Raw genomic sequence first — 55,759 nt, forward strand, 5'->3', positions numbered from 1 at the left:
CGCCGCGACGCCCAGACGGTGGCCGCGCTGCGCGCCCAGGTCAAGACGACCCAGGAAACGCTCGACCTGTCGACCGCCAGCTACAAGGACGGCGCCTCCTCGCTGCTCGACGTTCTCGACGCCCAGCGTCAGGTATCGCTGGCCCAGGCAAGCCTGGCCAACGCCGTCCAGACGATGGCCATCGACTACGTCTCGCTCAACGTCGCCATCGGCGGCGGCTACAACCCCGGCGGAGCAACGGCCCCCAAGCCGGTCGCCGCCAAGGCAAGCCCCGCGAAGGCGGGCTGAGACCACCGCGATCACACAAAGCCCCGGTTCGCCGGGGCCGATACGCCGCGAGGCCGGTGCATCGGTTATGATGCGCCGGCCTTTCTCCTTCTGGCCCCGCCGCCAACGATCACATGCTGGCCTGCACGCTGTGCAAGCCGGCATAGATGCCGTCGCGCGCCATCAGATCCTCGTGCCTGCCCTGCTCGACGATGCCGTCGGCGGAAAGAACGAGGATGCGGTCGGCATGGCGAACCGTCGACAGCCGGTGCGCGATGACGATGGTGGTGCGCCCCTTGGCGAGCCCGAGCAGCGCCTGCTGCACCGCCCGCTCGCTCTCGTTGTCGAGCGCGCTGGTGGCCTCGTCGAAGATCAGGATCGCCGGGTTCTTCAAGAACGCCCGCGCGATCGTCAGCCGCTGCCGCTGGCCGCCCGACAGCCGCACGCCACGCTGGCCGATTTCGGTGTCGTATCCGCCGGGGAGCGCCATGATGAAGTCGTGCGCGTTCGCCGCCCGCGCCGCCGCCTCCACTTCGGTGTCGGTGGCGTCCCACCGGCCGTAGCGGAGATTGTCCGCGACCGAGCCCGCGAAGAGATAGACGTCCTGCTGCACCACGCCGACATGTTGGCGCAGCGACGACAGCGTGACATCCCTGATATCGGCGCCGTCGATGAGGATCGACCCGGCCTGCACGTCGTAGAAGCGGGGGATGAGCGAGCACAAGGTGCTCTTGCCCACGCCCGACGGCCCGACCAGCGCCACGAACTCGCCAGGCGCGATGGCGAAGGAGAGATTCTCGAAGACATCGGACGAATCCGCCTCGTAGCCGAAGCTGACATCCTCGAACCGGATCTCTCCCTTCGGCACCGGCAGCGTACGGGCATCGGGCCGGTCGACGATGTCGGGCTCGATATCGAGGATTTCCATCGCCCTGACGAAGCCCGTATAGCCCTCCTGCCAGAGCCGCACGAAATTGGCCAGCCGCTTCACGGGATCGACGAGCACCGCCACGCAGAGCAGGAACGTCAGCAGATCGGCCACCGTCATCGCCGACGATACGATCCTGATGCCGCCGATGACGATGACCAGGATCGTGATGAACTGCGCGAAGCTCTCCGTCCCCACGGAAAACCAGGCCTCGCTGCGATAACCGTCGGCGCGGCTCGCGAGAAAGCGCTCGTTCTCCAAGGCGAAGCGGTCACGCTCCAGCTTCTCGTTGGCGAAGGACTGCACGACGCGGATGCCCGCGAGGCTGTCTTCCAGCCGCTCGTTGACGCCGGCGATCTGCTGCTTGCTGCGTTCGAGCGCGTGGTTCATGCGGCGGTTGAAATGCAGCGCGTAGGCGACGGCCGCCGGTGTCAGCAACAGGATCAGCCCCGCCAGCACCGGATCGATATAGACAAGCACCAGCATGGCGCCGCCATATTTGAGGATGGCGATCGAGACGTCCTCGGGGCCGTGGTGGAACAGTTCGCCAAGCCAGAGGGAATCGCCGGTGATGCGGCTCATCAATTGCCCGGTGCGCTGTCGGTCATAGAAGCTGAAGGACAGTTTCTGGCAATGATCGAAGAGTTCCTGCCGGACGGCGGCCTCGATGCGCGCGCCCATCACATGACCGCGATAGTCGACGAAGAAGACGGCGACCATCTGAACCGCCAGAAGCCCCAGCATGACCGCGCCGACCGTCAGGATCAGCGCATTCGCCTCCCCCGCATCCGAGATGGTCAAAAGACGCTTGGTGACGAGATTGGCGCAAACAGGCAACGCCACCGCGGTCGCCGCGACGAGGATGGCGCAGGCGATATCGGCTGAGAGCAAGGGCAGATGCGGGCGATAGTAGCCAAGAAACCTGGCTATACGGGACCGGCGCCGCGCAACGTGAGCGACGGCGGGATAAGGCCCAGAGCTGACAGGGAGTGGTTTACGACGCGGCGCGTCTTTGCGCGCGCGGACGAATGGAATAGACATGAAGCGGAGTGTCCTTGTGAGTGATCGTTCCTTTCGTGTTGGACAGGATCGCTTTCATGACAGTCTCCTTCGAACGAGTTCGCGTTCAGCGTCGCGCCATCCTTAACAGATCGACCAACGGGCCGCAAACGCGCTTGGCGTAAAAATTCAGGAAAACACGCCTAACGTGCGTTAACGCCGCGATCGCGGCACGGGCCGACCATGCGGCCGCTGTCCGGAACTTCGATCCGGATCGGGACATTCCGGCCTCCGCCGCCGGCCGTTCGCGGCCCGTCGTTTCGTTTCACGACAGCGGCTTTGTCGCAGCCTGAAACACCCGCAAGCCTTAACCTTACTGGCTAACCAATCCATTAGCATCCTGTTGAAAACCAAGCCGGTTATGGCAATCTTCAGTCATGACAAACATCCGCTCTCCAAGATTCAACGCCGAAGATATCGGACGGTCGCGGGAATGCGAAAGCGTCTGCAAAGGGGCGATAACCGAAGTTGTCCGTCGCGCGATCGCGGCGGGATGGCGTGAAGCGGAAATCGCGCTTCACCTGGCAGATGCAGCAGAAGATTACGTCATCTACCTGGCGACAAAGCCGGACCGCCGCCTGAGGGCGGCAAACAACAACTAGTTGCGAATGGGGGCGGCCACGGTCGCCGGAACAAGGCCTGCTTACGAGGGGAAGCGACCTGCCTGCTCCGAAACATGCGCATCGAGACTGCCTGCGGCGCGACCGCCGCACGATGATTTGAGAGCGGCGTCCCACCCGCCGAACAACAGCATGGCCTCTGAAACGAGACCATGCTGTTTTATCTTTCCGGACCCGGTCCTCCCGGCTCAACCTTGAGGCCGGTTTCTGAAGGCTTCGGCTTCGGCGTAGAACTTCTTTTCCCACTCCTTGTGGTTATCCAGCCCTTCGCGGATGAATGGCGTGAACACGGCAAGGTTCATCAGCGCCCAGTTGACGAACCGGGCGGGAAACTTCAGCGGCTTGTCGAAATCCACGAACAGCACCACCCGGGTCTTGTCCGTGTGGTTCCAGGCCTCGTGCTCGTAGGCATCGTCGAAGATCAGCGCCTTGCCTTCCTGCCAGTGGCAGATCTGGTCCTTGACGCGGATGGCGAGCTTGTCGGCCGGCTCCGGCACGATCATGCCGACATGCAGGCGCAGCACGCCGTTATAGGGGCCGCGATGCGCCGGCAGGTGCTTGCCGGGCTCGAAGATCGAAAACATCGCTGTCTTCAGGCCGGGGATCTTCTGCACGGCGCGCCACGTCTCCGGGCACTGCGCGATGTTCTGCTCCGATTTCACGCCGAAACCGAGGAGGAAGAAGGTCTTCCAGCCGGAATCGGTCGAGATCGTCTTCACGTCGGTCGAGATATCCTGGAACGTCGGCAATTCGCTCTGGCGCACCAGCACGCGCTCCAGCTCGGCGCGGATCTGCGGGTAAGCGGCCTCGACCTCTTTCGCCCAGGGGAAGGTGGCGTTGTCGTAGACCGGCGGATTGCCGAGCTTGGCATATCTGAAGTTCAGCTTTTCCGCCCAGGCGACGATGCCCATGAAGAACCGCGTAACGGCGCTCGGCCGGCCCATCGGGACAATGCCCGAGGTGCCGAACGTCTGGCCTTCGGGCTTGGAATTTGCTGATTTTGGGGAGGAAAGGTCGGCGGTGCTGTCAGTCATGGATGTTCCAATGCGCGATGCGTAAACTGTCACTCGGCATATGGACATCGCATCCGTTTTGCGCAAGTCGGGCTTCTGTTCGGCGAGGTCGGAATGCCGCGACCCCGCGGAGCCGTCTCCCCGCGTGCCATCGCCCCGTGTCACTGGAGGCCGCTCGGCTTACGACCCGCCGCCATGAAAATCAATGGAAGACGAAAATCAATGGGAGACGGACTTGGAGAACAGGTTGACGACGAGCACGCCCGTTATGATCAGCCCCAGGCCGATGATGGCGGGCATATCCAGCCGCTGCTTGAAATAGACGAGACCGACGATGGAGATCAGGACGATGCCGAGCGCGCTCCAGATCGCATAGGCGATCCCGACAGGGATCACCTTCAGCGTCAGCGACAGGCAGTAGAAGGCAGCGGCATAGCACGCGATCATCAGCATGGTCGGCCAAAACCGGCTGAACTGCTGCGAAAGCTGCAACGCCGTCGTGCCGATGACTTCGAGCACGATCGCCGTGAACAGCAACGCGTAGACGGCAATCGGTGCCATGATGGTGGATCCTTATCGCGGGGAGATCAGCGCGCCGTCAGCTCGACGAGGCGCGAAAGCAGGGCCTGGCGCTGCGCGTCGTCGGACGCGCCGCCGATCATGTCGGCAAGCCACAGGCCATCGGCCGCGAAGCGCACGATCTGCGCATCGACCGACGAATCCGTTCCGACATATTCTTCCGCCCGCCCCTCGACCCACTCCGCCCAACGCTGTCTGAGCCGCGGCTCGGCGAGAAGCGCGATCGTCACCTGCGCCCAATGGCCGGCATCGTCGGGGCTGTCGCGCAGACCGGCGACGGCATTGAGATAGGCGCGCGTGAACCGGCCATGCGGCATGGGGTCCTCGCGCATCCGCTCATCGAGGTCGGCATCGAAGCGCGCGAGAAGATCCTCGAACAGGGCGTCGAGCAGCGCGTTCTTGGTCGGGAAATGGTGAAGCAGACCGCCCTTGCTGACCCCGGAGGCCCCGGACACGGCATCGAGCGTCACCGCGCCCATCCCCTGCTCGTTCGTCAGGCGCGCGGCGACATCCAGCAGCTGCTGGCGAACGATGGCGGGTTGCTTGCGGCGGTGATGAGCGTCTGACATCACGCATAAAGATACCGTCCGGACGGTTTTGTCAAGATGTCATTCAGTTTTGGCGGCGGGCCTGGCGCGAAATGTCGCGCTCGCCGGCGCGGGTTCCGGTTGCGATCGACGCTCCGGCGGTGCATGAAGGAAAAGCTTTTGAGGAACCGCGCCGTGAGCGAGAATAGCATCACCCTTTACGAGGCCGTCGGCGGCGATGCGACGATCCGGGCCTTGTCGCATCGCTTCTACGAACTGATGGACACGCTGCCGGAAGCGAGCCACGTTCGCGCCGTCCACCCGCCGACGCTCGAGTGCAGCGAGGCGAAGTTCTACGAGTATCTCACCGGCTATCTCGGCGGGCCGCCTGTCTACGTCGAGAAATACGGCCACCCGCGCCTGCGGAGCCGCCATTTCGTCGCCGAGATCGGCCCGGTGGAGCGCGACGAGTGGCTGCTGTGCTTCCGCCGCGCGCTGGAGGAAACCGTCGCGAACCCGAAGCTGCGCGACATCATCCTGCCGCCGATCGAACGGCTGGCCGACCACATGCAGAACAAGCAATAGGGTTTACACGATGACGCTCAACCAGCGCTTCTCGCCGCTCTTCCTGGTGTTGTCAGGGCTCTTTGGCTTTGCCGGCGTGGCGCTGGCGGCGGCATCCGCCCATCTCGACGGCGACGGGCGCTTTCTCGCCTCCGCCTCCGCCATGCTCATCGCCCACGCCCCTGCCCTCCTGGCACTGGCGCTGGCGGGCGAAAGGCTGAGGACCGCGTGGCTTGCCGGCCTGCTGATGGGCGTCGGCACGCTGCTCTTTGCAGGTGATCTGGTGGCGCTCCGGTTCGCCGGCGCGGGGCTGTTTCCGATGGCCGCGCCGACGGGCGGCTTCGCCATGATGTTCGGCTGGCTGGCGATTGCAGCCGGCGCCTTCCTCCGCAACCGGGCCCGATAAGCCTGGCCGGGAACAACCGGCTTAGGACGAATTGTTTTGCTGCTATATCTCGCCGAAACAATGCGGGCCTAAATGACGACGTGAAAAAGCCCGGGGGCCACCCACTTCGGTCGTGCCGTATTCCATTGCCGAAGAACCTTTGCTCCCAGCGAAGTAATGCAAACCATCGAAAGTGTCACTCGTTTGAAACACTTTATTGGTGTAGATTGCGCGCAGGATTTGGGGAAATCTATCGGAGGGGATCATGGATGTACTCGGCGTCGAGCGAAATTATTCGAGCCTGTCCGTAAAGGACCTGCTGGAGGCCCGGGATCTCTACCACTATCACTTGATTCACAAAGCCAATGTTGTCGGCACGGCGATCGGACTTTATCTCATCCGGAACTCCGATCCGTGGCCGTCAAAGTCAAAGCCTGATGCGGATAGCAAGAAGCAGTCAGGAGGGTCTAGAGGCGAACGGACACTCGATAACTCTGGCGTGCGGGACTATTCTTGGCCCTGCATCATCGTCTTCGTGGACGTTTGGGTCGACGAAGCTGGCTTCGGATCGGGTCGCGGTGATCTGCATCCTGAAAATCTCGTCCCCAAGACGCTTTATATGCCCGATGGCCGAATGGTGCCCGTGTGCGTCGTCAAGGCAACGCCGGCCGAGGCTACGCCTGCTCCCCTTCCGCCGGGGCACTGGCCGGAAACCCTTATAGGTGGGGGCTTCCCGTTGATCACTGCGGCGCAAGGGACTAAACGTATTGCAAGTATAGGATGCTTGGTTAGTGACGGCCATACCGTCTATGCCCTGACCAACCGCCATGTTTCGGGTCCAGAAGGTCACCCGATCAGCGCCATCCTGCGTGGAGGTGAAGTGGAGGTCGGACGGTCCAGCGCCAAGCAGCTTACTCGCCTCCTATTTACTGACGTCTATGCGGACTTCCCCGGCCGCCGAACCTGGCTGACGCTCGATATCGGACTGGTCGAAATTTCCGATCTGAATGACTGGACGTCACAGGTCTATGGTCTCGGGGCGATCGGCCCCATGGCGGACCTAAGCGAGCGCAATATCAGCCTGCGCTTGATTGAAGCGGAGACGGTGGCGTACGGAGCAGTGTCAGGGCGTCTGCAGGGGCGGATCAAAGCGCTATTCTATCGCCATCGCTCGATGGGAGGGTACGACGATGTCGCCGATTTCCTGATCGCTCCGGATCCCGACTATCCTGGCCAGACGCAGCCAGGCGATTCCGGCACGGTGTGGCACCTTCAAATGACCGACTCCGAAGCGCCGGTAAGACCACTGGCCATCGAATGGGGGGGGCAGACGTTCTTGTCGGGCAGGCGTGAGGTCGGCTTTAACTTCACTCTGGCGACCAGTTTGAGCAACGTATGCAAGCTCTTGGATGTCGAGCTCGTTCGCGACCACAATACCGGGGTAAAGCCCTACTGGGGCAAAACCGGGCATTACAGTATCGGCGCGTTTGCTTGCGACGCTATTCAGTCGAAAAAGCTCGAGAGCCTGATGCAGGCCAACCGTGATCGAGTCGCTTTTGAGCTGTCCGGCCTGGATCCGGACGCCATTGAAAAAGCAATAAGCGACGCAAAAACCAACGGCGGGTTTGTACCGCTCGCGGACGTTCCAGATGTCGTCTGGAAGCAGACGGCGAGCATCATCAGAGGCGGGCGCAAAGGCGGCATCAACCCCGAAAATCCCACGCACTACGCCGATATCGATCAACCTCGTCCAGGCGACGGTCTCACGCTGCGAGACATTTGCTCTGCTGATCCAAGCAAAGTCACGGTGTCTGACTGGCAGACCTATTACGACGCTCTTGGCCATAATCGCCCAAGCGAACGGGGCCTGCTACCGTTCCGGGTCTGGCAGTTCTACGACACGATGGTCGAGGCTGTCAAAAACAACGACATGACAGGCTTCGTCTGCGCAGCTGGAATCGTGGCTCACTATGTCGGAGATGCCTGCCAGACCCTGCATGGCTCATACCTCAACAACGGTTATCCGGATGGGCGTGGTGCCGGCGTCCATTCCGCCTATGAAAACGCCATGATCGATAACGAGTCCGTGACATTATTCGATCTCATCGGCAAAGACTTAAAAAAGAGCAGGGGAAAGGCGGATCTCCTGCCGGATGGGCAGGCCGTCGCGGTCTCTATTTTCCAGTTGATGGACCGCACGACCAGGGCACTGCCACCGGTGGACATCGTCGACGCCTATATCGCCGCAGGCGGCGGAAAATCACGACGCGTCACCAGCCAATTGTGGAAGCAGTTTGGCCCAGAGACCGCAGCGGTCATGGCAGATGGCGCGAGGATCCTCGCTCTCCTCTGGGATAGTGCCTGGGCCTCCGGTGACGGTGACCGCCTGAAGAGCAAGGATCTGGTTGCCGTGGACAGGGCGGACCTGAAGCAGCTCTACGAGAAGAACGATTTCGTGCCGTCTCTCGTTCTCGACGATATTGGAGCCGTCCTCAAATAAACGTGTCAGTTCTTCCCGAAGCTGGTGCTCGAATTGCAAGGCCTGAACATCGCGCAAGCGATTGGCGAATCCCCGGTTTCGCAATCGTCTTGCAGAGCCCAAGCTTGTCAGCGACGCGAGAACCGGCGGGCCGCACTGTCTCCTGGGGATCGACCCGTAGAATGGTCCGTGCTCAGTTGAACCTTGCCAAAATCAAATTATCTTTGCCGCCGCCGCGAACAAAATCCCTTTCACGTTAGGGGCTTTACTATAATTTTGTTCAGAACCGGAGGTTAATTAGACCGGCCGCGGAATACGCCCGAAGCGCAGCAGATTGCCGGCCGGATCGTGGATATAGAACTCTTCCATGTTCCACGGCCGCACCATCATGTCGCTGAGCGTCTCGACGCCCCGCGCCTTGTATTCGGCGTGCAGCCCGGCAATGCCGCCGCCGCGCAGATAAACGGATGTCCGCTCGCACAGCGATCTATCGTCCGTCAGCCAGAAATGCAGTTCCATCTCGTCGCGGCGCAGGATCAAATAGTCCTTGTCCTGATAGACGATCATCTCGAAGCCGAGCCGGCCGCGATAAAAGGAAAGTGTCTCGCCTATATCGAGCGATGGCAGAACCGGCAGAACCTCGATGCGATCTGGATTGTCAGCCACCATCCGTCAGATTCCGTCCACGACCTGGAAGCCCTCGAACACCGGCGGCCCCTTGTACATCGTCTTGCGGTCGCCGGCATTGCGATGGGCGGCGCGGAACTGCTCGGACTTGGTCCAGCCGAGGACATCCTCCTCGCTGCGCCAGATCGTGTGCGAGGAAAACAACGTATAGCCCTCCTCCGCATTCTCCCGGCCGCGCAGCAGCCGGAATTCGACGAAGCCGGGCACCTCCGAAAGGCTGGAATCGCGGTTGCGCCAGACGCTTTCAAACTCCGCTTCCGACCCGATCGTCACCTTGAAGCGGTTCATCGCGATAAACATGGGAACACTCACGCCTTGCGTTTCCTTTCGGCCTCGGGAAATTCGAACGCTATCACATTCCGGCCGTCGAGGGCATCGCGGCCGAGGGGCTTGGCCGCCACCACGCCAGGCTTGCGCGCCTCCCAGATCGGAAACGGCTCGATATTGGGATAGCGCTCGCGTCTCTCCTCGCGCTCCATCAACAGCTCCAAAAGCTCGGGCACCATGCCGCCGCCATCGTGCGCGGCCAGCTTGTGCAGACCGATCAGCGTATACCCTTGCGGGCCTCTGTCGGTCATCGGTTGGCGTCGCGTTCGTTCATCGTCGTCAGCGCCCGCTCGAGGCTCGACTTGCTGCCGTTGCGAAGCGGAATGAAGGTCTTGCCGAACTTCTTGCAGCCGGTCTTCACCCGCAGGCAGGCATCATGACTGATACAGTCGATCGGGCAGAAGACGCAGTCGACGGAGGGGAGCACGGTGTCGATGCGCGACACGGCCTCGCGCAGCCCGCCATCGTGATGGATCAGCTCGGCGCCGAAATTGCTGGCGATCTGGCGCAGATGCGCCACTTGGCAGTCGCGTCCGCCGACGTAAAGAAAGCTGCGCCCATCGAGTTTGGAACGTCCGGAGGTCTCCTGAACCGCTTGCGTACCCGCACTCACGCGGATGTCCCGGTTAGAACCCTTCTTCGCCTTACGCGCCATTGACCACCCGTTCCTTCATTGATCGGCACACGATCGCTGCGTGTGTGGGTGGACCTTAGTAAACTTGATTTTTATAGTAAAGTATAAAGTTGATTATTTTGATCATATTTTATCACTGGCCCGTTATCATCGGGCCGCCGCCTCGTCAGCGACCCGTCGTGACCTGCACTTCCTGGGTGAAGGTCCAGACCGGCTTGCCCCATTCCGACGGCAGCGGTGGGAACGGCGCGGCGCGGCGCACGCCGTCGACGACGGCGGCGTCGAGTTCGGGAATGCCCGAGCTGCGCGCCACCGACAGGCTGCTCAGGCCGCCCGAGCCATTGATGCTCAACCGGATGCGGACGCTGAGCGCGGCGCTCATGCGCCTGTATTCGGAGGGCACGCGCACGGACCGCCGGATTTTCGACTGCACCTTGCCGGGATAGTTGGCGACGGCGGCGCTGCCGGAGCCGCCACGATTTCCGGCGCTGCGCGAATCCTGATCGGAGGCCTGCTCGACGCCATCCGACGCGCCGCGCCGGCTATCCTGCTTGTTCTCGCCTTCGGAGCCGGCACGGGTGACGACCTTCTTGGGCGGCTGCTTCTTTTCCACCGGCTTCGGCTTTTCGACGGGCTTTTGCGCAAGCGGCTTCGAATCGGGCGTCGGCACGGTTTCCGGCACGGGTGGAATTTCCGCCGTTTCGGTCGGCTGAACCGGCGCCACGGCCTCGGGGGTCGCGGGCGGCGTCTCGGTCATCTCGGGCTGAACCTGCGTCGGCACCTCGGTCGCCATTGGCTGGACCACGGAGGTCTCGGCCGGCGTCTGCGATGTCAGCACTTCCGGCTCGACCGCCGTCATGTTTTCGGGGGAGACGCGCGTCACCTCCTGCGTCGGCGCGACGGGCTGCGGATCGACCGGTTGTGGATCGACCGGCGGCGTTTCGGGCTGAACCTCGGTCGGCTGCTGGGCGACCTCGGGCTGCACCTCTTCCGCCACGACCTCTTCCGGCTGCGGCTCGGATTTCTCATCGCCCGACGATGCCTGATCGAGATCGGAATCGCCGAGCATGATCACGCTCACCGTTTCACCGGCCTCTTCCTCCGGCTGCTGCGGGGCGACGACGACGCCGACGATCAGGGCGATCGCCAGCGCGCCGTGAAAAATGAAGGAACCGATGCAGGCGACCGTCACGCCGAGTTTGCCGCGATGCGGCCGGCTGGCCGGCTGCTCGACGCTCGCATCCATCGGCGGCGCCGCGGCGTGACCGTTGCTGGCGCTGCGCGGGTCCTGCGGGAAGGAGGTAATCTGCGCCTGGCGCGTATAATGGAGAACAGCCTCGGTGGCAGGCTGGCGCGCCACGTTGCGAAGGTCCGACAACTCGTGGCCGGGATGCATGCCCGGATTGTTGTCGTTCACACCGCCATCGGCGACCGCCTCGTCGAAGAGAACATGTCTCGCCTTTGATCTCGCTGAAACCACCATTTTGGATGCCTTGTCCCGCTGCAACGGACGCGGCCGGGGCTACCCCGGCCGTCACTCAACTCAACCTTCGAAAGGAATGGAAACCTGGGAGCGTGTCACCAGCCCCTTCATGCACGCGCCCTTTTCGAGGCCGTCGCACACCGGCGTGTCGTTGATCAGCACCCGCGTCACCGCCTCGCATTTGACGTTCGGCATGTCGAACTGCCGCACCCGCTTCTTGCCCTGCGGCAGATTGCGGAAATCGAGAACGGTGATCTTGTCGACGGCGTTCTTGTCGTTGAAGAAGGCGAGCTCGAACGAAACCTTGGCGATGTCCTCGGGCAAGGTGTTAAGCGCCACGAAGGTCATCATGCAGCCCTTTTGCGATGGCGCGAGCCCGTTGAGCTCCACGTCGAGCGCCGCCTTCGGCGCGGCGGTCGTGGTGGCGGGCTCCTGCGCATAGGCCTGCATCGCGCCCGTAAGCACCAGGGAACCGGCCGCCAAAAGCGTTGCAAATCGTCTGACCGGCCTCGTGACCATCATCGCGTCTCTCCAATGAAATTCCAAAACTTGACTTACAAAGTCCGCTATTGCGTCTTTAAAAAATGATGACTATGAGAGTCAAGATAATTGTAGGTCGCAGGGGCTTTTTTGGCCCACCCAGATAAGCAAAAAAGCCAACGAAATGATGGTCGAGAAGCCGGACACACTGAAGCAAACGCTATTGGCGCGCGATGCCGTGGCCGACGTCCGCGTCCTGGAGAGCAGCGAGATTTTTCGCGGCGCCAACGAGATCGTCATCCGCCACGACGGCGCTCTGTACCGCATGAAGATCACCCGCCAGGGCAAGCTAATTCTGAATAAGTAGGGGTAGACAAAATGACCGAGAACACCATGCCTTCGCCGGCCGACATCCGCGCCTTCCGCGCCGAGAACCCGAAGATGCGCGAGCGCGACATCGCCGCCCAGCTCAAGGTTTCCGAGGCAGCCCTCGTCGCGGCCGAAGTCGGCATTTCCGCCACCCGCATCGACGCCAGCGCCCTGAAGCTTCTGGAGCGCGTCGCCGAACTCGGCGAAGTCATGGCGCTCTCGCGCAACGAAAGCGCCGTTCACGAGAAGATCGGCGTCTACGAGAACATCAAGACCGGCGGCCAGGGCGCCATCGTGCTCGGCGAGAACATCGACCTGCGCATCTTCCCGAGCCGCTGGGCTCACGCCTTCGCGGTCACCAAGAAGGACGGCGATCAGGAGCGCCTGAGCCTCCAGTATTTCGACAAGGCCGGCACCGCCGTGCACAAGGTTCACCTGCGCCCGGCCTCCAACGTCGAGGCCTATCACGCCATCGTCGCCGACCTGAGGATCGAGGACCAGTCGCAGGACTTCGTCGCCGACGACAGCAAGGCCGCCGCCGACGAGAGCGGCGACGTCACCAAGGACGAGCTGCGCGACCACTGGAGCAAGATGACCGACACGCACGAGTTCTTCGGGATGCTGCGCAAGCTGAAGATCGGCCGCCAGGCCGCCGTGCGCACCGTCGGCGACGACTACGCCTGGAAGCTCGACAACACGGCGGCCATCGAGATGATGCACGCCTCCGTCAAGTCCGGCCTTCCCATCATGTGCTTCGTCGGCAATGACGGCATCGTCCAGATCCACTCCGGCCCGATCTTCAACGTCCAGCCGATGGGTCCGTGGATCAACATCCTCGACGAGACCTTCCACATGCACCTGCGTCAGGATCACATCGCCGAGATCTGGGCCGTGCGCAAACCGACCAAGGATGGTCACGTCACCTCCGTCGAGGTTTACGGCGCCCAGGGCGAAATGATCATCCAGTTCTTCAGCAAGCGCAAGGAAGGGTCCGAGGAGCGCGCCGAATGGCGCGACATCGTCGAAAGCCTGCCCAGGGCGACGAGCGTTGCGGCGTAGGCTCAAGGAGATGATGATGTCGAACCACGATCGTCGGCCATCGAAGGCGACATCCATGCTGCGGGGCTTGTTTGCCCTGCCGCTGGCCGCCTCGCTGCTTGCCTTCTCGCCCGCCGCCTACGCCCAGGAAAAGCTCGACAGCACCCGTCTGATCTCGATCGGCGGCGACATCACCGAGATCATCTACGCGCTCGGCGAAGAGAAGCGCCTGATCGCCCGCGACACGACGAGCCTGTTTCCCGACCAGGCCCTGAAGCTGCCGGATGTCGGCTACATGCGCGCGCTGTCTCCCGAAGGCATCCTCGCCATGAACCCGACGGCGATCGTCGCCGTCGAGGGCTCCGGCCCGCCGGAGGCGCTGACGGTACTGCGCAGCGCCAGCGTGCCCTTCGAGACGGTCCCGAACGCCTACACGCGCGACGGCATCCTCGCCAAGATCGACAAGGTCGGCGCGCTGCTTGGCGTCGAGCCAAAGGCGGCCGAGCTGCGCCAGAAGGTCGCCACCGATCTCGACGCCGCTATGACCAGCGCCGCCAAGCGCCCCGAAGGCGAACGCAAGCGTGTTCTCTTCATCCTCAGCATGCAGGGCGGCAAGATCATGGCCTCGGGCACGGGCACGGCGGCCGATGGCATCATCAAGCTGGTCGGCTCGATCAACGCGGTCGGCACCTTCCCGGGCTACAAGCCGCTGACGGATGAAGCGATCATCGAAGCCAAGCCCGACGTCATCCTGATGATGAACCGCGGCGACGGCGCGGGCACCAAGAACGAGGACCTGATGAAGCAGCCGGCGCTCGCTCTCACCCCCGCCGTGCAGAACAAGGCGATCATCCGCATGGACGGGCTCTACCTGCTCGGCTTCGGGCCACGCACAGCCGGCGCGGTTCGCGAACTCACCCAGGCGATCTACGGGGGCTGACCTTGGCGGTACTGAACGACATGGACGAACGTCGCATCGTGTTTTCGGCCGCGGGGATGCGTGAGCGTCACCGGGCCGGCGATCGCTCGCTGATGGCACTGGCGGTCATCGCGCTGCTGGTGATCGGCTCCGTCCTGTCGTTGCTGTTCTCCGTCACGACGGGTGCCTCCGATGCATCCTTCCTCGACGTGATCGCCAATGCCGCCGGATCGGATGACGCGCTGAGCATGCGCGACCGCATCATCATCTTCGACATCCGCATGCCCCGCGCCATACTCGGCTTCCTCGTCGGCGGCTCGCTGGCGGTATCGGGCGCCGTCATGCAGGGCCTGTTTCGCAACCCGCTGGCTGATCCCGGCCTCGTCGGCGTCTCCTCCGGCGCCGGCCTCGGCGCTGTCGTCATGATCGTGCTCGGCGGCGGCTTTGTCGCGCCGCTCTACGTCCTGCTCGGCATCTACGCGCTTCCATTCGCAGCCTTCGCCGGCGGCCTCGCCACGACGCTGCTTCTCTACCGGATCGCCACCAGCAACGGCCAGACGTCGGTCGCGACCATGCTGCTCGCCGGTATCGCGCTCGGCTCGCTCGCCGGCGCCATGACCGGCCTGCTGGTCTACATGGCCAACGACCAGCAGCTGCGCGACCTTACCTTCTGGAGCATGGGCTCGCTCGCCGGCTCGACATGGACCAAGATCACCGCCGCCGGCCCGATCATCCTCCTGTCCTTCATCGTCGTCCCCTTCCTTGCCAAGGGTCTGAACGCCATCACGCTTGGCGAAGCCGCCGCCTTCCACATGGGCGTTCCCGTCCAGCGGCTGAAGAACATCGCCATCGTCACGGTCGCGGCAGCCACCGGCGCATCGGTCGCCGTCAGCGGCGGCATCGGCTTTGTCGGCATCGTGGTGCCGCATGTGCTCAGAATGGCGATCGGCCCCGATCATCGCTATCTCCTGCCGGCCTCGGCCCTGCTCGGTGGTTCGCTGCTGATCTTCGCCGACGTTATCGCCCGCACCATCGTCGCGCCCGCCGAACTGCCGATCGGCATCATCACCGCGGCCGTCGGCGGCCCGTTCTTTCTCTGGATCCTGCTGCGCCAGCGGTCCCGCCTCGCCCTTTGAGTGATTGTCATGATCGAAGTCTCCGGCGTCTCCGTCCGCCTGTCGGGCAAAACCATCGTCGAAGACGTCGGCTTCACCGCCGCCTCGGGCAAGCTGACGGCGATCGCCGGGCCGAACGGCTCCGGCAAGACGACGACGATGAAGGCCGTATCGGGCGAACTGCCCTATAACGGCTCGATCCGCATCAACGGCGAGGACGTGCGCGGGCTTCAGCCATACCAGCTGGCCGCCCTGCGCGGCGTGCTGCCCCAGGCGAGCAACATCTCCTTCCCCTTCACCGTCCGCGAAATCGTCCGCATGGGCCTGACCTCGGGGCTCAACCGACACCCCGAACGCGCCGAGCAGACGGCGACCAAGGCGCTGTCTTCGGTCGATCTCGACGGCTACGAGGGCCGCTTCTATCAGCATCTCTCCGGCGGCGAGCAGCAGCGCGTGCAGCTTGCCCGTGTCCTTTGCCAGATTTCCGAACCCGTCGTCGACGGCAAGCCGCGCTGGCTGCTCCTCGACGAGCCGGTCTCCAGCCTCGACATCAGCCACCAGCTGACGATCATGCGGCTTGCCCGCGCCTTCTGCGACGCCGGTGGCGGCGTCATCGCCGTGATGCACGACCTCAACCTGACGGCGCTGTTCGCCGACCAGATCATTCTGATGCAAGAGGGTGGCCTCGCGGCTCGCGGTACCGTGCACGAGGTGCTGACCGACGAGACCATGCGCTCGGTCTTCGGCTGCCCGCTGCGTATCAACAAGGTGCCCGATGACGGCACCCCTTTCGTGCTCGCCCACAGCGCCGTCGGCGGCTGAGCCGGCGCGGAACCTTTTGCCCATAGCCGGCGTTAAGCCATTGATTTGGGTCATTGCCGGGCATCTGTGTTCATGCAAGCTTGCGTTCTGATCCTGTGTTTAACCAGGCGGTGCGAAACCGCGCCGTAACAATGGAGAAAACCAGTGGCATCTTTCCTTCAGTCCGGCCGTCAGCGTCGCAACGGCAGCGCCGCGCTTCACAACATCGAGGCGACGATCGAGGATCAGATCGCGTCGCTGCAGGATGAAATCGCCGCGCTGACAAAGATGGTCGGCAAGAGCTCGCGCAAGCAGAGCGAAAAACTCAGCGCCCAGGCAGCATCCGGCTACGAAGATCTCGTTGCCCGCAGCGAGGACTTGCTGCGCGACCTGCAGGATGGTTATCTGCGCGGCGCGTCCGAAGTGCGCGACACCGTTCGCAGGCACCCGGTCGCCACCATCGGCGCTGCTGCCGCGTTCGGACTGGTCGTTGCCCTCCTGGCACGACGCTAAGGAGGCTAGATGCTATTCCCGATCCTCAGCCTCCTGGTAGGCACGAGTGTTCAACGCACCGTTGCGCGCACCAAGCGCAACGGCATTTTCATTGCCATCGCAGCGATTTTCGTGCTGACCGCCTATGCGCTTGCGGTGACCGCCGGTGCGATATGGCTCGCCGGCATCTACGGCGCCGTTGGAGCAGCGCTGTTCCTCGCGGCCTGCGCCCTGCTGATCGCGATCATCGTGCTGATTGTCATGATGGTGATGAACGCGCAGGAGGCCCGGCGCGCCCGGGAACGCAAGCAGGCGTTGGAGAGCGCCGCCGCCGCGAGCCTTGGGCTTATCCGTTCGCAGCCGCTTCTGACCGCCGGCGTCATCGCCGCCATGGTCGCCGCCAATCTGTTCACGTCGAAGGGTCGCGACTGAATGCCCGGTTTTTTTTCATATCACCACGCACGAAAAAACCGGCGTCCATCACGGGCCGCCGGTTTTTTCCTGGGCGCTGAACGCTTTCGTCAGAAGGCGAAAGCCTTGGAGGTCAGCGGCGACGAGGTCGCATCCGGTCCGAAATCGGCTTCACCGGTGATCTGCAGCATTTCCTGCAGCCGCTGGCGGGCGCGATTGACGCGGCTCTTGATCGTTCCGACCGCGCATCCGCAGATTTCGGCGGCTTCCTCGTAGGAGAAGCCGGAGGCGCCGACCAGGATGATCGCTTCGCGCTGGTCGCTCGGCAGTTGCTCGAGCGCCTTCTTGAAGTCCTGAAGATCGAGCGCGCCATATTGCGACGGATGCGTCGCCATGGATTCGGTAAAGAGCCCATCGCTGTCCTGGATCTCGCGGCCCGCCTTGCGCATCTGGCTGTAGAGCTCGTTGCGCAGGATGGTGAAGAGCCAGGCCTTCATGTTGGTGCCCATCTCGAAGTGGTCCTGCTTGGCCCACGCCTTCATGATGGTGTCCTGCACGAGGTCGTCGGCGCGGTCATGACGGCCGATCAGCGAAATGGCGAATGCGCGCAGGCTCGGGAGAGCCGAAAGAAGCTCGCGTTTGAAGCTTGGTTGCTGCTTGTCCATCGATTGACCTTCACTTCGCTGCTTTGGCCGAGGCAAGTTCGGCCTGGTCGAGCTTTTCGAGGAGATCGAGGAACCGATCGGGGATCGCCTCCTCCTGGACAGCCGCGTAAAGCGATCTCAGCTTGACCCCGATCTGGCTGTTGGGGTCCATGATATCGCTTGCACGCAACTCAGCACGTTGCCCGTCTATCTGTTCGTTCTTCCGGCTTGTCATTAACTCTTCACTTCTCGTCCGTTGTCTGTAAGCCTCGCCTGCCGCTGCGGGAAAACCTTCATTCCGGTCCCCCGCCGCCATGGTCGAATTCTCGCCAGACAACCTTCTCGGAATGCATGTAGTGTCGCAGGTCGGTTTACGATGAGCCCCTTGTCGTGGGCAGTAGAATGCGCGGCGGTAAAAAAAGTTCCTGATGTTCTGGAACTTTTTTCAGGTAGTGTGCGTTCTCGATGCACTGGAGCTGTTTTTCGGCCCTGCTTATGGGAGCTTTCTATGACACTTTCTACTCGAATTGCGCCGCACCTTCCTTATCTGCGCCGCTATTCACGGGCGTTGACCGGCACACAGACATCAGGCGACGCATATGTCGCAGCAGTGCTTGAGGCAATCATTGCCGACATATCCATTTTCCCCGATACATCGAACGATCGCGTCGCACTCTACAAACTGTTTACGGCGCTGTTTGGTTCCTCGACGGTTCAGATTCCCGAGCCCTCCTCCCCTTATGCCTGGGAGCAGCGCGCCACCATCAACCTCGGCAAGGTTTCGCCGCGCGCCCGCCAGGCATTCATCCTGGCCTCGGTCGAGAACTTCCGCGTCGGCGAGATCGCCGAAATCCTCGACAGCGAGGAAAGCGAAGTGGCCAACCTGCTCGACAGCGCATCGCGCGAGATTTCCCGCCAGGTCGCGACCGATATCATGATCATCGAGGACGAACCGCTGATCGCCATGGATATCGAGCAGATGGTCGAAAGCCTCGGCCACCGCGTCACCGGCATCGCCCGCACCCACACGGAAGCCGTGGCGCTCTACAACAAGACCAAGCCGAGCATGGTTCTCGCCGACATCCAGCTTGCCGACGGCAGCTCGGGTATCGACGCGGTCAACGACATCCTGAAGACCTCGAGCGTGCCGGTGATCTTCATCACCGCTTTCCCCGAGCGACTTCTCACCGGCGAGCGTCCCGAACCGACCTTCCTCGTCACCAAGCCATTCAACCCTGACATGGTCAAAGCTCTGATCAGCCAGGCGCTATTCTTCAATGAAAGCACGAAGGCAGCCGCCTGACGCTATATTTCAGCAATTGCGGAACAATGCGAAATGGGGAGCGTTCCAGTCCAACTGAGGCGCTCCCCGGATATTAAGATTTTATCTAGCGCTTGCCCCTAAAAAGAAGCGGTAGGCGGGCTTTCGGGTCTGCTGACGGCATAAACGGATTGAAGGAAAGGCGGCTGGGTGAAGAGGACTGGACCATTGGCCGGCACGCCCTTCGCATTGGAAGGCAAAGAGCTGTTGATGGAGCGGGCGCTCGCCAGCGCGGGCATCGCCGTTGTCTATCAGGATCCCGACCTCGGCATCGCCTATGCCGAGAACCTTCCCGCGCATCTCGAACATGCCGTTCTGCCCGGCGGCAGCGATGCCGACATGTTCGGCGAGGTGCATGGCCGCAATCTCGAAACGTTGAAACGCAAGGTGCTGGAAAGCGGAACGCCGGCGAGCACCGAAGCCGACATCGCCATCGACGGCGAAATGCGCACCTACGAAATCAAGGTACAGCGAGTCACGCTCGGCCATGAGATCGGACTGCTGTCTGTTATCACCGAGATCACCGAGACCAGACACCGCGAGAAGGTGCTGAAATCGCTTCTGCGCGAACTCTCGCACCGTTCGAAGAACCTGCTCGCGATCATCCAGGGCATCGCCACGCAGACCGCCCGCAACACACTGTCTCTCGACAGCTTCCTCGTGAAGTTCCGCGGGCGTCTTCAGTCGCTGTCGAACTCCCAGGATCTCATCACCGACAGTAGCTGGCGCGGGGCCTTCCTGTTCGAACTCACCCGCAAGCAGTTCGCCCCCTATTGGCCCGAGAGCGCCGGCCCCCTGCCCGTCACCGGGCTCAATGTTCACCTGACCCCCAACGCCGCGGTTCATGTCGGCCTTGCGCTGCACGAACTGATCGTCAATTCCGCGACCTTCGGCGCCATTGCCGGCGGTGCGCCTGCGATCGCGATCGACTGTCAGGAAACCATGCACGGCGACCGCAAGGCGATCAGCTTCAGTTGGACGGAAACGCTGCCCAATTCCGACGAAGTCCACGAGTTCAGCGAGAATACCTTCGGCCGCATCGTGCTCGAGCGCGTCGTGCCCTCCTCGGTCAACGGCAAGGCGGATCTGCGTCTGACGCCCGGCCGCATCGAGTATCATCTGTTGATCCCCGATACCGAATTCGAGATCCTCAAGCGCGCGCCGCAGCAGGTCGGCGGCGTCTGACCGTCAGCACCTGACTTTTCCATCCATGTCCGTCGAAAACAGCGCATAAGAAAACAGCCAGTGCGAGGGCGGCGCACCGGCTGTTTTCACTCACCGGGAGGGGACCGTGAGTGTGATCCGAAGGTGGTTTGGGGGCGCGCATTTTTGGGTCGATGCGATCACCATTCGGATATCGCCATAACGGGCTATGCGAGCAATGGTTCCCCCTCTTCACGAAAAATCTCTGATTTTTTCAATTATTCTTCCGCTGTGAAGATCGGCGCGGCCGCGAGCGCCCATCGAGCAACTTAACAGCAATAAACTCAAAATCAAAAAACTGTTCAAAAACAGAAAGATAAACCGAGCCTGAAGGCTGCTCTATGCTAAAATTTTACCGTTTGATAAATTTTTTATCCTGAGTTACGCTTCCGTCCACTGGCCGTTTACCTATAATGAGGGAACTTCAATGGAACGTCTGGACACTGGGATTCATGCTGGCCGGCTTTCGCCCGCCGAGTATGACAAGAATTTCTCCGATCTTCACCCCCGCCTCGACAAGCATGAGGCACTGGTCGCCTCCGACCGCTGTTATTTCTGTTATGACGCGCCCTGTATGACGGCCTGTCCCACCGCCATCGATATCCCGCTCTTCATCCGGCAGATATCGACTGGCAATCCGCTGGGCTCCGCCAAGACCATCTTCGACCAGAACATCCTGGGCGGCATGTGCGCCCGCGTCTGTCCCACCGAAGAGCTCTGCGAGCAGGCCTGTGTGCGCAACACGGCCGAGGAGCGCCCCGTCGAGATCGGCCGCCTGCAGCGCTACGCCACCGATGCGGCCATGCAGGCTGGCAAGCAGTATTACACCCGCGCCGCCTCGACAGGAAAGACGGTCGCCGTCGTCGGCGCCGGCCCGGCCGGGCTCGCCGCCGCGCACCGTCTCGCCGTCAACGGCCATGAGATCGTGATCTATGACGCCAAGCCGAAATCCGGCGGCCTCAACGAGTACGGCATCGCCACCTACAAGTCCGTCGACGGCTTCGCGCAGAAGGAAGTCGACTACGTGCTCTCGATCGGCGGCATCGAGATCAGGCACGGGCAATTGCTCGGCCGCGACCTGCAACTCGCCGACCTGCAGTCCCAGTATGACGCGGTCTTTCTCGGCATCGGCCTCTCGGGCGTCAACGCGCTCCGCGTCGAGGGAGAAAACCTCGCGGGCGTCGATGACGCGGTCGACTTCATCGCCGCGCTGCGCCAGACCGACAACAAGGCCGATATCGCCATCGGCCGCCGCGTCATCGTGCTCGGCGGCGGCATGACCGCCATCGACGCGGCCGTGCAGGCCAAGCTTTTGGGCGCCGAGGAAGTCACCATCTGCTACCGCCGCGGCAAGGAGCACATGAACGCCTCGGAGTTCGAGCAGGATCTGGCGACCTCCAGGGGCGTCATCATCCGCCACTGGCTGGCACCGAAGGCGATCCTCGCGCAGGACGGCAAGGTCGCGGCCCTCGAGGTCGAATACACCACGCTGTCGGAAGGACGCCTGGCGACCACCGGCGAGACCGGCGTCATTGCCGCCGACCAGATCTTCAAGGCGATCGGCCAGACCCTCGTCTCGTCGAGCCTCGGAAGCCTGCGTCTGGAATCCGGCCGCATCGTCGTCGATGAGGAAGGCCGCACCTCGCTTGATGGCGTCTGGGCCGGCGGCGACTGCGTCTTCGGGGGCAACGACCTCACCGTCTCGGCCGTCGCCAATGGCCGCGACGCCGCCGAATCCATTCACCGCATGCTGGCCGCCGGCACGCAGCCGGCCGTTGCCGTCGCCTGAAGGGGAGAGTGAACCATGGCTGATCTCCGCAACAATTTCGTCGGCATCAAATCGCCGAACCCCTTCTGGCTCGCCTCGGCGCCGCCGACGGACAAGGCCTACAACGTCGAGCGCGCCTTCAAGGCGGGCTGGGGCGGCGTGGTCTGGAAGACGCTGGGCGAGGAAGGCCCGCCCGTCGTCAACGTCAACGGCCCGCGCTACGGCGCGATCTGGGGCGCCGACCGCCGCCTGCTCGGCCTCAACAACATCGAGCTCATCACCGACCGCGACCTCTACACCAACCTGCGCGAAATGAAGCAGGTGAAGATGAACTGGCCGGACCGGGCGCTGATCGCCTCGATCATGGTCCCCTGCGAGGAAGAGAGCTGGAAGGCGATCCTGCCGCTGGTGGAAGAGACCGGCGCCGACGGCATCGAGCTCAATTTCGGCTGTCCGCACGGCATGTCCGAGCGCGGCATGGGTGCCGCCGTCGGCCAGGTGCCTGAGTATATCGAGATGGTGGTGCGCTGGTGCAAGCAGTACACCCGCATGCCGGTCATCACCAAGCTGACGCCCAACATCACCGACATCAGGAAGCCTGCCCGCGCGGCCAAAGCCGGCGGCACCGACGCCGTGTCGCTGATCAACACGATCAACTCGATCACCTCGGTCAATCTCGACACCTTCTCGCCGGAACCCTCGATCGACGGACGTGGCAGCCATGGCGGCTATTGCGGCCCGGCGGTCAAGCCGATCGCGCTCAACATGGTGGCCGAGATCGCTCGCGATCCACAAACCCAGGGCCTGCCGATCTCAGGCATCGGTGGCGTCACCACCTGGCGTGACGCGGCCGAGTTCCTGGCGCTCGGCGCCGGCAACGTGCAGGTCTGCACGGCGGCGATGACCTACGGCTTCAAGATCGTCCAGGAGATGATCTCGGGTCTCTCCGACTGGATGGACGCCAAGGGCCACCGCAACCTCGACGACATTACCGGCCGCGCCGTGCCCAATGTCTCCGACTGGCAGTACCTGAACCTCAACTACATCGCCAAGGCCAAGATCGACCAGGACGCCTGCATCAAGTGCGGCCGCTGCCACATCGCCTGCGAGGACACCTCGCATCAGGCGATCACGCAGTTCGTCAACGGCGTCAGGCACTTCGAGGTGATGGAAGACGAATGCGTCGGCTGCAACCTCTGCGTCAACGTCTGTCCCGTCGAAAACTGCATCACCATGGAGCAGCTACCCGCTGGCAGCCTCGACGAACGCACCGGCAAGACCGTCGACCCCAACTACGCCAACTGGACGACGCACCCGAACAACCCGATGGCCCGGCAGGCCGCGGAGTAAGCAAGTCCAGTTGTCAGAATACAAAGCCGCAAACTGTAAAGCGACACTTTACAGTTTGCGGCTTTGTGATTATATATCTTCATGAGGATACGGAATATTCCCCACAAAGGCCTTCGACGGTTCGTCGTCGATGACGACACGTCCGGTCTCCAGCCGGCTGTCGTGGGCAAACTGCGCCGCATGGTTTCCTATCTGCAGGATATGCAGACGGAAGACGAACTAAGGGTCGTTCCAAGCTGGAAAGCGCACCAACTTACAGGCGACCGGAAAGGCACTTGGAGCCTTTTCGTCACCAAGAACTGGCGGCTTACATTTCGTATCGACAACGCGGAGATCGAGATTATCGATCTGAACTACGAAGACTATCACTAGGAATAAACCCATGACGGACGCACTTGGTATTCGCGTAAAGAGCCCCGCACACCCCGGCGACTTTCTGAAGCACGAGGTCCTGGAGGAGCTTGCGCTTTCGGTAACCGATGCCGCGCGCGTCCTCGGCGTGACCCGCCCCGCCCTTTCGGCGCTGCTCAACGAGCGCGCATCGCTCTCGCCGGAAATGGCGCTGCGGTTCGAGAAGGCGTTCGGGCTTTCCATGGATACGCTGATGCGCATGCAAAACAGCTTCGACATCGCCCAAGCCCGCAAGCGTGAGAACGACATCAACGTTGCGCCCTATCGCTCCGGCTCGCATCCGTAGTTCCACGTTCCGATATGGCTGTGTCGCGCACACCACCGGCATGCGCCAAACGGGGAGATTGAGTTTTGCGTCGCGGCGCGCATAGTCATCGCAGGCTGGAGAGGTGGCCCGCATGACCCGTCATATCGTTGCCATCGGCCCGCTGCCGCCTCCGCTGCACGGCCTTTCCATCGCGACGGCGGCCATGGTGGAGCTGCTATCGGAAGACCACACCGTCGTCACCAGCAACCTCTCGCCACCGGCAGGGGGTTCCCGTCTCTGGCGGCATCCTGCAAAGGCGGCGAAAGTCGTCGCCGCGCTCGCCAGCCTCGCACGCGAGCGCGGACATCCCGACAAGGCCTGCTACCTTGCCTGCGACGGCGGTCTCGGGCAACTCTACACGCTGCTGCTCCTGGCCGTCGCCCGGCTCTTCGCCTACCCGACCTACCTGCACCACCACAGCTTTCGCTATATCGACCGGCCGAGCTTGACCATGCGCGCCATCCTGGCGCTCGCCGCTCCCGACCTCACCCATGTCTTTCTCTGCGGCATGATGCGCGACCGCTTCATCGACACCTATGACAGACGCCTGCACGCCGCCATCGTCTCAAATGCCGCCTTCGTACATCCGCAGAACGATGGCGCGGCGATCCCGGCCCGTCCGCTGACGATCGGCATGCTCAGCAACCTCAGCCGCGCCAAGGGGCTCGGGACGTTTCTCGATCTGCTGCGCCACGCGATCCTGCAGGGCTTGCCGATCCGCGCCGTGCTTGCCGGCCCGGTGACAGATAACGACGACCGCGCCATGATCGATACGGCGCTCAATGAATTCGCTGGCTCGCTCGATTATCGCGGCCGCGTGCTTGGTGACGACAAGGCGAAGTTCTACCGCGATATCGACGTCTTCGTCTTTCCGACGACCTACGTCAACGAGGCCCAGCCGATCGTCGTCTTCGAAGCCAAGGCGGCGGGAAGCGCCGTCATCGCCTATGATCGCGGCTGCATCCACAACCAGCTCGATGAGACCGACCTCCTCGTCCCCGCCCATGGCGCGTTCACGGAGATCGCCATCGCCTGGCTGTCGGAAATCCCCTCGGACGACAGGCGAGACCAGCGAAGACGCGAGGCAAGGCAGATCCACGAGATCAGGCAGAAAACCGCGCGCAAACAGGCGAAGTCCTTGATGCAGTGAAATTTCCTGCCTCGCCCGCTGGAAATCCGGATGGCTTGACGCATATTTTCAATCCTGCTCATTAGAGATCTGTCTCGCGTCCCGAACCGAAAACTGGAAATCCCACAGCATGCCCCCTTGCAGCGCGCTTCGCGCCCACACCAGCCATTGCCACGCAGCGGCAGACGTTTTTCCAGTTCGCCCGATGGCAGACGCTGCCCCGCATGATCGGGAGCATGGTCCGTCGTGAACGAGAATTCGAGCGAGAATTTCGGCAAGGTCGACCTCACCAATTGCGACCGCGAACCTATCCACCGCCTGGGCGCCATCCAGCCTTTCGGCTTCCTGCTTGTCGTCTCCTCGGATTGGATGGTGGCGCGCGTTTCCGCCAACCTCGAGCAGTTCGTCGGCATCTCCTGCGATGAGATCATCGGCCAGCCTGTCTCGCGCGTCATCAGCGGCAAGACCATGCACACGCTGCGCAACCGGCTGAGCATCATGCGCGGCCCGGATGTCGTGGAACGCCTCTTCGGCATCGAGCTTTCCGAAGGCGGCCCGCTCTTCGATATCGCCATCCACATGAGCGACGATCAGGTCGTGATCGAGGCCGAGCCCTCGCAGGAGGGCGCGCAGGGCGGTTCGCCGGTGTCGATCCGCAGCATGATGGGCCGTCTCGACCAGGCCGAAACGCTGGAAGCCTTCTTCCGCGAAGGCGCCCGCCAGGCCCGCGCGCTGACCGGCTTCGATCGCGTCATGGTCTATCGCTTCGACGAAAGCGGCGCCGGCGAAGTGGTGGCGGAAGCCGCCCGTGCCGGCATCGGCTCCTTCCTCGGCCTGCATTACCCGGCCTCCGACATTCCCGTGCAGGCGCGCGCGCTCTACACCCGCAATCTCTTCCGCATCATCGCCGACATCGACGCCGTCAACGTGCCTCTGGTGCCGGAGATTGATGCCCATGGACGCTCGCTCGATCTCTCCATGTCGATCCTGCGCTCGGTCTCGCCCATCCACATCGAGTACCTGAAAAACATGGGCGTCGGCGCCTCGCTGTCGATCTCGATCGTCGTCGACGGCAAGCTCTGGGGCCTGTTTGCCTGCCATCACTATTCCGCCCGCCTGCCCTCCTTCGAGCGGCGCACGACATCGGAGCTGTTCGGCCAGATGTTCGCCTCAAGATTGGAGAGCCGCGAGCGGCGGCTTGCGCTCGAGTTCGAAACCAAGGCTCGCCAGATCGCCGACCGGCTGCTGACCTCGGTGGCCGACAATGCCAGCCTGCTCGACGACCCCTCCTGGCTGATCGACGCGCTGGCCGACGCGATCCCAGCCGATGGCATCGGCGTCTGGATCAACGGCCGCTCGGCGCTGAACGGCATCACCCCGTCGCAGGCCGAATTCGGCGAGCTTATCCGCGTCCTCAACCGCAACTCGGCCGGCCGCGTGTTTTCTACCGACAGCATCGCAGAGACTTGGCCGGGGACGATGTCCGGCGACATCGTGGCCGGGCTGATCGCCATTCCGATCTCGCGCTCGCCGCGGGATTACGTGGTCCTGTTCCGCCAGGAGATCGTGCGCTCCGTGCGCTGGGCGGGCGATCCGCACAAGCCCGTGGAATACGGCCCGAACGGCCCGCGCCTGACACCGCGCAAGAGCTTCGAGACCTGGTCCGAGCTGGTGCGCCAGCACTCGCAGCCCTTCTCCGCCGCCGAACGCCGCGTCGCCGAAACCATTCGCGTCACGCTGATCGAGGTCGTGCTGCGGCTGACCGACGAGGCCAACGCCGTGCGCCAGCAGGCCAACGAGCGGCAGGAACTGTTGATCGCCGAACTGAACCATCGTGTGCGCAACATATTGAGCCTCATCAGCGGCCTGATCCGCCAGTCGCGCGGCACGACCGACAGCACCGACGAGTTCATCGGCCATCTCGAAGGCCGCGTGCAGGCGCTGTCGCGCGCGCACGACCAGATCACCCGCGACCACTGGGCGCCGGCACCGCTGCGCGCGCTGCTGCAGGCCGAAGCCGCCGCCTATCTCGGACCGAATGCCGCGCGCATCATCATGAACGGGCCGGAAGTGCTGCTGGCACCGCAGGCCTTTTCCATCTCCGCCCTGGTGTTCCACGAACTGGTGACCAACAGCGCCAAATACGGCAGCCTCTGCGACAGCGGCACCGTCGGGGTCGATTGGCACAAGGACGACGCCGGCAATCTCGTCATCCATTGGCGCGAAAGCGACGGCCCGCCCGTCAGGCAGCCGACCCGCCAGGGCTTCGGCACGACGATCATCCGCCGCTCGATCCCTTATGAACTCGGTGGCAAGGCCGATGTACGCTATGAGCCTGAAGGCCTCGAGGCGCATTTCCTGATCCCCGAGAAGTTCGTGACCTTCGCCGACGGCGCGGTGTCGCTGCTGCCGGAACAATCGTTGCAGTCGGCCAAGGCTATTCTGGAGACGATCAAGGAGCGGCCGTTGGATGGGTTCGACATCCTGCTCGTCGAGGACAATCTCATCATCGCCATGGATGGCGAGGACATCTTCCTGCAGCTCGGCGCCCACAGCGTGGCGCTTGCGCCGAATGTCTCGAACGCCCTGGCCGTCATTGACAGCCGCAAATTCGACCTCGCCGTCCTGGACGTCCACCTCGGCGAGGAAACGAGCCTTGCCGTGGCCGAGAGACTGGCCGCCAAGGGTGTGCCGCTGATCCTGGCGACGGGCTACGGCGAAGGTGTGTCGCAGGCCTATGGCGCTCTCGGCGCCAATCTGCTGCAGAAGCCCTACACGATCGAAAGCGTCGCCAGCGCGCTGTCGCGCATCACGCTGATCGCAAAGTCATGACACGGGCTGTTTCGCCCGCACGCTGAGACCATCGACGAAGAGTTGTTCGAGAAACCGCGCCGCGTCCTCGAACCGCCCCTCGCCGGAGTGTCCCTGCCCGAGCACGGCGCGCACCTGCACGTCGAAATCGGCGTAATGCTGCGTCGTCGACCAGATCGAGAAGATCAGGTGGTAGGGATCGCACTTGACGATCTTGCCGGCCTTGGCCCAGGCGCGGATGACACGGGCCTTTTCGTCGACCAGTTCCTTCAACGGCCCTTTCAATTCGTCCTCGATATGTGGCGCGCCCTGCAGCACCTCATTGGCGAACAGGCGGCTTTCGCGGGGAAAATCCCGCGCCATCTCCAGCTTGCGGCGGATATAGCCGCGAATCTCGCTCTCGGGATTCCCCTCCGCGTTGAAGGCGCGCAACGGCTCGAGCCAGGTGAACAGGACGCGGTCGATCAGCGCCCGGTGCATCGCTTCCTTGGTGCGGAAATAATAGAGCAGATTGGGCTTCGACATGCCCGCCACCTCGGCGATCTGGTCGATCGTCGAGCCACGGAAACCGCTGACCGAAAACACATCGAGCGCCGCTTCCAGGATCTGTTCCTCTTTCTCTTCCTGGATGCGGGTGCGCCGCTGTGTCCTCGCAGCTCTCGGTATCGCCATGTCGTTATTTTTTCTCGTTCAAATTCAACTATTTCAGTCAAGTTTAACCGGCTGCGATCCGCTGCCGAAAAACCGGGCATCTGCCCTGAATTTTGTCGGTAATTTTCCTGATTTTCGCCTTGAGCCCGACGCCGGAAGTTGTAATGTTTACCAGTCGGTCAAATTATCCGTCAGAAGCAAATCAAAGGCAACTGACGATTTTCAGACGCTAATAAAACAACAACGGCGCTGAAACTGACCACGGGAACAAACGGACATGCTGAATAGCATGCGCCGCATAATAACTGGTGAGGAATACGGATATGGTGGCAGCACCAGGCGAGAACATGCGCGTCAACGGGGACCGGCTCTGGGACAGTCTCATGGACATGGCGAAGATCGGCCCGGGGATTGCGGGCGGCAACAACCGCCAGACGCTGACCGACGCCGACGCCGAGGGCCGCAGCCTCTTCAAGACATGGTGCGACGCCGCTGGCATGACCATGGGCGTCGACAGGATGGGCACGATGTTCGCGACCCGCCCCGGCACCGATCCCGACGCGCTCCCTGTCTATGTCGGCTCGCATCTGGATACACAGCCGACCGGCGGCAAGTATGACGGCGTGCTCGGCGTTCTGGCCGCGCTCGAGGTCGTGCGCACGATGAACGACATGGGCATCAAGACGAAGCACCCCATCGTCGTCACCAACTGGGCGAACGAGGAAGGCGCCCGTTTCGCCCCCGCCATGCTCGCTTCCGGCGTCTTCGCCGGTGTCCACGACATCGACTACGCCTATTCCCGCAAGGACCCCGAGGGCAAGACCTATGGTGACGAGCTGAAGCGCATCGGCTGGCTCGGCGAGGAAGAGGTCGGCGCTCGAAAGATGCACGCCTATTTCGAATACCACATCGAACAGGGTCCGATCCTCGAGGCCGAAAACAAGCAGATCGGCGTCGTCACCCACTGCCAGGGCCTATGGTGGCTGGAATTCACGCTGACCGGCCGCGAAGCCCACACCGGCTCCACGCCGATGAACCTGCGCGTCAATGCAGGCCTTGCCATGTCGCGCATCATGGAAATGGTGCAGGGCGTGGCGATGGGCGAACAGCCGGGCGCCGTCGGCGGCGTCGGCCAGGTCTTCTTCTCGCCGAACTCCCGCAACGTGCTTCCCGGCAAGGTCGTCTTCACCGTCGACATCCGCACCCCCGACCAGGCCAAGCTCGACCGCATGCGCGCCAAGATCGAGGCCGAGGCCGCCAGGATATGCGAGGCACTTGGCGTCGGCTGCTCGGTCGAGGCCGTCGGCCATTTCGACCCAGTCACGTTCGATCCCAAGCTGGTGGACGCCGTCCGCAACGCTGCTGACCGTCTCGGCTACAGCCACATGAACATCATCTCCGGCGCCGGCCACGACGCCTGCTGGGCCGCCAAGGTGGCGCCCTCAACCATGGTCATGTGCCCCTGCGTCGGCGGCCTCAGCCACAACGAGGCCGAGGAGATCTCCAAGGAATGGGCCTCAGCCGGCGCGGACGTTCTGTTCCACGCGGTGGTGGAGACGGCGGAGATTGTCGGATGACCATGCAGCCGCTATATTTGATACCGGCTGAACTCGCGGAGACCATTGCATGTCTTCCTCTACAGAAAACCTCGTCCTTGAACATCTGCGCGCGATCCGCGCCACGCAGGATCGTCACTCGGACGACCTCATCGAGATCAAGGAGCGGCTTGGCTTTCTTGAGCAGCAATATGCGAGCATCTCACGGCGCGTCGATCGCATCGATGAACGCCTTGAGCGCGTCGAGCGCCGGCTCGACCTCGTCGAGACCTGACAGCAAGCAGCACCCGGTACGTCAATCCTATCCATCTCCCCGGTCGAACCTGATCAACAAGCTGGCGGATGAGGGGGCTCCGGGCGCGACGAAAATTATCCGACCGGATATCCGCAAACACCGCCCGGCCAAAACGACACAAGCGCGGCAGCTTCGCCAAAATGAAACCGAGGAGGAGTACCACCTCTGGAGCGACCTACGCGCCCGCCGGCTGAATGGCTACAAGTTCGCAAGGCAAGTTCCGCTCGGCCCGTTTATCGTCGATTTCCTCTGCCGCGAAGCCCGGCTGGTCGTTGAAATCGATGGCTTCCAGCATGCCGAAAGCGCTGCCGATCAAAGCCGAACCGTGTGGCTCAATAACAATGGCTACTCCGTCCTGCGCTTCTGGAATCACGAAATCTCGCGCGAAAGACGCTCGGTTCTCGAAACCATCCTGGCCGCGTTGCAGGGCCGGATTGAATTCAACGCCGAACAACCGAGCTTTTATTCGCCTGCTGAAAAACGATAAAACAGGGAACCCGACCAATGAGCACAGTCATCAAGAACGGCACCATCGTCACCGCCGACCTGACCTACAAGGCGGACGTGAAGGTCGATGGCGGCAGGATCGTCGAGATCGGGCCCAACCTCTCTGGAGCCGAAACGCTTGACGCCACCGGCTGTTACATCATGCCCGGCGGCATTGATCCGCACACCCATCTCGAAATGCCATTCATGGGCACCTATTCCTCCGACGATTTCGACAGCGGCACGCGCGCGGCCCTTGCCGGCGGCACCACGATGGTGGTCGACTTCGCCCTTCCCGCCCCCGGCCAGTCGCTGCTCGAAGCGCTCACCATGTGGGACAACAAGTCCACCCGCGCCAATTGCGACTATTCCTTCCACATGGCGATCACCTGGTGGAGCGAGCAGGTCTTCAACGAGATGAAGACGATCGTGGAGGACAAGGGCATCAACACCTTCAAGCACTTCATGGCCTACAAGGGCTCGCTGATGGTGAACGACGACGAGATGTTCGCCTCCTTCCAGCGCTGCGCCGAGCTTGGCGCGCTGCCGCTGGTCCACGCCGAAAACGGCGACGTCGTCGCCTCGATGTCGGCGAAGCTGCTCGCCGAAGGCAATAACGGCCCCGAGGCCCACGCCTATTCCCGCCCGGCCGAAGTCGAGGGCGAGGCCACCAACCGCGCCATCATGATCGCCGATATGGCCGGCTGCCCCGTCTATATCGTCCACACCTCCTGCGAACAGGCGCATGAAGCCATCCGCCGCGCCCGCCAGAAGGGCATCCGCGCCTATGGCGAGCCGCTGATCCAGCACCTGACGCTCGACGAGACCGAATATTTCGACAAGGACTGGGACCACGCCGCCCGCCGCGTCATGTCGCCCCCCTTCCGCAACAAGCAGCACCAGGACAGTCTCTGGGCCGGCCTCGCCTCCGGCTCGCTGCAGGTCGTCGCCACCGACCACTGCGCTTTCACCACCGACCAGAAGCGCTACGGCGTCGGTGATTTCACCAAGATCCCGAATGGCACCGGCGGCTTGCAGGACCGCATGCCGATGCTGTGGACCTACGGCGTCAACACCGGCCGCCTGACGATGAACGAATTCGTCGCCGTGACCTCCACCAACATCGCCAAGATCCTCAACATCTACCCCCGCAAGGGCGCCATCCTCGTCGGCGCCGATGCCGACCTCGTGGTCTGGGACCCGAAGCGCTCCAAGACGATTTCTGCCAAGACCCAGCAATCCGCGATCGATTACAACGTCTTCGAGGGCAAGCAGGTTACCGGCCTGCCGCGCTACACGCTGAGCCGCGGCGTTGTCGTCGTCGAGGAAGAGACGATGAAGACCCGCGAGGGGCACGGCGAGTTCGTCAAGCGCGAACCGGTCACCGCCGTCTCGAGGGCGCTCTCGACTTGGAAGGAAATCACCGCGCCGCGCAAGGTCGAACGATCAGGCATTCCGGCGAGTGGGGTTTGATCGGCTGACATGACGGGCGCTGGGCTCAACATCAAGACCCCTCCCCAACCCCTCCCCACAAGGGGGAGGGGCTATGCCGCACCGTATCGACCGCTGTCGACGCGAGCGGGTGCCACTGGTCTTCTCCCCCCTTGTGGGGGAGATGGCCGGCAGGCCAGAGAGGGTCCTAATTCACACCGGCACGTTCCCATCCAGCTCGGGCAAGAGCACGACGCTCTCCTGCTCGTTGGGATCGGTGCGCGCGATGATCGCCGTGCAGGGCGTGCTGCTGAGATTGGCGGGCAGATGCGGTACGCCGGCGGGGATGTAGAACAGCTCTCCGGCATGCACGACGACATGGTGCTCGAGATCGTCGCCGTACCAGGTGTGCGCCTCGCCCGACAGCATGTAGATCGCCGTCTCGTGCGCTTCGTGCAGATGCGCCTTGGCGCGCACGCCGGGCGGGATGGTGAGAAGGTGCATGCAGATGCCTCTGGCGCCGACCGTCTCGGCGGCGATGCCCTGGAAATAGCTCAACCCCTGCTTTCCGTCGTAGGAGTGGTCGGGGCGCACGATATGGCAGGTTGGTTTTGATGTCGCATCCATCGTCGTCTTCCTCAAAGCTTGCCGGCGCGGCAAAGGCCGCCGCCGATGATATCACGCAAACCGCCGCCGCGCGGGGAAAACAGGATCGATCCGCATTGACGCAAGCAGCCTCCGTCGTATCCGCAAAAAACCTCTGCCTGACCTACCAGGCCAATGACGCGCCGGTGCACGCGCTGAGCAACGTCGACCTCGATGTCCGCAAGGGCGACTTCGTCTCCTTCATCGGCCCATCCGGCTGCGGCAAGACCACCTTCCTGCGGGTCATCGCCGATCTTGAGAAGAAGACCTCGGGCGACATCACTGTCAACGGAATGACGCCGGAGGACGCCCGCAAGGCCCGTGCCTACGGCTATGTCTTCCAGGCGCCGGCGCTCTATCCGTGGCGCACGATCGACAAGAACATCGCGCTGCCGCTCGAGATCATGAACTATCCGGCCGATGAGAGGCAGAAACGCATCGCCGAGGCGCTCGATCTCGTCGGCTTGACCGGCTTCGAGAAGAAGTTCCCCTGGCAACTCTCCGGCGGCATGCAGCAGCGCGCCTCGATCGCCCGCGCGCTCGCCTTCGACGCCGACCTGCTGTTGATGGACGAGCCCTTCGGCGCGCTGGACGAGATCGTCCGCGACCATTTGAACGAGGAACTGCTGAAGCTCTGGGCACGCACCAACAAGACCATCTGCTTCGTCACCCACTCGATCCCCGAGGCGGTCTATCTCTCGACCAAGATCGTCGTCATGTCCCCCCGCCCCGGCCGCGTCACCGACATCATCGACTCTCCACTCCCCCGCGAACGGCCGTTGGATATTCGTGAGACGCCGGAGTTCCTCGAGATTGCCCACCGCGTGCGGGATGGGCTGAGAGCGGGGCATAGCTATGAGCATTGAAGGCCTCGAGCTTAAGACCCCTCCCCAACCCCTCCCCACAAGGGGGAGGGGCAGACCCGTTGCGCCGGCTGCGAGACACAGTAAGGCCGGAATTCGTGGGACGGTTCTGATGTTCGAGACGGTAGCGGCAAGGAAGCCCCTCCCCCTTGTGGGGAGGGGTTGGGGAGGGGTCTAGATGCCGCACTCCAACATCACCCCGAAAACTCGGGAACGAGCAAGACGCCTCCGCCGCGAACTGACCAAGGCGGAAGCCGCCATGTGGGACATGCTTCGCGACCTCCGTCCCCACGGCGCCCGTTTCCGCCGCGAAACGCCTGTCGGCCCCTATGTCGCTGATTTCGCGTGGCTCTCCGCTCGACTGATCATCGAAGTCGATGGCGACAGCCACGAAACGAGCCATGGCCGCAGGCACGATAGCGCACGCGACGCATTTCTGCGCAATGAAGGCTTCACCGTGCTCCGCTTCGACAACGACCAGGTGCTGGATGGACCGGATCACGTTTTCATCGAGATCCAAAACCATGCCGCCAAGTTCCTGAGGGAGCAAGCCGCATGACCCCGGACACCCTCAAGGGCAAGATCATCCCCGTCACCACCATCCTGGCTGCCCTCGTCGCCATCTGGTACGTCGCGGCGATCATGATGAACGCCCCCTTCCAGCGCGACATGGACACCCGCGCCGGCCAGTCTCCAACGACGATGGAGTTCATCGAGAAAACCCTGTCGCAGCCCAAGCCCCTCCTCCCCGCGCCGCACCAGGTTGCCCGCAACGTCTTCGACAACACTTTCCTGCGCAAGCTCTCCAGCAACCGCAGCCTCGTCTATCACTCGGGCGTCACCCTCTCCTCCACCGTGCTCGGCTTCACGCTCGGCACGCTGCTCGGCATCCTGATCGCCGTCGGCATCGTCCACATCAAGGCGCTCGACCGCAGCCTGATGCCGTGGATCATCACCTCGCAGACCATCCCGATCCTGGCGATCGCGCCGATGGTGATCGTCGTGTTGGGCGCCATCAACATCACCGGCCTGATCCCCAAGGCGCTGATCTCGACCTATCTCTCCTTCTTCCCGGTCACCGTCGGCATGGTGAAGGGCCTGCGCTCGCCAGAGGTCATGCTGCTCGACCTGATGCGCACCTATAATGCGTCACCCGCCCAGACCTTCTGGAAACTGCGCGTGCCAGCCTCCGTGCCCTATCTCTTCACCTCGATGAAGGTGGCGATCGCCGCCAGCCTCGTCGGCGCCATCGTCGGCGAGTTGCCGACGGGCGCGGTCGCCGGCATCGGTTCCAAACTGCTCGCCGGCTCCTATTACAGCCAGACCATCGACATCTGGGCGGCGCTGATCGCCGGCTCGCTGCTGGCCGCACTGCTCATCATGATCGTCAGCATCGCGGCCAAGATCGTCGACAAGGCCATGGGCGGGAGGTCGGCATGAAGAGCGCGTCCTGGCAGGCGATCGTCGCCCTCCTCCTCACCGTCGCGGCCGCGGCAACCCTGCCGCTGTTCTCGGCCGCGTCGGGTCGAGTGCCATCGTCAGGCATGACGGCGATCCTCTTCGTCCTGATCGCGGCCTCGGCACTCATCTCCCTGCTGCCGCAATCGAAGACCAGCCGCGCGACGGTGCTCTTCATCGGCGCCCATGGCGGCGCCTGGCTGCTGCTGTCGAGCCTTGCGGGCAATGAAGGCTTCGCCGCGAAACCCTTCTTCCTCCTGATGGCGGCCTGCTGGCTGCTTGCCTGGCGCACGGTCAGCGAGATCGTCGAGATCAAGACCAGCTCGCGCGCCGACGATACCGCGCTGCGGCTCCTGGTGCCCGCCATCTTCGGCGCCTGGATCCTGATCCTGTGGGAAACCGCCACGCGCGGCGCCGGCATTCCCTTCGTGCTCCTGCCGCCGCCGAGCGCCATTGCCGCCCGCATCGTCGGATCGCTGCCGATCCTTCGCGACGACGTCAGGCAGACGATCTTCAAGGCCGTGCTCGCCGGATATGTCATCGGCTGCGGCGCCGGCTTCGCCGTCGCCATTCTCGCCGACCGCGTCGCCTTCCTGCGCCGTGGCCTGCTGCCGATCGGCAACATGGTCTCGGCGCTGCCGATGATCGGCGTCGCCCCGATCATGGTCATGTGGTTCGGTTTCGACTGGCAGTCCAAGGCCGCGGTCGTCGTCATCATGACCTTCTTCCCCATGCTGGTGAACACCGTCGCCGGCCTTGCCGCATCCGGTCCGATGGAGCGCGACCTGATGCAAACCTATGCCTCCAGCTACTGGCAGACGCTGTTGAAGCTCCGTCTTCCGGCGGCAATGCCTTTCATTTTCAATGCATTGAAGATCAACTCGACGCTGGCGCTGATCGGTGCCATCGTCGCGGAGTTCTTCGGTACGCCGATCGTCGGCATGGGCTTTCGCATCTCCACCGAGATCGGGCGCATGAATGTCGACATGGTCTGGGCCGAAATCGCCGTCGCGGCGCTGGCAGGCTCGATCTTCTATGGCGTCGTCGCCCTCGCTGAGCGGGCGGTGACGTTCTGGCATCCGTCTATCCGTGGTGGCTAGGCGTCGCGCGTGTCCGCGAATGGGCTCGGGCATAACAATAGAGGGAACAAGAAAATGAAAAAACTGGTTCTTGCAATGATGGCGAGCGCGATGGCGATGGCGGCAGGCCACGCGATGGCCGCCGAAAAGGTGACGCTGCAGCTGAAATGGGTGACCCAGTCGCAGTTCGCCGGCTACTACGTCGCCAAGGAAAAGGGCTACTACGAGGAAGAAGGCCTCGACGTCGACATCAAACCGGGCGGTCCCGATATCGCGCCCGAACAGGTGATCGCCGGCGGCGGCGCCGACGTGATCGTCGACTGGATGGGCGGCGCTCTGGTTGCCCGCGAAAAGGGCGTTCCGCTCGTCAACATCGCCCAGCCTTTCCAGAAGTCGGGCATGGAGCTGATCTGCCGCAAGGACGGCCCGGTCAAGACCGAAGCCGATTTCAAGGGCCGCACGCTCGGCGTCTGGTTCTTCGGCAACGAGTATCCGTTCTTTGCCTGGATGAACAAGATCGGCCTGAAGACCGATGGCGGTCCGGATGGCGTCACGGTGCTGAAGCAGAGCTTCGACGTCCAGCCGCTCCTGCAGAAGCAGGCCGACTGCATCTCCGTCATGACCTATAATGAATACTGGCAGGCGATCGATGCCGGCTTCAAGCCCGAGGAACTCACGGTCTTCAACTACACCGCCATGGGCAACGATCTGCTCGAGGACGGCCTCTACGCCAACGAGGAGAAGCTGAAGGACCCGGCCTTCAAGGAAAAGATGGCCAAGTTCGTCAGGGCTTCGATGAAGGGTTGGAAGTATGCCGTCGAAAACCCCGACGATGCGGCGGGGATCGTCGTCGACGCCGGCGGCCAGGACGAAAACCACCAGAAGCGCATGATGAGCGAAGTGGCCAAGCTGATCGGCGACGGATCGGGCAAGCTCGACACCACGCTCTACGACCGCACCGCCAAGGCGCTGCTGGACCAGAAGATCATCAGCAAGCAGCCCTCGGGCGCCTGGACACAGGACATCACCGACGCAGCCGCCAAGTAGGACGCGGCGCGCAGGTCGTATCACGTGAACAGCGAACGCGCGGGCTGGCACCGCGCGTTCTTTGTCTGATCATAAAAATTTCGCGGCGATGTCGCATATGACCCGCCCCGCACGTCATAGGAAAGACGGAATTACGGATCACCAAACCGAATGCCGGCATCACTGGATGGTGATTGATCTCGGCCGTCGAGATTACTATTGTGCGCCGCGAGGAATTATTTTCCGCCGGGCTTGTGCGTGGGGCAAAACGATACCACCTACAAGTCGGATTCGCCGGACGAGGGTTATCTTGCGGTAGTAAGAGATGGCGATGATGCGGGAATACTTCTGAGCTTACATATACGGGAAAAGGCCTTCGCGAGCTGCAGACATGGCGCGAGTTTGGCCAACCTCTTCAAGGACTGGACCAAGACGCATGGTACGCATGACGCCTAAAACTCTACGCGCATCCACCCTGATCGTGGCTGCCTTTGCCGCATCGGCCGCCTTCGCGCAGGAAAACCAGCCGCCGAAGGCTCAGCAGAACCTGCCCGTGATCGTCGTCACGACCGCCACAAAGCGCGCGCTGGTCGATCGCGTCATCGGCACCGGCACGATCCGCCCCGTCGAGGAAGTCTATATCCAGCCGCAGGTCGAGGGTCTCTCCATCCGGTCCCTCAATGTCGATATCGGCGACAAGGTCGAGGCCAACAGCACGCTGGCGACGCTGAACGAGGATGCGCTGGCGCTGCAGAAGGCGCAGATGATGGCGACCAAGGCCAAGGGTGAAGCGAGCCTCGCGCAGCTTCGCGCCCAGCTCGTGGAAGCCAAGGCGACGGCCGAGCAGGCCCGCCTGCAGCAGGCACGGTCCGCCGAGATGGGCAAGAAGGGCACCGTATCCACCGCCCAGGTCGAGCAGGCCGATGCCGCCGCCGCCACCGCCAACGCCCGCGTCAGCTCCGCCCAGCAGGCGATCGAAGTCGCCGTCGCCGATCTCAAGGTCGTCGACAGCCAGATCGCCGACGCCGATCTGAAGCTGGCGCGCACGGACGTCAAGACGCCGGTGTCAGGCGTGATCTCGGCCAAGAACGCCCGCATCGGCGCCATCGCCGCCGGAACCGGCGAACCGATGTTCACCGTCATCAAGGACAATGCGATCGAACTGGTCGCCGAATTGTCGGAAACCGATATCCAGAAGATCAAGGTCGGCCAGCGCGCCAACGTGACGTTGTCGGGCAGCCGCACGACGATCGAAGGCAAGGTCAGGATCGTCTCCCCGACGGTCGACCAGTCCACCCGCCTCGGCCTCGTGCATATCTTCATCACCGATGAGAGTGCTGCTCGCTCCGGAATGTATGCCAGCGCCGACATCATCGTCGCTGAAAAGAGCGACATCGCCCTGCCGCTGTCGGCGGTCACCACGGGCCGCGACGGCTCCACCGCCCGCAAGGTCGAGGACGGCGTGGTCAAGCAGGTGAAGGTGACGACCGGCATTCAGGACGGCGGCTTCGTCGAGATCTCGGAAGGCCTGAAGGAAGGCGACACCGTCGTCGCCAAGGCCGGCGCCTTCGTTCGCGACGGCGACAAGATCACACCTGTCACCGAAGCCGTATCGGCGCAATCGAACTGACCGAGGCCACTCCATGAATTTCTCCGCATGGTCGATCCGAAATCCGATTGCGCCGCTGCTCGCCTTCGCGCTGCTGTTGTTCGTGGGCATCCAGGCCTTCTACAAGCTGCCGATCACCCGCTTCCCGAATATCGACGTTCCTGTTGTCTCGATCAGCGTCGCGCAGAGCGGCGCCTCGCCGGCCGAGCTCGAAATGCAGGTGACGAAGGAAGTCGAGGACGCGGTCGCCTCGATCAGCGGCATCGATGAAATCCAGTCGACGGTCACCGACGGCCTGTCGCAGACGGTCGTCGTCTTCCGCATCGAGAAGCCGACCGCCGAAGCCGTTCAGGATACCAAGGATGCGATCGACAAGATCCGCAGCGATCTTCCCGCCGGCATCGAGGTGCCTGTGGTCAGCAAGGTCGATGTCGAGGGACAGGCGATCCAGACATTCGCCGTCTCCTCTCCCAACATGACGCTCGAGGAGCTGTCCTGGTTCGTCGACGACACCATCAAGCGGGCGCTGCAGGGCCAGCCCGGCATCGGCCGTATCGACCGCTACGGCGGCGCCGACCGCGAAGTGCGCGTATCTCTCGATCCGGGCAAGCTCGATGCCTACGGCATCACCGCCGCCGACGTGAACCAGCAGCTGCGCGGCACCAATGTCAACCTCGGCTCCGGCCGCGGCCAGGTCGCCGGCAACGAGCAGACCATCCGTACGCTCGGCGACACGCGCGACGTCTCGCAGCTCAACACCACCACCATCAGCCTGCCCAACGGCCGCTTCGTGAAGCTCTCCGAGCTCGGCACGATCGACGACACCTTCGAGGAACAGAAGTCCTTCTCGCGCTTCAACGGCACGCCGTCGGTGACCTTCTCGGTGTTCCGCGCCAAGGGCGCCAGCGAAGTCTCGGTCGCCGAAACCGTATCGGAAAGCCTGACGGAGATCCGCAAGGCCAATCCGAACGTCAAGATCGAGATGGTGGACGACAGCGTCTACTTCACCTACGGCAACTACGAGGCGGCGCTGAGCACGCTGGTGGAAGGCTCGATCCTCGCCGTCATCGTCGTCTTCCTGTTCCTGCGCAACTGGCGCGCGACGCTGATCGCCGCCGTCGCCCTGCCACTGTCGGCCATCCCGACCTTCTGGATCATGGATCTGATGGGGTTCTCGCTGAACCTCGTGAGCTTCCTGGCGCTGACGCTGGCCACGGGCATTCTCGTCGACGACGCCATCGTCGAGATCGAGAACATCGCCCGCCACATCAAGATGGGCAAGACGCCATACAGGGCCTCCCTGGAAGCCGCCGACGAAATCGGTCTCGCCGTTATCGCCACCAGCTTCACGATCATCGCCGTCTTCGTGCCGGTGTCGTTCATGCCCGGCATCGCCGGCCAGTATTTCATCCAGTTCGGCCTGACGGTCGCCTTCTCGGTGTTCTTCTCGCTCGTCGTGGCGCGTCTCATCACGCCGCTGATGGCCGCCTATCTGATGCGCGCCGAAGACGGCATGGAAGATCATCAGGACAATGACGGCTGGATCATGCGCGGCTATACCCGCCTGGTCACCGGCACGACGCGCAAGTGGTACTGGCGCTATACGACGCTGCTTGCCGCCATCGTCTTCCTGGTCGGCTCGGTGGTGCTGTTGAGCCGCGTGCCCGGCAGCTTCATGCCGCCGGACGATTCCTCGCGCGTCGTCCTGTCGGTGGAACTGCCGCCGAACGCGACGCTGGAGGATACGGCCGCCGCATCGACCAAGGTCTACGACGCCGTGCGTGGCATCGACGGCGTGGAAAGCGTCTTCGTTCTCGGCGGCGCCTCTCCCAAGGGCGATCTCGAACTGCGCCGCGCCACCGTGCGCATCATCCTCCGCAATATCGATCACTCTCTGCTGAAGACCCTGGTCAACAAGGGTCTCGGCGGGCTGCCCGTCATCGGTGGCCTCATGCCGAAGATCGACGATCGTGGCCGCACGCGTCCGCAATGGGATGTCGAGAAGGACATCTTCGCGGCCGTCCGCGACATCCCCGACGTGCGCATCTCCAAGGTAAACGACCGCGCCGAGCGCGACCTCACCTTCAACTTCCTCTCCACCAACGAGGCAGATCTGAACGAGGCCGTCAGCCTGCTGGAATCGAAGCTGCGCGCTTCGCCGATCCTGGCCAACGTCTCCTCCGAGGGCGCCCTTCCCCGCCCGGAACTGCAGATCCGCCCGCGCATGGCCGAAGCCTCCCGCCTCGGCATCACCCCGCAGCAGATCTCCGAGACGGTCCGCGTCGCCACCATCGGCGATATCGACGCCAACCTCGCCAAGATCTCGCTCGACGACCGGCAGATCCCGATCCGCGTACAGGCCTCGCTCGATGTCCGCCGCGATCTGGCCGCCATCCGCGCCATCAAGATCAAGACGGCGAGCGGCGCCAGCGTTCCGCTCTACAGCGTCGCCGATGTCGACTATTCGGAAGGCCCGAGCTCGATCAAGCGCAACGACCGCAACCGCGTCGTCGCCATCGGCTCCGACGTGCCCTTCGGCACGGCGCTGGATACGTCCACCGCCGAGTTCAAGCGCATCGTCGCGCAAACCGAACTGCCGAAGAGCGTGAAGCTGGCCGAAAGCGGCGACGCCAAGGTTCAGGGCGAGATGGTCCAGAGTTTCGGCAACGCCATGCTGATGGGCCTGTTGCTGGTTCTGGTGGTACTCATCCTGCTCTTCAAGGATGTGATCCAGCCCTTCACTATCCTGTTCTCGCTGCCGCTCGCCATCGGCGGCGTGGCGGTGGCGCTGATCGTCACCCAGAACGCGCTCTCCATGCCGGTTCTGATCGGCATCCTGATGCTGATGGGTATCGTCACCAAGAACGCCATCCTGCTCGTCGATTTCGCGATCGAGATGAAGCGGCATGGCATGGAACGTGTCGAAGCCATGGTGGAGGCCGGCCGCAAGCGCGCCCGCCCGATCATCATGACCTCGATCGCCATGTCGGCGGGCATGCTTCCCTCGGCGCTCGGCGTCGGCGAAGGCGGCTCGTTCCGCGCGCCGATGGCGATCGCCGTGATCGGCGGCATCATCGTCTCGACGGTGCTCTCGCTCGTCGTCGTCCCCTCCTTCTTCCTGATCATGGACGACCTCTCCCGCCTGCTCGGCTGGCTGTTCGGCCGCCTTGTCGGCAAGAAGGACGAGGAGCAGCTGCCGCTCTCGCCCGAGGAACTCACGACCGCCGTCACCAACCTCGACGGCCGCGTCACCGCGATCGAGAAGCCCGACGACAGGAAGGGCAAATCCGGCGGCAACGTCGTCCGCCTGCCGCCCTTCGCGGCGGAGTAGATCGGATCATACGGAAAAGCCGGGGTTCGCCCCGGCTTTTCCGTTTCTTGCCCCCACTTGATACAGATCAACTTTCCCCATGGTCATTCCGGCTATTTTACGCCTATGGCAGGCGCGGCCTGCGACCGACGAAGTGGAGAAAGAGATGACGACGGGCTTGAAGCCGAGCAATGTCCACAAGGCCATGCTTGGTGAGACCATTCTTTTTTCCGGCCTCAACCGGGATGAACGCAACGCGCTTCTCGCCTCCGCGACCATCGTGCGCTACCAGATGCACGACATGCTGTTTCATCAGGGTGAACGGGGCGAATATTTCTATTGCGTGCTGACGGGCTTCGCCCGGCTTTATCGCCTCGGCGACGACAACCAGGAAGGCGATATCCGCATCTGCGAGCCCGGCGACAGCTTCGCCGAATGCCTCGTCACCGACGGCGGCGATTATCGCTACGCCGCTCAGGCCATGGAACACTCGATCTTCGCCCGCTTCAACCTCGAACAGGTCCGCGCGCTGCTCGACCATCGGCCGCATATCGGCATGGCGATCATGCGCAGCCTCTCGCGGCACCTGCTATCGACGATCGATTGCCTGGCGAGCGACCGCATGCAGACCGCGCCGCAGCGCGTCGCGACCTATCTTCTCACGCATTGCAAACAGGAAGGCGTGGCGGCGAAGATGCGGCTCCCCTTCCAGAAGAGCCTTTTGGCGCGCAAGCTCGGGCTGGCGCCCGAAGCACTCTCCCGTGCCTTCTCGTCGCTGCGCGCCGCCGGCGTTACCGTCAGCGGCCGCTCGATCGAGATCAGCAATCTCAACGTCCTGAAGACGATCCCGGCGATTACAAGCCGCCATGCACCTTGAGGAAGTCGACGATCGCGCCGATTCCGTCGCCGCGCTTCATGTCCGAGAACACGAAGGGGCGCGTGTCGCGCATGCGCGTCGCGTCCCGGTCCATCACGTCGAGATCGGCGCCGACATAGGGCGCGAGGTCCTTCTTGTTGATGACGAGAAGGTCCGACTTGGTGATCCCAGGCCCGCCCTTGCGCGGGATTTCCTCGCCCTGGCAGACCGAGATCACGTAGATGGTGATGTCGGCGAGATCGGGTGAGAAGGTCGCCGCGAGATTGTCGCCACCCGATTCGATGAAGACCACGTCGAGATCGGGAATGCGCTCGTTGAGGCCGGCAATGGCCTGCAGGTTGATCGTCGCGTCTTCACGAATAGCGGTGTGCGGGCAGCCGCCCGTTTCCACGCCGACGATGCGCTCCGATGGCAGCGCCTGCATGCGCATCAGCGCCTCGGCATCCTCGGTCGTGTAGATGTCGTTGGTGACGACGGCGACCGAATATTGGTCGCGCATCGCCTTGCAGAGCTTTTCCGTCAGCGCTGTCTTCCCCGAGCCGACAGGTCCACCGATGCCGACCCGCAGAGGTCCATTTCCTGATTTCATATCGTGCACTCCAATCGAGAATAATCATAGCGCGTCAACCGCAAGTCGGCCACCGGCAAATGGCGCGGATCGTTAGCGACAAGCACTGTCGTCACGATCGGAACAGCCGCGTCGATTGCGTCTCGTGCCGGAGCGAGACGATATCGGCCTGCACCGTCGCCGATCCCAGCTCATCGAGCGTCGAGCCCGCCGCCCGCCGCGCAAGCAGAGCGATATCCCCTTCCCGCGCCGCCAGGATCGCGACGCCGTCCTTCTGGCCGGCAATGCCGAGCCGGATGCCGGCCGAGACGGCCTGCGAGACATAGGCGTGCAGGAAGGCGGCTATCGCCTTTTCGGCACTGATCCCATGCGCGCCGGACACGGCGCCGACGGCAACAGGATAAGCCACATGTTTCGGCAACCGTATGAACACATCATCGGGCCATGCGGCGGCGGCCGACAGGAAAGCGTCGCCGAGCAGCATCGTCTCCTGATGCCGCTCGCGCGATCCCGCCAGCGCTTCGGCGAGTTCGGCCACGTCGGATAACGCCGAGGCGTCGCCGCGCATCTTGTTGCTCTCGGCAAGCAGCACGACGTCGTTCCAGACGGCGCCGTGGTCCATCATGGCGCCGAGCCAATCGCCGAGCGAGGCGGCATCGTGCACGAGCCCGTCATGCACAGCCCGCTCCAGCCCGCCCGAATAGGCGAACGAGCCCACCGGAAAGGCCGGCGAAAGCCACGCCATCAACCGCAGCAAAGCCTGCAGATCACCGTCTTCGGTCATGGCTCAGTCGTGCGAATGCTTGTGACCGTGGTCATGTCCATGGTCGTGTCCGTGATCGTGGCCATGGCCATGCCCGTGGTCATGGCCGTGATCATGCGCATGTCCATGCGAATGGCTGCCGTGGGAGTGGTAGGCGCCGCGCGCCGGCTGGAACGGCTCGGTCACGTCCGAGACCGTCGCGCCCAGTCCCTCGAGCATGGCGCGGATGACATGGTCGCGCAGGATGAGGATACGCTCCTCCTCGATCTGCGCGCCCAGATGCCGGTTGCCCAGATGCCAGGCGAGCTCGATCAGATGCAGGCGATCACGGGCTTTGATCTCGAACAGCTTCTCGTCGGCGGCGACGATCTCGACCAGCTCGCCGTCGCCGAGCACCAGCATGTCGCCATTGGCGAACAGCACCGGCTCCTTAAGATCGAGCATGACCATCTCGCCATTGTCGAGATGCAGCAGCTTGCGCCTCAGATGCCTGAGGTCATGCGGCAGCACGACCTTGTGGCTGGGATGCGAAGACGGCGTGCCGGCCGGCAGATAGGTGGTGATATACTGCATGATGTGTCCATTCCGGTTCAGGCGAGGAGCATGCAAAATCGCCCTTGATGGCGCAAGGGTCAAAACGACGTAGGAAGCAACATCAGCGCCCGTGACGGCCGCTGCTAATGGATGGCGGCGGATCTGGTGTCGACGTTGATCTCGTCCTGGCTCAGCCGCGCGCGACGCTGCAGTCCCTCGTCCTCGTGCACGACGCGGTTGCGGCCGAGGGTCTTCGCCAGATAGAGCGCCTTGTCGGCGGCGGTGTAGGCCGCCTGCGTGCTTCGCCCGTCGCAGAGTTCCGCGATGCCGGCCGACACGGTGATGTTGAAGGTGCAGCCATCGAGCGCGATCGTCCGTTCGGCAAGCCGGTTGCAGGCCGCTCTGATCCGCGCCACCCGCTCCTCTTTCAGCGGCGCGACGACCACCACGCCGAACTCCTCGCCGCCGAGCCGCGCAACGGTCGAGTCTTCGCTGAAGGCCGCCGACAGCTCCGCCGCGACGGCGACGATGACAGCGTCGCCACAGGCATGCCCATAGCGATCGTTGACCGCCTTGAAGCGGTCGACGTCGAAAATCGCCAGGCAGGCCGGCCCCGCGACATGATCGAGCGCCTCGGTGAACGCCCGCCGGTTGAGCAGGCCGGACAGCATGTCGGTGCGGCTCAATTGCTCGAACTCGGCGCGCGAGACGCTGAGTTGATGCATGGCGTAGCCCGCGACGAGGGCCAACACCCCGGACACGATCCCGCCGATCAGCCAGGACAGCGCCACGCCGTAGATGATGGCGTTCTCCAGCGAAACCGGCAGCACACCCGCCCAGTCGAGCGGCAAGAACAACACCGCGATCGCCAGCGACGAGAGCATCACCGCGGCAAAGCTCATCTTCAGCGCATAGGTATAGATCGTGACGCGATTCCTGAAATCGCCGAGCTCCGCCTGGAGTAAGATATGCATCCGAATCGACCTTTTTTGCCCCTCGACAGGCATATTGATTAGATAGGAACCGCTGCCGGGGTCTTAAGGGAATCGTTAGGATTTGAGCGAATTTTGTAAATTAATCGTGCGCTGCACAATGGATCGAAACGCGACGATTTTCAACGTGAACAGGCCTGCGGACTGTCTCGCATAAATAATTGATAAAAAACATTTTTCAGGATTTCGCCGGGCGCCGCGTCTCATTTCGGTCGCAACGCCCCAAGGTGGAACAGAGCGCAATCAAGACACAACTTTAAGAATGTATTGCTAAACGTGTAGCGAGAAGTTGGCCGGCACCGGGGCGCCGGCCATTAAAGCTCGTCAGTACAGGAAGTAGCGCTGCGTCATCGGCAGCGAGGTGGCCGGTTCGCAGGTCAGCAATTCGCCGTCGGCGCGCACTTCGTAGGTCTCCGGATCGACCTCTATATGAGGCGTGAGGCTGTTGTGGATCATCGACGCCTTGGAGATGCCGCCGCGTGTGTTCTTGATGGCGACGAGGTCCTTGGCGACGCCGAGACGCCCCTTCAGGCCGGCATCGAGCGAGGCCTGCGAAACGAAGGTGACCGACGAATTGGTGCGCAGTTTGCCATAGGCGGCGAACATCGGGCGGTAGTGCATCGGCTGCGGCGTCGGGATCGAGGCGTTCGGATCGCCCATGGGGGCTGCCGCGATCGAGCCGGCGAGCAGCACCATCTCCGGCTTCACGCCGAAGAAGGCCGGGTTCCACAAGACGAGGTCGGCGCGCTTGCCGACTTCGATCGAGCCGATCTCGTGGCTTACCCCTTGAGCAATCGCCGGGTTGATCGTGTACTTGGCGATATAGCGGCGGACACGGAAGTTGTCGTTGTCACCCGTCTCCTCCTTCAGCGGACCGCGCTGGCGCTTCATCTTGTCGGCCGTCTGCCATGTGCGGATCGCCACTTCCCCGACGCGGCCCATGGCCTGGCTGTCGGAGGAGATGATCGAGAAAGCGCCGATATCGTGGAGGATGTCTTCCGCCGCGATCGTCTCCTTGCGGATACGGCTTTCGGCGAATGCGATATCCTCCGGGATCGACGGCGACAGGTGGTGGCAGACCATCAGCATGTCGAGATGCTCGGCGATGGTGTTGACCGTGTAGGGACGCGTCGGGTTGGTGGACGAGGGAATGACGTTCGACTGGCCGCAGATCTTGATGATATCGGGCGCGTGGCCGCCGCCTGCCCCTTCCGTGTGGAAGGCGTGGATGGTGCGACCCTTCAGCGCTCCGATCGTATCCTCGACGAAGCCGCTTTCGTTCAGCGTGTCGGTGTGGATCATCACCTGGATATCGTATTCGTCGGCAACCGAAAGGCAGCAGTCGATCGCGGCCGGCGTCGTGCCCCAGTCCTCGTGCAGCTTCAGCGACGACGCGCCGGCCAGCACCATCTCCTCGAGTGCGGCGGGCAGCGAGGCATTGCCCTTGCCCGCGAGCGCGAGGTTCATCGGGAAGCCGTCGAAGCTTTCGATCATCCGCTCGATATGCCAGGCGCCGGTGCAGGTGGTGGCGAGCGTGCCGTGCGCCGGGCCAGAGCCTCCGCCGAGCATGCAGGTGATGCCGGACATCAGCGCTTCCTCGATCTGCTGCGGGCAGATGTAGTGAATGTGCGCGTCCATGCCGCCGGCGGTGATGATCTTGCCCTCGCCGGCGATCGCCTCGGTCGACGGGCCGACGATGATGTTGACGCCGGGCTGCGTATCCGGATTTCCGGCCTTGCCGATGGCGTGGATGCGGCCGTTCTTCAGCCCGATATCGGCCTTGACGATGCCGGTATGGTCGATGATCACGACATTGGTGATGACGGTATCGACGGCACCCTGCGCCCGCGTTGCCTGGCTCTGCCCCATGCCGTCGCGAATGACCTTGCCGCCGCCGAACTTCACCTCTTCGCCATAGGTGGTGAAATCCTTCTCGATCTCAATGAAGAGCTCGGTATCGGCAAGCCGCACCTTGTCGCCGGTGGTCGGGCCGAACATGCCGGCATATGCGGCGCGGGAAATCTTGTAGGGCATGGGTCAGGCTCCTTGGGAGGGCGAACGGGATGCGGACGGATAAAACCGCGTGACGCGGCCGGCGGCGACGTAAGCATCGACGAGCTGCCTTTCGGCGGCGAAGGGATGCCACTCCCAGCCTTGATGGCCGAAGCCGGCAAGCGCGATGGGGGCGTCGGGAAATCGGTTCATGACCTCTGATATCACGATCATGCCGCTGCTCGGCACGACGTAAGGCGCGGGATCGAAGGCGGCCAGAGCCTGGTCGACGCCATCATGAATCACTTTGTCAACGACCGCATGCGCCTTGCCAGCTTCCTTGCAGAAACTGTTGAATTGACTCGTATAGTCGTCGCAGAAATCGTCGAGTTCGGGATGCGAGACGGCAAGCGGGCCTTTCAGCGCCGCGAATTTTTCCGGATCGCGCACGCTCCAGATCTCGGATGCCTCGAGGACGGCGGGATGCGCGCGCCACGCCTGAGAGGACAGCATCGCCTTGGCGGGACGACCGGTATTGCAGACGGCGACGACATCGGTGCGGCCGGGGCTCGCCTCATAGGACCGGCATTCGTTGAACCGGATGACGAAGCCGGCCGCGGCAACAGCCGCGGCTCCCTCCGCACCGATCTCACCATTGCCGACGATCATGATGCTCTCTGCCACCTCAGTTGCTCAACGCATCTTCGAGCGCCTTGAGCTCCTTGGTCCTGGCATCGGTCACGTTGGCGATGCAGCCGGCCACCAGCATCGGCTCCATCGTGCCGCCACGCGCCTGAAAGCCGGCCGCTTCGCATTGCGCATCACGGTAGGTGATCCACGCGCGCTGCGCGGTCACCAGCGCTTTTTCAGCCCCCTTCATGTCACCATCCTGATCACTGTCGATGGCGACCATGGCGGCGCGGGTCTTCTTGTATTGAACGTTGAGCGCCTTGTCGGCATCGTCCTGCCGCGCCCGCTCGCAGAGCGTCATGTCGGTCTGCGTCGTCGGGCTCGTGCAATCGATCTCCGTCGCGCTGGAAGCGCCAGCCGCCATCAGCGAAAGCAGGCCGAAGGCCATGGGCATCAAAATACGCATCATCTTCTCCCGGGCCCCGATCACAATTTGCCCATCACCAGCTGGCGGAAGCCATAGACCTCGCGCTTGCCGGACAGCGGGATCAGCGTCACCGAACGCGTCTGCCCCGGCTCGAAGCGCACGGCGGTGCCGGCGGGAATATCGAGCCGCATGCCATGCGCCTTCTCGCGGTCGAAGGAGAGCCCGGCATTGGTCTCGCCGAAATGATAGTGGCTGCCGACCTGCACCGGACGATCGCCGGTGTTCGACACCTCGATGGTGACGGTCGGCGCGCCGGCGTTCAGTTCGATTTCGCCTGGTGCGGCAATGATTTCGCCTGGGATCATGGTTTAACTCCACCTACAATAGACACAACGTAGTCAGGGTAACAGAACGTCCAGATCGAGAATCCCAACGTTGCGGATATCAATGTAAAATGGAAAACGTATCGAACTGGCTTGAGCCATTTGGGCGACTTATTGTCATAGTAGGATGCATACCCACTAGGATCTTCCCCATACTCAAGAAAGTAGGGCTCGACCCAGTCTTTTAGGAACCCTTCGGCCGTTTGAATGATGCGCCTGTGCGCTTCATATCGAAGTAAACTATAAATAGAAAAACAAACAGGAAGGAGAAAAAGAGCCCTGATAAAAAATATGTCAGATAATTTCAGCTGAAAAGCAAAGTAGTATATCGCGGCCGTAATCGACAGATAAAATATCTCAGTCTTATTTATCTCATCGATGTCGCTATTTATACGACCTCGCACAATAGAATATTCCGCCATTAGAAGACCGGCGGTTTGCTCTTGAGTTGCCTTCTTCATCGCCGCTACCGTATCGGTTCGTGAACGGTCACGAGCTTCGTTCCATCAGGGAACGTCGCTTCCACCTGCACGTCGTGGATCATCTCGGCGATGCCGTCCATCACCTGGTCGCGGCCGATGACATGGGCGCCGGCTTCCATCAGCTCGGGCACCGGCCGGCCGTCACGCGCGCCTTCGACGACGTAGTCGGTAATCAGCGCGATCGCCTCGGGATAGTTGAGCTTGACGCCCCGCTCCAGCCGCCGCCGCGCGACCATCGCCGCCATCGAAATCAACAGCTTGTCTTTTTCTCTTGGTGTGAGGTTCATCGTGCATCCATCTGCTTGAACTAGAGATTCCAGACTTTCGGCACAGGCGCGCCGTTGCGCAAGGCGGAAATGATCGGGATCAGGATTTTTCGAAGAGCGAAGCCGTCCGAAGCCGCGAGCCGCACGACGAGCTTGCCCGCCCAGCAGCTGGCGCCGCCCATATGGCCGTCGAGCAACGGCCTGACCGCATTCAGATAGCCTTCCGCCTGCGGCCCGACATAGAGCAGCGTCGCGAAGGCGACCTGGCCCGACAGCACCGCCTGCTCGCGCGTCAGCGCCTGGACTTCGCCCGCAAGCCTCAGATCCTCGGCATGGCGGAGCCGGCCTTCGCTGCGGATGCGCCAGCGGTCTCGAAACAGCCCGGAGACGACCGCCTCGCCCATCGCCCTGCGCCCGAGCAGCACCGCTTCGACCGCGAGAAATTCCGCACCCGCGTCGAGATCGACATCCAGTCGGCGATAGAGCGAGGAGCGATCGAAGAGGATGGTTTCCTGCGGCAGCCAGTCGACCCGCGCATCGGCGCCGACCTGAATTTTCGTGGTGATCTCGGCGGTGCCGGCCGACGCCTTGTAGATTTTCTCGCAGGCCTGCGTCGTCACGTCGATGCGCGTGCCGCGGCCGGCAACGACGCTCCAGTCCATGCGGTCACCGCCGGTAAGGCCACCCGCCGTATTGATGATGACGGCTTCCATCGAGGCATCGAAGGTATCGGGCAGCCGGATCTTCGCGGCACCCTCCTGGTAGAGCTCGCGGATGCGCGTGCGCCCGCCCAGCGACTTCGCGGCCAGATGCCCGCGGCCTTCGGCCCTTTGCGGTCTGGTGGCTGCCGCGGCGTTCGTCATTCCGTCCCCTCGTGATGCCCGCCGGTTTGCCCGGCCGTTTTCATTCAATCCTGTAACCGATTGAAAGCAAGCAATTTCCGTGCCGTACGCCGGGCACCGCATTCCCAGCGCCGACCCTGCGGGCGCGTGTCGCCGAGTGCCTTTAAAAGCGGCGAATGCCGATCAGACGGTCAGATGCCGGCGTGCCTCCGGTGTATCCAGCGTTTCCGCAAGCCCCTCGTGGACGATCTCGCCGCGATCCATGATGTAGACGTAATCGGCAAGCTCCCGGCAGAAATCGAGATACTGCTCGACCAGCAGGATCGCCATGCCGGTACTGTCGCGCAGATAGCGGATCGCCCGGCCGATATCCTTGATGATCGACGGCTGGATGCCCTCGGTCGGCTCGTCGAGCACGAGGATCTTCGGCCGCGTCACCATCGCCCGGCCGATCGCCAGCTGCTGCTGCTGCCCACCCGAGAGATCGCCGCCGCGCCGCCCGAGCATGGTCTGCAGCACGGGAAACAGGCTGAAGATATCGTCGGGGATATTCTTGTCACGACGCTTAAGCGGCGCGAAGCCGGTCTCGAGATTTTCCTTCACCGTCAGCAACGGAAAGATCTCGCGCCCCTGCGGCACATAGCCGATGCCCTGCTTGGCGCGCGCATAGGGTGCGAGGCCGTTGAGCCTGGTGTCGTTGAAGGTCACGGTTCCCGACGACAGTGGGTGCTGGCCGGTGACGGCGCGCAGCAGCGAACTCTTGCCGACACCGTTGCGGCCCAAGACGCAGGTGATCTTGCCCATCTCGGCCTTTAGCGAGACGCCGCGCAGCGCTTGCGCCGCGCCATAGTGGAGGTTTGCGTTTTCGACGGTCAGCATGGTGCCATCTCCTGGCGAATTGCGGATGTGAAGGCCCCTCCCCAACCCCTCCCCACAAGGGGGAGGGACTGGGCTGAGGCGTCCATCGCCCCAAGCAGTATTGAGCGATTCTGGCAGAACGGGTTCGCTCTGGTTAAGCCCCTCGCCCTCGTGGGGAGGGGTTGGGGAGGGGTTTTGCCTGCGACAAAGAGCGCCAACATCCCTCACCGCCCCAGATAATTCTCGATCACCCTCGGATCGGCGCTGACGAAATCGATCGACCCCTCGGCCAGCACCGAACCTTCAGCGAGACACGTCACCTTCACCCCAAGGTCGCGGATAAATCCCATGTCGTGCTCGACAACGACCACCGACCGCGTCTTGGCGATCTCCTTCAAAAGGATCGCCGTTTCCGCCGTCTCCGCATCCGTCATCCCGGCCACGGGCTCGTCGACCAGCAACAGCTTCGGCTCCTGCGCCAAGAGCATGCCGATCTCCAGCCACTGCTTCTGCCCGTGGCTGAGATTGGCCGCGAGATCGTCGCGGCGGTGCGTCAGGCGAACGGTCGCCAGGATCTCCTCGATGCGCGACCGGTCCTCGCTCGACAGCCGATAGAACAGCGTCGAGAACACCCCGCGCCTGCGGTTCAGCGCCAGTTCGATATTGTCCCAGACCGTGTGGCTTTCGAACACCGTCGGCTTCTGGAACTTGCGGCCGATGCCGAGTTGGGCGATGTCGGCTTCGTCGAGCTTGGTGAGATCGGTCTGGCCGTTGAAGAACACCTGGCCGGTATCCGGCCGAGTCTTGCCGGTGATGATGTCCATCATCGTCGTCTTGCCGGCGCCGTTCGGGCCGATGATGGCGCGCAGTTCGCCGGGCTCGATGACGACAGACAGCGCGTTCAGCGCCTTGAAGCCGTCGAAGGAGACGGAGACGTTGTCGAGATAGAGGACGCTGTTGGGTTTGACGTCAGGGATCATGGCGCTCACTCCGCGGGCTGGATTTCTGCATCGACGCCGTCCTCGCGCCTGGCGGGCGGCGTGTCGCTGGAGGATGGCCTGCGCTTGCCGATGTACTGGCCGATCGTGCCGACGATGCCCTTGGGCAGGAACAGCGTCACCGCCACGAACAGCCCGCCGAGCGCGAAGAGCCAGAATTCGGGAAAGAGACCGGTAAAGATCGTCTTGCCGCCGTTGACCATGATCGCGCCGACGATCGGCCCGATCAGCGTCGAGCGCCCGCCGACAGCCGTCCAGATGACGACCTCGATCGAGTTGGCCGGCGCGAATTCGCCCGGATTGATGATGCCGACCTGCGGCACGTAGAGCGCGCCGGCGATCCCCGCCATCATCGCCGAGACGACGAAGGTGAAGAGCTTGAAGTGCTCGACACGGTAACCGAGGAAGCGCGTGCGGCTTTCCGCGTCGCGCACGCCGACCAGCACCTTGCCGAACTTCGAGCGCACGATAGCGGAAGCGATCATCAGCGACAGGGCAAGCAGGATCGCGGTCGCCGAAAACAGGGCGGCGCGCGTCCCGTCGGCCTGGATGTTGTAGCCGACGATATCCTTGAAATCGGTCAGGCCGTTATTGCCGCCGAAGCCCATGTCGTTGCGGAAGAAGGCGAGCAGCAGCGCGTAGGTCATCGCCTGCGTGATGATCGAGAGGTAGACGCCGTTGACGCGGGAGCGGAAGGCGAACCAGCCGAACACGAAGGCGAGCAGGCCGGGCACCACCAGCACCATCAGCGCCGCGAACCAGAAGTGATCGAAGCCTTGCCAGAACCAGGGCAGTTCCTTCCAGTTCAGGAACACCATGAAATCGGGAAGGATGGGATCGCCGTAGCTTCCGCGCGTGCCGATCTGCCGCATCAGATACATGCCCATCGCATAGCCGCCGAGCGCGAAGAAGGCCCCGTGGCCGAGCGAGAGAATGCCGCAGAAGCCCCAGACGAGATCGAGCGCCAGCGCCAGCAGCGCGTAGGTCAGGTATTTGCCGAACAGCGACATGATGTAGGTCGGGATGTGCAGCGGGCTTGTTTCCGGCGTCATCAGGTTGAGCACCGGCACCAGCACGGCAAGCGCCAGGAGGATGACGAGCGCGACGATGATCTTGCGATCGAGAGACCGGAGAAGGAAGGCCGTAATCATGCTTCCACCGCCCTTCCTTTGAGTGCGAAGAGCCCACGCGGCCGCTTCTGGATGAAGAGAATGATAAGGACGAGCACCAGGATCTTGCCGAGCACGGCGCCGGCGAAGGGCTCGAGGAACTTGTTGACGACACCGAGCGACAGCGCGCCCACCAGCGTGCCCCACAGATTGCCGACGCCGCCGAACACCACGACCATGAAGCTGTCGATGATGTAGCTCTGGCCGAGGTTGGGCGAAACGTTGTCGATCTGGCTGAGCGCCACGCCCGCCATGCCGGCGATGCCGGAGCCGAGCGCGAAGGTGAAGGCATCGACCCAGCCGGTGCGGATGCCCATCGACGACGCCATGCGCCGGTTCTGCGTGACGGCGCGCATCTGCAGGCCGAAGGCGGAACGCTTCAGCACCATCAGCAGCGTCACGAACACGGCCATCGAGAAGACGATGATCCACAGGCGGTTCCAGGTGATCGACAGGCCGCCGATGTCGAACGCGCCCGACATCCAGCTCGGATTGCGCACCTCGCGGTTGGTCGGACCGAAGATCGAGCGTATAGCCTGCTGCAGGATGAGCGAGACGCCCCAGGTCGCGAGCAGCGTTTCCAGCGGGCGACCGTAGAGATAGCGGATCACGGTCCGCTCGATGACGAGGCCGACGAAGCCGGTGAAGAGGAAGGCGGCCGGCACGGCGAAGGCCAGCGAATAGACTTCGAGGCTGGGGAATGTCGAAGCGATGTACTGCTGCACGACATAAGTCGTGTAGGCGCCGATCATCACCATCTCGCCATGCGCCATGTTGATGACGCCCATGACGCCGAAGGTGATGGCAAGGCCGATTGCCGCAAGCAGCAGCACCGAGCCGAGCGACAGGCCGTACCAGACGTTCTGCACCACGTCCCAGACCGCCAGGCTGCGGTTGATCGTGTTGATATGCGTCTGGATATCGCCTTTCAGCGCGTCAGGCGCGGTCGCCATGGCCGATGTCAGGATCGTCAGCGCATTGCGGCCGCCACGCTCCGCGATCGTATCGATGGCCGCTTTCTTGTCCTCTGCGCCGACATCGCTCTTGAGCACCATCACGGCCCTGGCCGCTTCCATAGTGGCCTTGACCTCGGCGTCCTTCTCGGCGGCAAGCGCCGAGTTCAGCAGTTCGAGATTGGCGGGATCGGCGTCGCGCAGCAGCCCCTGCGCGGCCGCAAGGCGCGCGCCGCGATCGGGAGAGAGCAGCGTCAGCTGGCTCATGGCTGAGGCGATAACGCCGCGCAGCGAATTGTTGATCCTGACCTTGGACATGTAGTCCGCATCGATATCAGCGACGGCCTCGCCGCTGACAGGATCGGAAAAGCTCGGCTCGTCCTCCGTGCCGCCCTGGAGCAGGACAGGGCCGCCGCTTTCGGAATTCACGTAAAGCCGGCCGTCGCTGAGCTGCTGCAGGATCTGGCTGACAAGGGGATCGCCGGATGCGACCAG

The 55,759-nt window shown here is 63.0% G+C and carries 60 protein-coding genes (1 of these 60 cut by a window edge); 32 read left to right on the forward strand and 28 right to left on the reverse strand.

Annotated features, from left to right (window positions below):
* On the forward strand, nt 1-288 hold a 288-nt coding region (locus tag GGQ67_RS12680; RefSeq protein WP_183900525.1), incomplete at its 5' end, for a TolC family protein.
* Between the two features lie 109 nt (nt 289-397).
* On the opposite strand, the gene GGQ67_RS12685 is transcribed toward GGQ67_RS12680, so the two are convergent.
* Nucleotides 398-2,236, reverse strand: a complete 1,839-nt coding sequence (locus GGQ67_RS12685; RefSeq protein ID WP_183900526.1) for an ABC transporter ATP-binding protein — start codon at nt 2,234-2,236, stop codon at nt 398-400.
* Between the two features lie 395 nt (nt 2,237-2,631).
* Here GGQ67_RS12685 and GGQ67_RS12690 point away from each other — a divergent pair, with 395 nt between their 5' ends.
* A complete protein-coding gene (locus GGQ67_RS12690) occupies nt 2,632-2,856 on the forward strand; it encodes a hypothetical protein (RefSeq protein ID WP_183900527.1) in 225 nt (74 codons plus the stop codon).
* A gap of 206 nt (nt 2,857-3,062) precedes the next feature.
* Here GGQ67_RS12690 and olsC read toward each other — a convergent pair whose 3' ends face one another.
* The 3 genes from olsC to GGQ67_RS12705 form a co-directional block, all read right to left on the reverse strand.
* Entirely contained in the window at nt 3,063-3,908 is an 846-nt protein-coding gene (olsC, locus tag GGQ67_RS12695) for an ornithine lipid ester-linked acyl 2-hydroxylase OlsC (protein WP_183900528.1), read from the reverse strand.
* A gap of 198 nt (nt 3,909-4,106) precedes the next feature.
* Nucleotides 4,107-4,439 carry an SMR family transporter gene (locus GGQ67_RS12700; RefSeq protein WP_425503782.1) on the reverse strand — a complete coding sequence of 111 codons (333 nt, stop codon included), beginning with the start codon at nt 4,437-4,439 and terminating at the stop codon, nt 4,107-4,109.
* A gap of 35 nt (nt 4,440-4,474) precedes the next feature.
* On the reverse strand, nt 4,475-5,035 hold the full coding sequence (locus GGQ67_RS12705) for a TetR/AcrR family transcriptional regulator (protein ID WP_183900530.1): 561 nt from the start codon (nt 5,033-5,035) through the stop codon (nt 4,475-4,477).
* A 153-nt stretch (nt 5,036-5,188) separates the two neighbouring features.
* Here GGQ67_RS12705 and GGQ67_RS12710 point away from each other — a divergent pair, with 153 nt between their 5' ends.
* The 3 genes from GGQ67_RS12710 to GGQ67_RS12720 all read left to right on the forward strand — a co-directional run bounded on the left by GGQ67_RS12710 (nt 5,189) and on the right by GGQ67_RS12720 (nt 8,442).
* Complete coding sequence (locus GGQ67_RS12710) at nt 5,189-5,578, forward strand: globin domain-containing protein (RefSeq protein WP_183900531.1); 390 nt, start codon at nt 5,189-5,191, stop codon at nt 5,576-5,578.
* Between the two features lie 10 nt (nt 5,579-5,588).
* A complete protein-coding gene (locus tag GGQ67_RS12715; protein WP_183900532.1) occupies nt 5,589-5,963 on the forward strand; it encodes a DUF423 domain-containing protein in 375 nt (124 codons plus the stop codon).
* Nucleotides 5,964-6,207: 244 nt separating this feature from the next.
* Nucleotides 6,208-8,442, forward strand: a complete 2,235-nt coding sequence (locus GGQ67_RS12720) for a Nal1-like putative serine protease (RefSeq protein ID WP_183900533.1) — start codon at nt 6,208-6,210, stop codon at nt 8,440-8,442.
* Nucleotides 8,443-8,718: 276 nt separating this feature from the next.
* Here the strand turns inward: GGQ67_RS12720 and GGQ67_RS12725 are convergent, their stop codons facing one another.
* The 6 genes from GGQ67_RS12725 to GGQ67_RS12750 form a co-directional block, all read right to left on the reverse strand.
* Entirely contained in the window at nt 8,719-9,090 is a 372-nt protein-coding gene (locus GGQ67_RS12725) for a bleomycin resistance protein (RefSeq protein ID WP_183900534.1), read from the reverse strand.
* A gap of 3 nt (nt 9,091-9,093) precedes the next feature.
* Nucleotides 9,094-9,408, reverse strand: a complete 315-nt coding sequence (gene hmuQ / locus GGQ67_RS12730; RefSeq protein ID WP_183900666.1) for a heme-degrading protein HmuQ — start codon at nt 9,406-9,408, stop codon at nt 9,094-9,096.
* An 8-nt stretch (nt 9,409-9,416) separates the two neighbouring features.
* Nucleotides 9,417-9,686 (reverse strand): hypothetical protein, encoded by a 270-nt coding sequence (locus GGQ67_RS12735; RefSeq protein WP_183900535.1) that lies wholly within the window; start codon nt 9,684-9,686, stop codon nt 9,417-9,419.
* A complete protein-coding gene (locus GGQ67_RS12740) occupies nt 9,683-10,090 on the reverse strand; it encodes a DUF2325 domain-containing protein (RefSeq protein ID WP_183900536.1) in 408 nt (135 codons plus the stop codon). Before GGQ67_RS12740 ends, GGQ67_RS12735 begins: the two co-directional genes overlap by 4 nt.
* Nucleotides 10,091-10,235: 145 nt before the next feature.
* Entirely contained in the window at nt 10,236-11,552 is a 1,317-nt protein-coding gene (gene tolA, locus GGQ67_RS12745) for a cell envelope integrity protein TolA (RefSeq protein ID WP_183900537.1), read from the reverse strand.
* A 60-nt stretch (nt 11,553-11,612) separates the two neighbouring features.
* Nucleotides 11,613-12,074 carry a hypothetical protein gene (locus GGQ67_RS12750; protein ID WP_425503781.1) on the reverse strand — a complete coding sequence of 154 codons (462 nt, stop codon included), beginning with the start codon at nt 12,072-12,074 and terminating at the stop codon, nt 11,613-11,615.
* Between the two features lie 142 nt (nt 12,075-12,216).
* Between GGQ67_RS12750 and hemP the strand changes: the two genes are divergently transcribed.
* From hemP to GGQ67_RS12785, 7 genes are all read left to right on the forward strand, one after another.
* Nucleotides 12,217-12,399: a hemin uptake protein HemP gene (gene hemP / locus GGQ67_RS12755; RefSeq protein WP_183900538.1), complete on the forward strand. Its 183-nt coding sequence runs from the start codon at nt 12,217-12,219 to the stop codon at nt 12,397-12,399.
* An 11-nt stretch (nt 12,400-12,410) separates the two neighbouring features.
* Nucleotides 12,411-13,460 carry a hemin-degrading factor gene (locus GGQ67_RS12760; RefSeq protein ID WP_183900539.1) on the forward strand — a complete coding sequence of 350 codons (1,050 nt, stop codon included), beginning with the start codon at nt 12,411-12,413 and terminating at the stop codon, nt 13,458-13,460.
* Nucleotides 13,461-13,470: 10 nt separating this feature from the next.
* Nucleotides 13,471-14,379, forward strand: coding sequence for a heme/hemin ABC transporter substrate-binding protein (locus GGQ67_RS12765; RefSeq protein WP_183900540.1), 909 nt, complete (start codon nt 13,471-13,473; stop codon nt 14,377-14,379).
* A gap of 20 nt (nt 14,380-14,399) precedes the next feature.
* Nucleotides 14,400-15,494: a FecCD family ABC transporter permease gene (locus GGQ67_RS12770; protein ID WP_425503784.1), complete on the forward strand. Its 1,095-nt coding sequence runs from the start codon at nt 14,400-14,402 to the stop codon at nt 15,492-15,494.
* Between the two features lie 9 nt (nt 15,495-15,503).
* The gene (locus GGQ67_RS12775) at nt 15,504-16,295 is read left to right on the forward strand and encodes a heme ABC transporter ATP-binding protein (RefSeq protein ID WP_183900542.1); all 792 of its coding nucleotides are present in this window, start codon (nt 15,504-15,506) and stop codon (nt 16,293-16,295) included.
* Between the two features lie 144 nt (nt 16,296-16,439).
* Nucleotides 16,440-16,787 (forward strand): DUF883 family protein, encoded by a 348-nt coding sequence (locus GGQ67_RS12780; protein ID WP_183900543.1) that lies wholly within the window; start codon nt 16,440-16,442, stop codon nt 16,785-16,787.
* 9 nt (nt 16,788-16,796) lie between these two features.
* A complete protein-coding gene (locus GGQ67_RS12785; RefSeq protein WP_183900544.1) occupies nt 16,797-17,198 on the forward strand; it encodes a hypothetical protein in 402 nt (133 codons plus the stop codon).
* An 89-nt stretch (nt 17,199-17,287) separates the two neighbouring features.
* Here GGQ67_RS12785 and GGQ67_RS12790 read toward each other — a convergent pair whose 3' ends face one another.
* Nucleotides 17,288-17,842 carry an RNA polymerase sigma factor gene (locus GGQ67_RS12790; RefSeq protein ID WP_018897185.1) on the reverse strand — a complete coding sequence of 185 codons (555 nt, stop codon included), beginning with the start codon at nt 17,840-17,842 and terminating at the stop codon, nt 17,288-17,290.
* Nucleotides 17,843-17,852: 10 nt separating this feature from the next.
* Entirely contained in the window at nt 17,853-18,056 is a 204-nt protein-coding gene (locus GGQ67_RS12795; protein ID WP_183900545.1) for a NepR family anti-sigma factor, read from the reverse strand.
* A 273-nt stretch (nt 18,057-18,329) separates the two neighbouring features.
* Here GGQ67_RS12795 and GGQ67_RS12800 point away from each other — a divergent pair, with 273 nt between their 5' ends.
* The 8 genes from GGQ67_RS12800 to GGQ67_RS12835 all read left to right on the forward strand — a co-directional run bounded on the left by GGQ67_RS12800 (nt 18,330) and on the right by GGQ67_RS12835 (nt 28,142).
* Entirely contained in the window at nt 18,330-19,124 is a 795-nt protein-coding gene (locus GGQ67_RS12800) for a response regulator (RefSeq protein ID WP_112432269.1), read from the forward strand.
* A 186-nt stretch (nt 19,125-19,310) separates the two neighbouring features.
* Nucleotides 19,311-20,327 (forward strand): PAS domain-containing sensor histidine kinase, encoded by a 1,017-nt coding sequence (locus GGQ67_RS12805; RefSeq protein WP_183900668.1) that lies wholly within the window; start codon nt 19,311-19,313, stop codon nt 20,325-20,327.
* Between the two features lie 445 nt (nt 20,328-20,772).
* Complete coding sequence (locus GGQ67_RS12810; protein ID WP_183900546.1) at nt 20,773-22,134, forward strand: NAD(P)-dependent oxidoreductase; 1,362 nt, start codon at nt 20,773-20,775, stop codon at nt 22,132-22,134.
* A gap of 15 nt (nt 22,135-22,149) precedes the next feature.
* A complete protein-coding gene (gene preA, locus GGQ67_RS12815) occupies nt 22,150-23,463 on the forward strand; it encodes an NAD-dependent dihydropyrimidine dehydrogenase subunit PreA (protein WP_183900547.1) in 1,314 nt (437 codons plus the stop codon).
* 81 nt (nt 23,464-23,544) lie between these two features.
* Entirely contained in the window at nt 23,545-23,835 is a 291-nt protein-coding gene (locus GGQ67_RS12820) for a type II toxin-antitoxin system RelE/ParE family toxin (RefSeq protein WP_183900548.1), read from the forward strand.
* A 10-nt stretch (nt 23,836-23,845) separates the two neighbouring features.
* Complete coding sequence (locus tag GGQ67_RS12825; protein ID WP_183900549.1) at nt 23,846-24,160, forward strand: HigA family addiction module antitoxin; 315 nt, start codon at nt 23,846-23,848, stop codon at nt 24,158-24,160.
* A gap of 112 nt (nt 24,161-24,272) precedes the next feature.
* Nucleotides 24,273-25,331 (forward strand): glycosyltransferase family 4 protein, encoded by a 1,059-nt coding sequence (locus tag GGQ67_RS12830; RefSeq protein ID WP_183900550.1) that lies wholly within the window; start codon nt 24,273-24,275, stop codon nt 25,329-25,331.
* Nucleotides 25,332-25,556: 225 nt separating this feature from the next.
* Nucleotides 25,557-28,142: an HWE histidine kinase domain-containing protein gene (locus GGQ67_RS12835; protein ID WP_183900551.1), complete on the forward strand. Its 2,586-nt coding sequence runs from the start codon at nt 25,557-25,559 to the stop codon at nt 28,140-28,142.
* Here GGQ67_RS12835 and GGQ67_RS12840 read toward each other — a convergent pair.
* The gene (locus GGQ67_RS12840) at nt 28,137-28,793 is read right to left on the reverse strand and encodes a TetR family transcriptional regulator C-terminal domain-containing protein (RefSeq protein WP_183900552.1); all 657 of its coding nucleotides are present in this window, start codon (nt 28,791-28,793) and stop codon (nt 28,137-28,139) included. The two genes, GGQ67_RS12835 and GGQ67_RS12840, sit on opposite strands and share 6 nt — an antisense overlap.
* Before the next feature lie 302 nt (nt 28,794-29,095).
* Between GGQ67_RS12840 and GGQ67_RS12845 the strand changes: the two genes are divergently transcribed.
* Genes GGQ67_RS12845 through hydA form a run of 4 tightly spaced genes read left to right on the forward strand, consistent with a single transcriptional unit; the run spans nt 29,096 to nt 32,582 of the window.
* A complete protein-coding gene (locus GGQ67_RS12845) occupies nt 29,096-30,349 on the forward strand; it encodes a Zn-dependent hydrolase (protein WP_183900553.1) in 1,254 nt (417 codons plus the stop codon).
* A gap of 49 nt (nt 30,350-30,398) precedes the next feature.
* A complete protein-coding gene (locus GGQ67_RS12850; RefSeq protein WP_018897120.1) occupies nt 30,399-30,602 on the forward strand; it encodes a hypothetical protein in 204 nt (67 codons plus the stop codon).
* Nucleotides 30,562-31,110: an endonuclease domain-containing protein gene (locus GGQ67_RS12855; RefSeq protein ID WP_425503785.1), complete on the forward strand. Its 549-nt coding sequence runs from the start codon at nt 30,562-30,564 to the stop codon at nt 31,108-31,110. The genes GGQ67_RS12850 and GGQ67_RS12855 overlap by 41 nt, the downstream gene beginning before the upstream one ends.
* Nucleotides 31,111-31,127: 17 nt before the next feature.
* Nucleotides 31,128-32,582, forward strand: coding sequence for a dihydropyrimidinase (hydA, locus tag GGQ67_RS12860; RefSeq protein WP_183900555.1), 1,455 nt, complete (start codon nt 31,128-31,130; stop codon nt 32,580-32,582).
* 171 nt (nt 32,583-32,753) lie between these two features.
* Here the strand turns inward: hydA and GGQ67_RS12865 are convergent, their stop codons facing one another.
* The gene (locus GGQ67_RS12865; RefSeq protein ID WP_183900556.1) at nt 32,754-33,167 is read right to left on the reverse strand and encodes a cupin domain-containing protein; all 414 of its coding nucleotides are present in this window, start codon (nt 33,165-33,167) and stop codon (nt 32,754-32,756) included.
* Nucleotides 33,168-33,262: 95 nt separating this feature from the next.
* Here GGQ67_RS12865 and GGQ67_RS12870 point away from each other — a divergent pair, with 95 nt between their 5' ends.
* The 8 genes from GGQ67_RS12870 to GGQ67_RS12905 all read left to right on the forward strand — a co-directional run bounded on the left by GGQ67_RS12870 (nt 33,263) and on the right by GGQ67_RS12905 (nt 43,407).
* A complete protein-coding gene (locus GGQ67_RS12870; RefSeq protein WP_183900557.1) occupies nt 33,263-34,051 on the forward strand; it encodes an ABC transporter ATP-binding protein in 789 nt (262 codons plus the stop codon).
* 175 nt (nt 34,052-34,226) lie between these two features.
* Nucleotides 34,227-34,607, forward strand: coding sequence for an endonuclease domain-containing protein (locus GGQ67_RS12875; protein ID WP_183900558.1), 381 nt, complete (start codon nt 34,227-34,229; stop codon nt 34,605-34,607).
* Entirely contained in the window at nt 34,604-35,488 is an 885-nt protein-coding gene (locus GGQ67_RS12880; RefSeq protein ID WP_183900559.1) for an ABC transporter permease, read from the forward strand. Before GGQ67_RS12875 ends, GGQ67_RS12880 begins: the two co-directional genes overlap by 4 nt.
* Nucleotides 35,485-36,606: an ABC transporter permease gene (locus GGQ67_RS12885; RefSeq protein WP_183900560.1), complete on the forward strand. Its 1,122-nt coding sequence runs from the start codon at nt 35,485-35,487 to the stop codon at nt 36,604-36,606. The genes GGQ67_RS12880 and GGQ67_RS12885 overlap by 4 nt, the downstream gene beginning before the upstream one ends.
* 54 nt (nt 36,607-36,660) lie before the next feature.
* Nucleotides 36,661-37,632: an ABC transporter substrate-binding protein gene (locus GGQ67_RS12890; RefSeq protein ID WP_183900561.1), complete on the forward strand. Its 972-nt coding sequence runs from the start codon at nt 36,661-36,663 to the stop codon at nt 37,630-37,632.
* 415 nt (nt 37,633-38,047) lie between these two features.
* On the forward strand, nt 38,048-39,241 hold the full coding sequence (locus GGQ67_RS12895; protein WP_183900562.1) for an efflux RND transporter periplasmic adaptor subunit: 1,194 nt from the start codon (nt 38,048-38,050) through the stop codon (nt 39,239-39,241).
* A 13-nt stretch (nt 39,242-39,254) separates the two neighbouring features.
* Nucleotides 39,255-42,551 carry an efflux RND transporter permease subunit gene (locus tag GGQ67_RS12900; RefSeq protein WP_183900563.1) on the forward strand — a complete coding sequence of 1,099 codons (3,297 nt, stop codon included), beginning with the start codon at nt 39,255-39,257 and terminating at the stop codon, nt 42,549-42,551.
* Between the two features lie 145 nt (nt 42,552-42,696).
* Nucleotides 42,697-43,407 (forward strand): Crp/Fnr family transcriptional regulator, encoded by a 711-nt coding sequence (locus GGQ67_RS12905; RefSeq protein ID WP_183900564.1) that lies wholly within the window; start codon nt 42,697-42,699, stop codon nt 43,405-43,407.
* On the opposite strand, the gene ureG is transcribed toward GGQ67_RS12905, so the two are convergent.
* From ureG to urtB, 14 genes are all read right to left on the reverse strand, one after another.
* Nucleotides 43,385-43,996 (reverse strand): urease accessory protein UreG, encoded by a 612-nt coding sequence (gene ureG / locus GGQ67_RS12910; RefSeq protein WP_047514508.1) that lies wholly within the window; start codon nt 43,994-43,996, stop codon nt 43,385-43,387. The genes GGQ67_RS12905 and ureG overlap by 23 nt on opposite strands.
* Nucleotides 43,997-44,087: 91 nt before the next feature.
* Nucleotides 44,088-44,759: an urease accessory protein UreF gene (locus tag GGQ67_RS12915; RefSeq protein ID WP_183900565.1), complete on the reverse strand. Its 672-nt coding sequence runs from the start codon at nt 44,757-44,759 to the stop codon at nt 44,088-44,090.
* Nucleotides 44,760-44,762: 3 nt separating this feature from the next.
* Nucleotides 44,763-45,311 carry an urease accessory protein UreE gene (gene ureE / locus GGQ67_RS12920; RefSeq protein ID WP_183900566.1) on the reverse strand — a complete coding sequence of 183 codons (549 nt, stop codon included), beginning with the start codon at nt 45,309-45,311 and terminating at the stop codon, nt 44,763-44,765.
* A gap of 104 nt (nt 45,312-45,415) precedes the next feature.
* Complete coding sequence (locus GGQ67_RS12925) at nt 45,416-46,246, reverse strand: GGDEF domain-containing protein (protein ID WP_183900567.1); 831 nt, start codon at nt 46,244-46,246, stop codon at nt 45,416-45,418.
* 342 nt (nt 46,247-46,588) lie between these two features.
* On the reverse strand, nt 46,589-48,298 hold the full coding sequence (gene ureC / locus GGQ67_RS12930; RefSeq protein WP_183900568.1) for an urease subunit alpha: 1,710 nt from the start codon (nt 48,296-48,298) through the stop codon (nt 46,589-46,591).
* A 3-nt stretch (nt 48,299-48,301) separates the two neighbouring features.
* Nucleotides 48,302-48,925, reverse strand: a complete 624-nt coding sequence (locus GGQ67_RS12935; RefSeq protein WP_183900669.1) for a Urease operon accessory protein — start codon at nt 48,923-48,925, stop codon at nt 48,302-48,304.
* Nucleotides 48,926-48,941: 16 nt separating this feature from the next.
* Nucleotides 48,942-49,334 (reverse strand): lysozyme inhibitor LprI family protein, encoded by a 393-nt coding sequence (locus tag GGQ67_RS12940; RefSeq protein ID WP_425503786.1) that lies wholly within the window; start codon nt 49,332-49,334, stop codon nt 48,942-48,944.
* 38 nt (nt 49,335-49,372) lie between these two features.
* Complete coding sequence (locus GGQ67_RS12945; protein ID WP_047514525.1) at nt 49,373-49,678, reverse strand: urease subunit beta; 306 nt, start codon at nt 49,676-49,678, stop codon at nt 49,373-49,375.
* 484 nt (nt 49,679-50,162) lie between these two features.
* Nucleotides 50,163-50,465, reverse strand: a complete 303-nt coding sequence (locus tag GGQ67_RS12950) for an urease subunit gamma (protein ID WP_183900570.1) — start codon at nt 50,463-50,465, stop codon at nt 50,163-50,165.
* Nucleotides 50,466-50,485: 20 nt separating this feature from the next.
* Nucleotides 50,486-51,307 (reverse strand): urease accessory protein UreD, encoded by an 822-nt coding sequence (locus GGQ67_RS12955; protein ID WP_183900571.1) that lies wholly within the window; start codon nt 51,305-51,307, stop codon nt 50,486-50,488.
* A gap of 162 nt (nt 51,308-51,469) precedes the next feature.
* A complete protein-coding gene (urtE, locus tag GGQ67_RS12960; RefSeq protein ID WP_183900572.1) occupies nt 51,470-52,165 on the reverse strand; it encodes an urea ABC transporter ATP-binding subunit UrtE in 696 nt (231 codons plus the stop codon).
* 203 nt (nt 52,166-52,368) lie between these two features.
* Nucleotides 52,369-53,124, reverse strand: coding sequence for an urea ABC transporter ATP-binding protein UrtD (urtD, locus tag GGQ67_RS12965; protein ID WP_183900573.1), 756 nt, complete (start codon nt 53,122-53,124; stop codon nt 52,369-52,371).
* 5 nt (nt 53,125-53,129) lie between these two features.
* Nucleotides 53,130-54,293, reverse strand: a complete 1,164-nt coding sequence (gene urtC, locus GGQ67_RS12970) for an urea ABC transporter permease subunit UrtC (protein ID WP_183900574.1) — start codon at nt 54,291-54,293, stop codon at nt 53,130-53,132.
* Nucleotides 54,290-55,759, reverse strand: partial view of an urea ABC transporter permease subunit UrtB gene (gene urtB / locus GGQ67_RS12975; RefSeq protein WP_183900575.1) — the 3' portion only. Its footprint extends 150 nt past the window's final position; only the last 1,470 of its 1,620 coding nucleotides appear in the window; its start codon lies off the right edge, out of view; its stop codon occupies nt 54,290-54,292. The genes urtC and urtB overlap by 4 nt, the downstream gene beginning before the upstream one ends.

Origin of the sequence: Rhizobium metallidurans (assembly GCF_014196505.1) — a bacterium.
Lineage (GTDB): Bacteria > Pseudomonadota > Alphaproteobacteria > Rhizobiales > Rhizobiaceae > Rhizobium > Rhizobium metallidurans.

Excerpts from the sequence above, each read along its gene's own strand:
- GGQ67_RS12905 (WP_183900564.1), top strand. The coding sequence starts at position 42,697 with ATGACGACGGGCTTGAAGCCGAGCAATGTCCACAAGGCCATGCTTGGT.
- GGQ67_RS12765 (WP_183900540.1), top strand. The coding sequence starts at position 13,471 with ATGATGATGTCGAACCACGATCGTCGGCCATCGAAGGCGACATCCATG.
- GGQ67_RS12760 (WP_183900539.1), top strand. The coding sequence starts at position 12,411 with ATGACCGAGAACACCATGCCTTCGCCGGCCGACATCCGCGCCTTCCGC.
- GGQ67_RS12895 (WP_183900562.1), top strand. The coding sequence starts at position 38,048 with ATGGTACGCATGACGCCTAAAACTCTACGCGCATCCACCCTGATCGTG.
- GGQ67_RS12725 (WP_183900534.1), bottom strand. The coding sequence starts at position 9,090 with ATGGTGGCTGACAATCCAGATCGCATCGAGGTTCTGCCGGTTCTGCCA.
- GGQ67_RS12945 (WP_047514525.1), bottom strand. The coding sequence starts at position 49,678 with ATGATCCCAGGCGAAATCATTGCCGCACCAGGCGAAATCGAACTGAAC.
- GGQ67_RS12830 (WP_183900550.1), top strand. The coding sequence starts at position 24,273 with ATGACCCGTCATATCGTTGCCATCGGCCCGCTGCCGCCTCCGCTGCAC.
- GGQ67_RS12685 (WP_183900526.1), bottom strand. The coding sequence starts at position 2,236 with ATGTCTATTCCATTCGTCCGCGCGCGCAAAGACGCGCCGCGTCGTAAA.
- GGQ67_RS12820 (WP_183900548.1), top strand. The coding sequence starts at position 23,545 with ATGAGGATACGGAATATTCCCCACAAAGGCCTTCGACGGTTCGTCGTC.
- GGQ67_RS12900 (WP_183900563.1), top strand. The coding sequence starts at position 39,255 with ATGAATTTCTCCGCATGGTCGATCCGAAATCCGATTGCGCCGCTGCTC.
- GGQ67_RS12865 (WP_183900556.1), bottom strand. The coding sequence starts at position 33,167 with ATGGATGCGACATCAAAACCAACCTGCCATATCGTGCGCCCCGACCAC.
- GGQ67_RS12800 (WP_112432269.1), top strand. The coding sequence starts at position 18,330 with ATGACACTTTCTACTCGAATTGCGCCGCACCTTCCTTATCTGCGCCGC.
- GGQ67_RS12735 (WP_183900535.1), bottom strand. The coding sequence starts at position 9,686 with ATGACCGACAGAGGCCCGCAAGGGTATACGCTGATCGGTCTGCACAAG.
- GGQ67_RS12840 (WP_183900552.1), bottom strand. The coding sequence starts at position 28,793 with ATGGCGATACCGAGAGCTGCGAGGACACAGCGGCGCACCCGCATCCAG.
- GGQ67_RS12880 (WP_183900559.1), top strand. The coding sequence starts at position 34,604 with ATGACCCCGGACACCCTCAAGGGCAAGATCATCCCCGTCACCACCATC.
- GGQ67_RS12775 (WP_183900542.1), top strand. The coding sequence starts at position 15,504 with ATGATCGAAGTCTCCGGCGTCTCCGTCCGCCTGTCGGGCAAAACCATC.
- GGQ67_RS12785 (WP_183900544.1), top strand. The coding sequence starts at position 16,797 with ATGCTATTCCCGATCCTCAGCCTCCTGGTAGGCACGAGTGTTCAACGC.
- urtE (WP_183900572.1), bottom strand. The coding sequence starts at position 52,165 with ATGCTGACCGTCGAAAACGCAAACCTCCACTATGGCGCGGCGCAAGCG.
- GGQ67_RS12705 (WP_183900530.1), bottom strand. The coding sequence starts at position 5,035 with ATGTCAGACGCTCATCACCGCCGCAAGCAACCCGCCATCGTTCGCCAG.
- GGQ67_RS12795 (WP_183900545.1), bottom strand. The coding sequence starts at position 18,056 with ATGACAAGCCGGAAGAACGAACAGATAGACGGGCAACGTGCTGAGTTG.
- GGQ67_RS12890 (WP_183900561.1), top strand. The coding sequence starts at position 36,661 with ATGAAAAAACTGGTTCTTGCAATGATGGCGAGCGCGATGGCGATGGCG.
- GGQ67_RS12750 (WP_425503781.1), bottom strand. The coding sequence starts at position 12,074 with ATGATGGTCACGAGGCCGGTCAGACGATTTGCAACGCTTTTGGCGGCC.
- GGQ67_RS12850 (WP_018897120.1), top strand. The coding sequence starts at position 30,399 with ATGTCTTCCTCTACAGAAAACCTCGTCCTTGAACATCTGCGCGCGATC.
- GGQ67_RS12935 (WP_183900669.1), bottom strand. The coding sequence starts at position 48,925 with ATGATCGTCGGCAATGGTGAGATCGGTGCGGAGGGAGCCGCGGCTGTT.
- hmuQ (WP_183900666.1), bottom strand. The coding sequence starts at position 9,408 with ATGTTTATCGCGATGAACCGCTTCAAGGTGACGATCGGGTCGGAAGCG.
- GGQ67_RS12825 (WP_183900549.1), top strand. The coding sequence starts at position 23,846 with ATGACGGACGCACTTGGTATTCGCGTAAAGAGCCCCGCACACCCCGGC.
- GGQ67_RS12790 (WP_018897185.1), bottom strand. The coding sequence starts at position 17,842 with ATGGACAAGCAGCAACCAAGCTTCAAACGCGAGCTTCTTTCGGCTCTC.
- GGQ67_RS12845 (WP_183900553.1), top strand. The coding sequence starts at position 29,096 with ATGGTGGCAGCACCAGGCGAGAACATGCGCGTCAACGGGGACCGGCTC.
- urtC (WP_183900574.1), bottom strand. The coding sequence starts at position 54,293 with ATGATTACGGCCTTCCTTCTCCGGTCTCTCGATCGCAAGATCATCGTC.
- ureG (WP_047514508.1), bottom strand. The coding sequence starts at position 43,996 with ATGAAATCAGGAAATGGACCTCTGCGGGTCGGCATCGGTGGACCTGTC.
- GGQ67_RS12715 (WP_183900532.1), top strand. The coding sequence starts at position 5,589 with ATGACGCTCAACCAGCGCTTCTCGCCGCTCTTCCTGGTGTTGTCAGGG.
- preA (WP_183900547.1), top strand. The coding sequence starts at position 22,150 with ATGGCTGATCTCCGCAACAATTTCGTCGGCATCAAATCGCCGAACCCC.
- GGQ67_RS12915 (WP_183900565.1), bottom strand. The coding sequence starts at position 44,759 with ATGACCGAAGACGGTGATCTGCAGGCTTTGCTGCGGTTGATGGCGTGG.
- GGQ67_RS12885 (WP_183900560.1), top strand. The coding sequence starts at position 35,485 with ATGAAGAGCGCGTCCTGGCAGGCGATCGTCGCCCTCCTCCTCACCGTC.
- ureC (WP_183900568.1), bottom strand. The coding sequence starts at position 48,298 with ATGCCCTACAAGATTTCCCGCGCCGCATATGCCGGCATGTTCGGCCCG.
- GGQ67_RS12875 (WP_183900558.1), top strand. The coding sequence starts at position 34,227 with ATGCCGCACTCCAACATCACCCCGAAAACTCGGGAACGAGCAAGACGC.
- GGQ67_RS12940 (WP_425503786.1), bottom strand. The coding sequence starts at position 49,334 with ATGGCCTTCGGCCTGCTTTCGCTGATGGCGGCTGGCGCTTCCAGCGCG.
- GGQ67_RS12690 (WP_183900527.1), top strand. The coding sequence starts at position 2,632 with ATGACAAACATCCGCTCTCCAAGATTCAACGCCGAAGATATCGGACGG.
- GGQ67_RS12950 (WP_183900570.1), bottom strand. The coding sequence starts at position 50,465 with ATGAACCTCACACCAAGAGAAAAAGACAAGCTGTTGATTTCGATGGCG.
- olsC (WP_183900528.1), bottom strand. The coding sequence starts at position 3,908 with ATGACTGACAGCACCGCCGACCTTTCCTCCCCAAAATCAGCAAATTCC.
- GGQ67_RS12925 (WP_183900567.1), bottom strand. The coding sequence starts at position 46,246 with ATGCATATCTTACTCCAGGCGGAGCTCGGCGATTTCAGGAATCGCGTC.
- urtD (WP_183900573.1), bottom strand. The coding sequence starts at position 53,124 with ATGATCCCTGACGTCAAACCCAACAGCGTCCTCTATCTCGACAACGTC.
- hemP (WP_183900538.1), top strand. The coding sequence starts at position 12,217 with ATGATGGTCGAGAAGCCGGACACACTGAAGCAAACGCTATTGGCGCGC.
- GGQ67_RS12770 (WP_425503784.1), top strand. The coding sequence starts at position 14,400 with ATGGACGAACGTCGCATCGTGTTTTCGGCCGCGGGGATGCGTGAGCGT.
- ureE (WP_183900566.1), bottom strand. The coding sequence starts at position 45,311 with ATGCAGTATATCACCACCTATCTGCCGGCCGGCACGCCGTCTTCGCAT.
- GGQ67_RS12740 (WP_183900536.1), bottom strand. The coding sequence starts at position 10,090 with ATGGCGCGTAAGGCGAAGAAGGGTTCTAACCGGGACATCCGCGTGAGT.
- GGQ67_RS12810 (WP_183900546.1), top strand. The coding sequence starts at position 20,773 with ATGGAACGTCTGGACACTGGGATTCATGCTGGCCGGCTTTCGCCCGCC.
- GGQ67_RS12720 (WP_183900533.1), top strand. The coding sequence starts at position 6,208 with ATGGATGTACTCGGCGTCGAGCGAAATTATTCGAGCCTGTCCGTAAAG.
- GGQ67_RS12955 (WP_183900571.1), bottom strand. The coding sequence starts at position 51,307 with ATGACGAACGCCGCGGCAGCCACCAGACCGCAAAGGGCCGAAGGCCGC.
- hydA (WP_183900555.1), top strand. The coding sequence starts at position 31,128 with ATGAGCACAGTCATCAAGAACGGCACCATCGTCACCGCCGACCTGACC.
- tolA (WP_183900537.1), bottom strand. The coding sequence starts at position 11,552 with ATGGTGGTTTCAGCGAGATCAAAGGCGAGACATGTTCTCTTCGACGAG.